Consider the following 56,985-nt stretch of genomic DNA (forward strand, 5'->3'; position numbering starts at 1 on the left):
TGCCGGAGGACGCGGAAGAGCCAGAGGAGCGGGAGGGGCGCGAGCCCGGCCAGAGCGGCTGGGCTCCGCGACCGGAGTCACGGCCCGAGGGCCCGCAGGAGGGCGAGCGCGCGGCGAGGAGCGGGCGACGGCCCTACTCGGCGCCGTACGCCCCGGCCGAGTCCCGGCACGGCCGGCCGCCGGGACGGTCCCCCGCGGAGGGTTCCCCACCCGAGGCCGGCGGCGACGCCGCCCCGGCGACCTGGCACGGCGAGGGTGCCAGGTCGCCGGATCCGGCGTCCGCGGGCGGCGGCGATCCGGGACGGCCGGGGGCGGGCGGGCCGTCCGCCGGAGCCGGCCGGCCGTCCGTCGGTGAGAGCGCGGGACAGCGTGACCCGGAGCGCGCCGAGGGGCCGCCGAGGCGGATGGTGAACCGGCCGGACAAGCTGGTGGCTTCCGGTCCGCCCCGGGTCACCCGCGCCCGGATCCCCCACGAGAACCCCGACGGCCCCGGAGCGCCCGAGCTCGACACCCCGCCGTCCGGCCCCTTACGCGAGCCCCCGCCGGCGCCCGGCTCATCGCGCGAGGCCCCGTCCGCGCCGGCCGGCGCGTCGCGCGGGCGGCCTGAGGAGGGCGACTCCCCGTCGCAGCCCGGACAGGTCTGGAGCCACACCCCTCCCGAGCCCGCCTCCCGGCACGACCTCGGCGAGCCGGGCGGGTCCGGCATCCGCCTCCATCCCGAGATCCCCGCGGAGCCCGAACCCGGGCGGACCGACGAGGTCCGCCGCCCCGGCCCCCACGCCTACCAGCCCCCGTACCGGGACCGCCCCCAGGAACCGCCGGTCCCCCCGGACGACGGGCCGCCGTACCCGGAGTCCCCGGAGGAGCCCGTACGGGAGCCGGTGGAGCGGATCGGCCGTCCTCCGGGCGGGCGGCCCGCCCGTCCGGACGTGCTCGTGGCCGTCGGCCCGCCCCGCGCGGGCGGCGGCCGGCGCCATCGGCGGGTCCTGCCGCCCCGCCGGTACCCCTCCGGCAGGCTGATGACCCCTCTCGTGGTGGCGGTGGTCCTGATGGTCGCCGCCGTCCTCGGCGTGGCCGTGGTCAGGTGGACGCGGGAGCCGTCCACGGCCGGGCTGCGGCTGGCGGCCGGCGACGGCCAGTCGGGCGACGTGGCGTTCGCGGCGCCCGGCATGCCCGGCAACGGGTCGAGCCAGGTGCTCAACGCGTTCGCCTCGTCCGGGACGACGGTGGTGGCGGTCGGCAGCGACACGACGAGCCCGAGCCCGCGGCCGCTGTTCCTCGTGTCCACCGACGGCGGCAGGGACTGGCAGCTCGGCCACGTCGCGGGCCCGGCCGGGTACGAGCCGAGCGCGGGGGCGGTCGGCCGGGTCGCGGGCGGCGGCGGCCGCTGGCTGGCCGTCGGGACCGACGCCCCCGGCCCGGCGGGTCCCGGCGCCCGCGGGATGTGGGTCTCCTCCGACGGCCGTTCGTGGACGGCGGTGGACCCGGCCGGGCTCACCGCGTTCTGGAGCCAGGACCGCATCGCCGACGTGGCCAGGACCGCGAGCGGCTTCCTCGCCGTGGGCGCCACGACGCTCAAGGACGGCACGGCCGGCCCGGTCGCCTGGGTCTCGCCGGACGGGAGGAGCTGGACGAGGGTCGACACCGACCAGATCGGCACCCCCGACAAGGTCAGGGGCATGCGGGCGGTGGCAGCACGCGGCGACAAGGTCGTGGTGCTGGCCGACCCGGGGTCCGGCGACTCGGTGTCGGTGATCCTGCGCTCGGACGACGGCGGCCGCAGCTGGCTCCGCACCGCCGCCGCCCTGGCCGACGTACGGCCGGAGCCGGGAGCGCTGGCGGTCACCGCGAAGGGGTTCCTGCTGGTGCCGACGCGCCAGAAGTCGGACGCCGGGGACGTGCGGGTCTACTGCTCCCCGGACGGCGCCCGGTGGTCCCAGTGCGGGGTGATCGGGAAGCTGAGCGCCGAGGGCACCGGCGTGCGCGGCCTCGCGGCGTCGGCCGCCGGAGTCGCGGCGGTGGCCGAGTCGGCCTGGGAGCGCTACGCCGTCTACACGAGCGAGGACGGCCGCAAGTGGACCAGGAGCGCCGACCTCGGCGAGATCCCCGGCACGCTCCGCGGGCTGACCATCACCGACGCGGGCCTGCTCGTGGCCGGCGGCGACAAGCGCGGCCCCGGCGACGTGGAGAACCTCCCGGTTCTCATGACGGCGGGGAAGGGCGAGGCGGCCAGGGCGGTCCCCCTCGACTCGATCCCCGGGCTGAACCGCCTGGCCAGGGACACCGCCGACGTGGCGGCCGCCGGCGGCGCGTTCGTCGCGGTCGGCTCGGCCAACGGCGACGCCGCGATCTGGACGAGCGGCAACAACGGGGCCAACTGGAAGGACGCGTCCTACCCCGACCTGCTCGGCGGCCCAGGACGGCAGGCGCTCAGTGGCGTCGCCCACGGCCCGCGAGGATGGCTGGCGGCCGGCAGCACGATGACCGATCCCGCGGTGACCCGGCCGCTGCTGGTCACGTCGGCGGACGGCCGCACCTGGCGGCCGGGGCCGGTCCTCGACGTCCCCCCGGGCCATTTCCTGCTCGCGCCCCAGGTCGTGGCCGCCGGGCACAAGGGGTACGTCCTCGCGGGCGAGGACAGGGGGGCGACCGGCGTGGTGCCCGCGCTGTGGTTCAGCCCCGACCTCAAACGGTTCACGCGGTCGGCCGCGTCGAGCATGCCGGCCGGGGGAGCGGGCGTGCGGATCCACGACGTGGCCGCGACGCCGTACGGGTTCATGGCGGTCGGCGCGTCCGGCTCGGCCGACCGGGAGACCGGGGTCGTGTGGATCTCGTCCGACGGCCTCAACTGGACCTCCCGCAGCGGCGTGGTCCCGCCGGGCGTCACGTCGGCCGGACTGCGCCATGTCGTGACCACGGCGTCAGCGGTCGTCGTGGTGGGCACGGCCGTCACCGGCGAGGGCGTCCGCCCGTTCTCCGCCGTCTCGACCGACAACGGCGCGACCTGGGAGTACGGCACCCTTCCCGCCGAGGAGGCGGCGGTCGTCCTCGACCTGACCGCCACCCGCGACGGGCTGGTGGCGGTGGGCGCGCACGGCGAGGGCGGCGAGGGCGACAGCGCCGCGTGGATCTCCGGCGACGGCCTCGACTGGACGTTGCAGGAGCTGACCCAGGACGGCCTGGGCGGGCCGGGATCCCAGTGGCTCGGGGCGGTGGCCGTGTCGGGCAGCCGGGTCGTCGCCATCGGCAGGTCCACGACGTACGCGGACGACCACCTCACCCTCTGGCGCAGCACGGTCACCTCGGGCGACCGCTAGACGTGCTCGGTCAGGGCGTGGTCACGTCGATCACGCCCCAGGCCGTGAGAGCGTCGACGAGGCCGTCGGTCAGCGGGAGCCGTACGAGATCGGGCGGCGGCCACCAGCGGGCGTCGGCGGCGTCGTCCCCGGGGGACAGGCGTCCGCCGGCGGGCGTCGCGAGGTAGTCGTGGATCTCGTAGGTGACCCCGTCAGGCCCGGGGCGCGTGACCGTGCCCGCGAGCCCGCCGACCACCACGTCGAGACCGGTCTCCTCGGCCATCTCCCGGCGGAGGGCCTGCTCGTCGGTCTCACCGGGCTCCACCCGGCCGCCCGGCAGCGACCACAGGCCCTCGCCCGGAGGGTGGCCGCGCCGCACCAGCAGGAGACGCCCGTCGGCGTCGGCCACGATGGCCCCGACACATCTGATGAGCCGCACATCACCAAGATTACGACTGGATAACGGGCAGGCTATTGACGCGGGCAGCGGTGCGACGCACCGTGAGTAGTTGTGAGAACCGCGCCCACTTGTCCGCGGTGTTTCGGGCCGCTGCACGAGCCGAGCGTCTGGACGAGCTCCTGGCGCTGTGACGCGCACGGGGACGTGCTGCCTCTCCAGGCTCCCCGTCGCCCCTCCCGTTTCGCCCTCGACGCCCTGCGGGAGGCCGCCCGGGTGCCCGTCTGGCTTCCGTGGCCGCTCCCGGTGGGCTGGCTGGTGACCGGCTTCGCCGAGGCGGGCGACGAGCGCACCGGGGTCAGAGCGAGCGTCGTCGCCCTGACCGGGCCGTCGATCACCCACGGCCCGGCCGACATGCTGGTCATCGCCGAGGAGCCGGGTGTGGGTCTCGGGGCGGCGTTCGCGGGGCTTCCCGGCCCCGATCCCGGCGCCGGGTTCGACGCCGGCCCGCCGCACGCGAAGATCGACGCCCGGGGGCATCCGACGGCGCTGTGGTGCGCGGGCAGGGTCCCGGAGGACCGGGCGGTCTACGTCGGCGAGGCGCTCGGCAACTGGCTGTGGACGATCGCCTGGCCGGCCGAGGCCGGCTGCTTCATCGCGCTGGCCAACCTCTCGCTGCGCGACCTGCGCGACCACGACCAGGAGCTCGACCTGCCGTTCGGCGCGTTCTCCCCCCGCCTCGACGGCGACCTCTGATCCCCGCTCGCAGGGCCGTGCCGGCGCCGGTCTACGCGAGTCTGCCGAGCCCGCGGGCCAGGACGGCGGCCGTCTCGGCGACGACCTTCTCGTCCGCGGGGGCGCCGGCCGCCTTCCGCGTCGTGTAGACGGCCATCACGATCGGGGCGCCGGTCCGGCCGGGCCGGACGAGGGCGATGTCGTTCGCCGTGCCGTACGACGGGCCGGTGCCGGTCTTGTCGCCGACGAGCCAGGTCGCGGGCAGGCCGGCGCGGATGCGGTTGCCGCCGGTGCGGGTGGCGCGGAGCCAGCCGTTCAGCCGGGCCCTGTCCTGCGGGGTGAGCGCGTCGCCGACGGCGAGGGCGCGCAGGTCCTGGACGACGGCGGCCGGCGTGGTCGTGTCCCGCCTCTCCCGGGGGCTCCAGACGTTGAGGCCGGTCTCCCAGCGGTCGAGCCGGGTCGTGCCGTCTCCGATCGAGCGGAGATACCGGGTCAGGCCCGCCGGTCCGCCGACCCTCTTCAGCAGGACGTTCCCTGCGGTGTTGTCGCTGCGCGTGATGGCCGCCTCGCACAGCCGCGCCACCGTCAGCCCGTCCTTCAGGTGCCCGGCCGTGATCGGCGAGTTGGGCTTCACCTCCGCGGCCGTCCAGCGGACGACACGCCCCATCAGGCCGGGATCGGAGGTGCGGGCCGTGTGCAGCACGGCCGCCGCGGCCAGGGCCTTGAACGTGGACAGCAGGGGGAACCGTTCGTCCGGCCGGTAGGAGACCGTGGCGCCGGTGGCCGTGTCCACGGCGTAGGCGCCGATCCGGCCCCGGAAGGACGCCTCCAGCGCGCGCAGCTCCCGCCGGACCAGCGCCTGTCCCGCGGTCTCCCGGGCTGTGGGGACGGCGGTCCGGCTCGGCGCCGGCGTCGCCGCCGGAGCGGGAGCCGCGGCGGTGTCCTCACGGCACGCGGCGGCCCCCGCGAGCAGGCCGAGCGCCAGCGCGGCCCGCACCGCGACCGGGAGACCGCGGGTACGGAGGTGTCGTATGCCCTGTCCTCGTTCTCGTCCGGTCGGGGCAAGGAGCAAAGCAGACGCCGTACGGCGACGTCCACTGCCGATATCGTGGAAGCGGCCGACAACCGTTGACGTAGGACAGCAGGTCAGGAGAGGCCGGAACCGGCGGCGGGAAGAGCCGGGAAAGGGCCGTCCGTCGTTCGGCGGGCCTGATCCGCGAGGGATAGTAAGGTTCTGAGCCGTGACAGCGCGTATCGAACGAGTCGTTACCTCGGGCCCGGTGGACATCGAGGGCGTCGAGCACAAGGTCGAGAACAACACCTGGATCCTCGGCGACGACGACGAGGTGATCGTCATCGACCCCGCGCGGGACGCCGAGAAGATCCTCGAGAAGGTGGGCGACCGCGAGGTGCTCGCGGTGATCTGCACCCACGGCCTGCCCGACCACGTCGGCGCCGCCATCGAGGTGGCCGCCAGAGACGAGGCCGTGATCGCGGTGCACTCCAAGGACAAGCGCCTGTGGCGCCAGACCTGGGAGGAGACCTGGCCCGACATCGAGATGGAGGACGAGGGGCTGTTCTCCGTCGCCGACGTCGAGCTGGAGGTCCTCGCGACCCCCGGCGTCACCCCGGGCGGCGTCTCCCTCTACTGCGAGGAGCTGGGCGCGGTCTTCACCGGCAAGACGCTGCTGATGGACGGCCCCGGCAAGCTCGGCGGGGAGTACCCCGCGCTCGCCGACCAGCTCACCTCGATCGGCGAGCGGCTGTTCACGCTCCCGCACGAGACCCGGGTCCTGCCCGCCCACGGCGAGGAGGGCACGATCGGCGACCTGGAGCCGCAGTTCGACCGGTGGCTGGCCGGGTCCCTCACCGGGACGGCGGAGTCGGAGCCCCCGCCGCTGGTCGACGGCACCGGCGCCTCGGGCATCAGGCTGAGCCTCGACGACGAGTAGGACGATGGAGCAGCTCGGGCTGGAGGGCATGCCGCGGCGGCTCTACACCTGCACGCCGTCACGGCTGAACACCTGGCTCGACTGCCGCCGCCGGTACCGCTTCACCTACCTCGACCGGCCCGCCCCGCCGAAGGGGCCCCCGTGGGCGCACAACAGCGTGGGGGCCTCGGTCCACAACGCCCTGGCCGCCTGGTGGCGGGAGCCGTACGAGCGCCGCACCCCGCTGATGGCGGCCATCCTGCTGACGAACGGCTGGATCCGCGAGGGCTTCCGGGACGACGAGCAGTCGGCCGTCTGGCGTGACCGGGCGCGCGACATGGTGTCCGCGTACTCCGGGACGCTCGACCCCGCCGACGAGCCGGTGGGCGTCGAGCGGGTCGTCGCGACCCGCACGTCGGTCATCTCCGTCTCCGGCCGCGTCGACCGTCTCGACCGGCGAGGCGACGAGCTCGTCGTGGTGGACTACAAGACCGGGCGCCGGCCGCTGACCGGCGACGACGCCCGCTCGTCGATCGCGCTGGCCCTCTACGCCGTCGCGTCGTCGCGGATGATGCACCGGCGCTGCCGCCGGGTCGAGCTGCACCACCTGCCCACCGGGTCGATCGTCGAGTGGGAGCACACCGACGAGTCCCTCGGCCGCCACCTGCGCCGGGCCGAGGAGATCGCCCTGGAGGCCGCCGCGGCCGACGAGGCGTACCGCGCCTGGGCCTCCGCCCACCCGTCCCCCCGCGTCCCCGCCCCAAGACGCGACGGCGGCACGTCCGCGGACCCGCGGGACGCCCCCGCGGCCGGTCCGCACGGCGCGGGTGCCGAGGAGGGCGGGGACACGGCGCCGGGCGCGCGGCGGTTACCGCCGGAGATCGAGGCGATCTTCCCGCCCGAGCCCGGGCCCATCTGCTCATGGTGCGACTACCGGCGCCACTGCCCGGAGGGCCGCGCCGCCTCCCCCGATCGCCTCCCCTGGGACGGCCTCGCCGTCACCGACCCCGTCGAGGACGCCGGGACGGCCTGACCCGGAGCGTCTCGACCCGGTCGAGGACGCCGGGACGGCCTGATTCGGGCGCCTCACACCGCCAGGCCGCCGGGCTGGCGGCGCGGGTCGACCAGGCCCCGCAGGCCCTTGCCCACGTCGTAGCCGGCCGCGGCGAGCCGCTCCCGCGACCCGCGCAGCATGTCCCGGGTGCGCCCGTCCAGCACCCTCTGGTGGACGAAGTCGGGGACCGAGTTCATCGCCAGCCGGAACGCCCGCAGCGCCGCCGTCACCGTGGCCTGCGGCACCTCGGGCAGCACGCCGTACAGGTCGCGCGCCCAGCGGGGCAGCGTGTAGTAGCACAGCGCGCCGAACGGCAGATACGCCGGCTTCGCGGGCGTCAGGAGGCGCAGCGGCCCCGGCAGGCGCGGCCACAGCAGGAACCGGACGGCCGCGGCGGACTCGGGGATGACCCGCAGCCGGGGACGCATCTCCTCGAAGTACTCGTCCATCTCGCGCAGCGAGCCGGGCACATCCTCCTCGTGCAGGCCCACGTACATCGCGCTGCGCCGCTGCTCCCGCAGGTACTGGTCGGCCAGCGCGTCGCCGATCCCCGCGCCCGCGCGCCTGACCACCTCCAGGTACGACATGACCTCGGCGCAGTGCACCCACAGCAGGAGCTCGGGGTCGTCGACCCGGTGGGTCCTGCCGGTGTCGGGGTCGTGGATGCGCAGCGACCTGTGGATCGCCCGCACCCGCCGGCCGATCTCCTCGGCCTCCTCGGGACTGCCGTAGGTGACCCGCCCGACGAAGTCCGCCGTACGGCGGAGCCTCCCGAACGGGTCCTGCTGGAAGGTGGAGTTCTGCCAGACGCCCCGCATCGCCAGCGGATGCAGGGCCTGCAGCATCAGCCCGCGGACACCGCCCACCCACATCGTGCGGTCGATGTGCACCAGCCACGTGGCGGACTCGGGCGGCTGAACGGTGACGCCTTCGATGCCAGGCATAGTAATTGCATCATTACACGCGATGGCGGGGAACGTCCCGGCAGGTTCAGCCGTGCTGGAGCATCCGGCTCTCGGCCGCGTTCCAGAAGCGGGTGAGCGCCGCCGCCGTCGTCTCGGGGGCCTCGACGGCCGGCGAGTGCACCGAGCCGGGGACCACGACGCACTCGGCCTCCAGCCGGTGGGCCATCTCGGCCTGCAGCAGGGGCGGCCAGCCGTCGTCGTGCTCGCCGTACAGGACCATGAGATCCAGCCCGCAGCCGACCAGCTCCGGCACGCGGTCGCGCGCGTTCAGGACCTCCTCGGCCATCGACACCAGCCCGGTCGGGTGGTTGGCCAGCAGCCGCTTGCGCAGGAACGCCACGATGTCGTCCGGCACCCCGGCGCGCAGCGCCTCGGGCTCCATCCGGTTCGCCCACATGTAGTCGATGCCGTACTCGGGCAGCTCGGCCAGCATGACGCGGCCGGCGCGCTCGCGGGGGCCGATGATCCCCGCGGGCCCGGAGCTCATCAGCGTGAACGAGGCCAGCTTGGCCTGCCCGGCCAGCACGGTCTCCCTGGCGACCAGGCCGCCGAACGAGTGCCCGAGCAGGTGCACGGGCTCGCCCTGCCCCACGGCCGAGGCGATCGCCGCGACGTCCGCGCCCAGGGCCTCACAGGTGTACGCCTTGGGGTCGTCGGGGCCGGGGGTCTCGTACTGCCCGCGCAGGTCGACCGCGACGACCTTGCGCCCGGCCTGGGCCAGGGTCTGCAGGACCGCGAGGAAGTCTTCCTTGCTGCCCGTGAAACCGGGGACGAGCACGGCCGGCCAGCGCTCGGTGACCCCGCTGCCGGGCAGCGCCTCCAGGGCGGCGAACGAGCCCACCGGAGTCTCGATCTGCTGGACGGTCACACCCGGGGGGAGGGTCAGGAATCGCGGCGTACTCACGAGGCCTCCTCCACCTCATCCGGAACACCCGGGACGGGTGGACGACCGTACAGGTCCGCCGCCCCGGACCGTCTGCTGTGCACGCAGGCTCGCTCGCTCACGTGGCATCACGATACCCAGCGCGAACGATCTCGACACCGCCGAACGGCCTATGCGGGTTTCGCATGGTCATTGCGCATGCCTCCTGTCCAGGTCATACCCACTGCGGGGGTGGCGTTTCCCGGCGTCGCGGCCGGGCGGAAGACTGTGGAGGCGCCGGGGCGACCGGGCCGAAGACTGGGGAGGCGCCGGGGCGGCCGGGTGTACGACGGCGAAGGCGCCGGGGCGGCCGGGCGGCAGCGCTCGGAGAGCGCCGGCCCTGACGGCCCGGCGCTCTCCGGTCTGCCTGATCACACCCATGGACGAGCCGTGCCCGTTCCGGCCCTCACCCCGTCCTGCGAGGCCTCGGCCGCCCGGGGCGGCGCCGCTGCTGGGCGCGCTCGGTGGCGGCGGACGGCGCTATGTCGTCGTCGTCCGTCGCCAGGTCGGGCGACTTGAACACGATGCTGAACGGACTGGCCGGGATGATCCGCTCAGGCTCGGCCCCGGAGGCCCGCGCCGCGGGCACGTCCGCCTGCGGAGGAGCCTCCTCGGCGAACGGATCCGCGAGAGGCGCCGGGGTCTCGGCGACCGAGGTCCGCCTCCTGCCGCGGACGGGCGTCTCCGCCTCCGGAAGGTCGTCGCCGGTGGCCCGGGTCCGGCGGCGCGCCGGCGCGGCCGGGGTGGTGACGTCCTCGGTGCCTGTCTCGGTCAGGGTCCGGGTCCTGCGCCGGGTCGGGGCCTCGGCCTCGGGGGTGAGCAGGTCGCCGATCTCGGCCGGGGCCTCGGTCTCGGCGGCGGCGCCCCTGCGCCTGCGCCGGGCCGGGGTCTCGGCCTCGGTCTCGGGAGCGAGCAGGTCGCCCTGGTCGGCGGCCCGGGAGCGGCGGCGGGTGGGCGCGGCCTTCTCGGGCTCCTGCTCGGCCGGGGCGACACCCGCGTCGGGCCGGGAGGCGGGAGTCTCGGCCAGCACTCCGCTCAGGGCGGCCGTGTTGGCCCCCCGACGGCCCCGGCGGGACGACGCCGCCTCGACGGTCGGGGTCTCGACCGGCGACTCCACCCGCGGCTCGACCGGCGACTCGGCCGGCACGGCCTCGTCGATCGGCGTCTCCGCGCCGGTCGTATCGGCCGTCTCCGCGGAGCGGCCGCCGCGGGTGCGCCTGCGCTCGCGGGTGCGGGCCGGGCGCTCGCGGCGCTCCTCCCGGTCGCGGCGCTCCTCGCGGTCGCCGCGTCCGGACCGGCCGCGGGAACGGATCCGCCCGGTCTCGCCCAGGTCCTCCAGCGCCTCGGCGTCCAGGCCGGCCCGGGAGCGCTGGGCGCGCGGCAGCACGCCCTTGGTGCCCTCGGGGATGCCCAGGTCCGAGTAGAGGTGGGGCGAGCTCGAGTAGGTCTCCGCCGGGTCGGGGAAGTCCAGGCCGAGGGCGTTGTTGATGACCTTCCAGCGGGTCAGCTCGGTCCACTCGACGAAGGTCACGGCGACACCGGTGCGCCCGGCCCGGCCGGTGCGGCCGATGCGGTGCACGTAGGCCTTCTCGTCCTGCGGGCAGTCGTAGTTGACCACGTGGGTGACGTCGTCGACGTCGATGCCGCGCGCGGCCACGTCGGTTGCCACCAGCACGTTGATCTTGCCGTTGCGGAAGGCGCGCAGCGCCTGCTCCCGCTGGCCCTGGCCGAGGTCGCCGTGGACGGCGGCCACCGCGAAGCCGCGGTCGCGCAGCTGCTCGGCGACCATGTCGCAGGCCCGCTTGGTCTCGCAGAACACCATCGAGAGCCCGCTGCCGCTGCTCTGAAGCAGCCGGGCCAGGATCTCGATCTTGTCCATGCGGTGGGTGCGGTAGACGTGCTGCGTCGTCAGCGTCGTCGTCTCGGCCTCGGCGTCGCCGTGCTCGGCCCGCACATGGATGGGCCGGGTGAGGTAGCGGCGCGAGAGGGCGACGATCTCGCCGGGCATGGTGGCGGAGAACAGCATCGTCTGCCGCTCGGCGGGGACGAGCTTGATGATCCGCTCGATGTCGGGAAGGAACCCGAGGTCGAGCATGCGGTCGGCCTCGTCGAGGACGAGCATGCTCACCTGGCTGAGATCGAGGTGCTTCTGCTTGACGAGGTCGAGCAGTCGTCCCGGCGTGCCGACGATCACGTCGACGCCGTTCTTGAGGGCCTCGATCTGGGGCTCGTACGCCCGGCCGCCGTAGACGGTCAGAATGCGGGAGCCGAGCTTCCCTCCGGCGAGGACCAGGTCCTCGGTCACCTGGATGGCGAGCTCACGGGTGGGGACGAGGACGAGCCCGCGCGGCTTCTTGCGGTTCTTCCTCGGCTTGCCGACGAGCTGCAGCATGGCGACGCCGAAGGCGTACGTCTTGCCCGTGCCCGTGCGCGCCTGGCCGATGACGTCCTGGCCGGACAGCGCCAGCGGGAGCGCCATCTCCTGAATAGGGAATGGTGAAGTGATGCCCTCGGTCTCGAGGGCGTCGGCGATCTCCGGGATCACACCCAGGTCTCGGAACGTCGTTGTCAGCGTGGCCTGCCTCAATCAGTACGCGAAGACGGGCCTTCCGGGACATCCGTCCGGCAGATCTTTCCCGGTCCGGGTCCTCGCGGACAGTCGCGCCTTCGTCGTGATCAGCGACCGCGGCATCCAGCTTCACTGGGGGCCCGAGGCCGACGGGCCCCGGATCATCGTCGTGCGGTCGCACTTCCACGAAGCAGTCTACTCGATACCACAACCGAGAACCGATTTCTGCGACTTACCGCTAAAAGTCCGTGCCGTGTCGCCTCTCCACCGTCCGTCCGCGAGGCCGTGAGGAGCCGCCCGGACGCCCGGGGCGCGGACACGTACGCTGCACCCATGACTGATTCACCTCCAGGGATTGTGGACCTGCTCGGCGTGCTGGCCTACGCCGAGCTCACCGCGTTCCTCCGGCTGGCGGAGGACGCCGCTCTGCTGGCCCCGACCCTGAACGACAGGGCGGCGCTGGGGGACGTCGCCGCCACCGAGTACGGCCACTTCCGCGTGCTCAGGGACCGGCTCTCGTCGATGGGCGTGGACCCGGAGGAGGCCATGGCGCCGTTCGTGGACGCGATCGACGCCTGGCACGCGCAGACCAAGCCGCGCGACTGGCACGAGGCGCTGGTCAAGGCGTACGTCGGGACGGGCATCGCCGGGGACTTCTACCGGGAGGCGGCCCGGCACACCGATCCGTCGATCCGCGGCCTGGTGGACGAGGTGCTGGCCGACGAGAGCCGGTCGGAGTTCGCCGTCGAGCGGGTGCGGACGGCGCTCGACGCCGACCCCCGGCTGTGCGGGCGGCTGGCGCTGTGGGCCCGCCGCATGGTCGGGGAGGCGCTGAGCCAGGGGCAGCGGCTGGCCGCGGCCCGTCCCGAGCTCGCCGGGCTGCTCGTCGGGGAGGAGGGCGAGGACCTCGCCGAGATCGGGCGGCTGTTCGCCAAGCTCACCGAGGAGCACGGCAAGCGGATGGCGGCCCTCGGCCTCACCCCCGGCCCCTGAGCCGGCGCGCCGCCGGGAGCCCGCGCCGGTCGCCGCGGGCAAGCCGGTCTGCTGATCGAGCGGCGTGAGGGTGCCAAACGGTTGTACCGTGCGAGATATGAGGGCCTCGCGCCGCTACGGCAGTTCCTTGACGAGATGTGGGCCGAATCGCTGGACTTCGCGCGCAGTGCTGCGAAGGGGGAGCGCGGACTGCCCGACCACAAGCAGAAGGCGGGATGAGCCCCACCGGGTCAGCCGGGCGCGGCGCCCCCGCGGATGCGGGTACGGCTGCCGCGACATCTGAACCGCTCTCGGTCTGACCCTTAGATCTCTCCGGTGGTGCGGCCGGCAGAGGGCTGCCGGCCGCCCGGCCCGTCGTGTTCGGTGGGGAGGACGGTCACGCGTGTGGCCGGCTGACGCACGCGCTTCCGCCGTGTCCGGTGGGGAGGGCGGTCACGCGCGTGCTCAGCCGGGAGGGGTCCCGCGGGTGTTCATCCCGGGAGCGGGTGTCCCCGCCCGGGATCAACAGGATGCGGGTGTCCCTCCCGCGATCAGAGGGTGCCGCCGAAACCGACGGGACGGGTCTCGTCCTCGCCGATCTCCACGAATCCGAGCGAGGCGACGGGGACGACGACGCGGCGGCCGCTGGTGTCGGTGAGCGAGAAGACGCCCTTCTCGGACGCGAGCGCCTTGCGGAGCTCCTCCTCGATCTCCTCGGCCGACAGGTCGGTGTCCACGACGAGCTCACGGTGCACGGACTGCACACCGATCTTGATTTCCATCGGGCTCCCCTTTCAGGAGGGCTGGTCCCTACCCATCGTCGCCGCCCGGCGGGCGGGGAGCGCCACGTGATCGCGTCAAGCGAACAGAAATCCTCGTCAGCCCGTACGAGGGAAGCCGCTGATGCCGCGCCAGGCGAGACGGGCCATGAGCTGGGTCGCCGCCTCCTTGGGGATGGAGCCGTGGCTGGTAAGCCAGTAGCGGGCGCTCACCTCGGCCATGCCGACCAGCCCCACGCCCAGCAGGTGGGCCTCGTCGCTGGAGCAGCCGGTGTCCTCCTGGATCACCTGGCTGATCGCCTCGGCGCTCTCGCGGAGCGACCGCTCCATCCGCTGCCGCACGGGGGCGACGTTGCGCAGGTCGGACTCGAAGACCAGCCGGAACGCCTCACCCTGGCTGGAGACGAAGTCGAAGAACGCGCCGATGGCCGCCTGCACCCGCTGCTTGTTGTCGGTGGTGGAGGCGAGGGCCTGCCGGCAGCGGCTCACCATGTCGTCGACGTGCAGGTCGAGCAGCGCGAGGTAGAGCTCCAGCTTGCCCGGAAAGTGCTGGTAGAGCACGGGCTTGCTCACACCGGCCCGCTCGGCGATCTCGTCCATCGCGGCCGCGTGGTAGCCGTTCTCCACGAAGACTTCTTGCGCCGCGCTCAGCAGCTGGCGGCGGCGGGCCATCCGGGGTAGCCGGGTGCCCCGGGGTTTGGCGTCCGGGGTAGCGGTCACGGCAGTCTCCTTGCAAGGATGCGCGTCGGGGGCTCCCGCCCCGGGGCCTCATCCTACGTGTCGGTAAAGCAGGTCAGCGATAGTCCTCGTCTTCGCCGAGGTCAACCGTGCGCTCCTGTTCCGCGACGTCGGCCGGGTCGGCCTCGAACGGGATCCGTTCCGGCCAGCGGGCGTCCTCCGCGATCCTCACCAGCTGGCGCTGCTCGACCGCGTCGGCCTCGGGAGCCTCGATCGAGATCTCCTCGACGACGTCGTCGAGGGGGTCCATCTCGGACATCTGGCCATCCTCCCGTTCGAAGGTCTGCTGCGACAGGTCCACCCTACGGCCCGGTCGGCGCGGGACCTACGCGCCGACCGGCGAGAACAGGTCGCCGTGTTCCGCGACGCGCTCCAGCACGTCGTCGGCGGTGAACACGAGCCTGTCGGGGCTGTCGCAGTCCTCCACCTCCTCCCACAGCAGCGGCGTGGAGACGGTCGGCACGCGGTTGGCGCGCAGCGAGTACGGCGCGACCGTGGTCTTGGCCGGGTTGTTCTGGCTCCAGTCGATGAAGACCTTGCCGGGCCTGGCCTTCTTCGCCATCACGCTCGTCACGAACGAGTGCTCCGACTCCATCCGCCGGGCCAGGGCCTTGGCGTATTCGGCGGTGCCGGCGTCGCGGTCCCACGGCACGTACAGCTGCATGCCCTTGTTGCCGCTGGTCTTGGGGAAGCTCTCCAGCCCGTCGTCCTTGAGCGCCTCGCGCAGCAGGAGGGCGACGCGGCAGCACTCGACGATCGTGGCCGGCGCGCCGGGATCGAGGTCGAAGACCAGGGTGTCGGGCGGGACCGGCTTCCCGTCCTCGCCGACCCGCCACATGGGCACGTGGATCTCCAGCGCGGCCAGGTTGGCGTAGTAGACCAGCGTCGGCAGGTCGTCGACCACGGCGAAGTCGATCTCCTCGCGGTTCTTGGTGCTGCCCGGCGCGGGGAGCCGGACCGCGCGGACCCACTCGGGCGTGTGGGCCGGGATGTTCTTCTCGAAGAAGAACTGCCCGTCCACGCCGTCCGGGTAGCGCTTCACCGTGAGCGGCCGCCCTCGGAGGTGGGGGAGCAGGACCGGCGAGATCCGCGTGTAGTAGTCGATGACCTCGGCCTTCGTGTAGGCGGCGTCGGGGTAGAGCACCTTGTCGAGGTTGGTCAACGCCAGTTGCCGGCTGCCGACCTTCACCCGCACCTTGCTCGTCATCGCCCCTCCTCTCGCCGTACCTCCGCAGGGATCTTGTCCGCCCGCACGCCCCGCCACACAGGGTTGCGCAGCCGCCCGTCTCGGGTCCACATCGTGAAGGCGACCTCTCCCACGATCTCCGGACGCACCCACCGGGCGTCCTTGCCGACTGCCCGCGGAAGCTCGTCAGAGAAGGCGCTCTGCCCGATCTCGAGCGGTTCAAGCAGGCGGCGGGTGTCGTCCAGCATCGCGTCGGTGAACCCGGTGCCCACGTGCCCCACAAAGAGGAACCCGCCGGGGGACGGCCGCCCGGCAAGGGGCGGCCCGGTGTACACGCCGACCAGGAGTGAGCCGACGCCGCCCGCCCGGCGTCCCTTCCCGGGCTTCCAGCCGCCGACCACCACCTCGGCCGTCCGCAGGTTCTTGACCTTGACCCACCACTCCGAGCGCCGTCCCGGCCGGTACGGCGAGTCGAGGCGCTTGGCCACCACCCCCTCCAACCCCTGCATCCGGGTCGCCTCCAGCACCTCGGGCTCACACGGGAAGTTCGGCGGCACCGCGAGCCCGAGCGAGTCGAGCAGCGCCCTCCGCTCGCCGTACGGCACGTCGAACAGCGTCCGCCCGTCGAGGTGGAGCAGGTCGAACGGCATGTACGTGACCGGGAAGTGGTCGAGCAGCCGCGAGCCCGCCGGGTCGGTGTTGTGCATGCGGCGCTGCAGGCGGGCGAAGCTGGGCCGCCCCTGGAGATCGAAGGCCACCACCTCGCCGTCGATGACCGCCCTGCGGCCGGCCAGCGGGCCCGCGAGGGCGCCGATCTCCGGGTAGCGCGCGGTGAAGTCCGCGCCGTGCCGTCCGGTGACCCGGACACCCCGGTCGACGTACGCGATCGCCCGGATGCCGTCCCATTTCACCTCCAGGGCGTACGCGTCGCGCGCCTGGGGGAGCTCGCCGGGGATCGCCAGCATGGGTTCAACCGGGTACGGCACCGCCATAGTGGGTACCTGCCCATGAGGTAAGTCCCTTGAATCCCACTATAGCCGCATTCGAACAAAGAGACGAGAATGTAGTTATGCGCAGCATCTGGAAAGGCGCGATCTCGTTCGGTCTGGTCACGATCCCGGTGAAGCTCTACTCGGCGACCGAGCAGAAGGACGTCTCGTTCCACCAGGTGCACCGGGAGGACGGCGGCCGGATCAAGTACAAGAGGGTCTGCACGGTCGACGGCGAAGAGGTGCCGTACTCCGACATCGCGAAGGGGTACGAGCTGGCGACCGGCGAGATCGTGGTGCTGACCGACGAGGACTTCGCCGACCTGCCTCTCAGCACGTCCCGGCGGATCGACGTGCTGCAGTTCACCCCCGTGGAGCAGATCGACCCCATCTACTTCGCGAAGTCGTACTATCTGGAGCCCGACGGCCAGGGGGCCAAGCCGTACGTGCTGCTGCGGGACGCCCTGGAGCGCTCGGGCCAGGTCGCGATCGTGAAGGTGGCGCTGCGGCAGCGCGAGTCGCTGGCGACGCTGCGCGTGCGCGACGGCGTGTTCGTGCTGGAGACGATGCTCTGGCCGGATGAGGTGCGCGAGGCGGAGTTCCCGTTCCTGGAGGAGGACGTCGACGTCCGGCCCCAGGAGCTGAAGATGGCCGAGTCGCTGATCGACACAATGGTCGCCGACTTCGACCCCGCCGAGTACAAGGACGCCTACCGCGAGGCGCTGCAGGAGGTCATCGAGGCCAAGGTGGCCGGCCGGGAGGTCGTCGCCGCCGAGGCCCCGGCCGAGCAGGGACCCGCGGTGGACCTCATGGCGGCGCTGCGCGCGAGCGTCGAGGCCGCCAAGCGGGAGCGCGAGGGAGCGGGCGCGGGCCGCGCGGCCGGCGCGGCCGGCGCGAAGAAGAAGGCCCCGGCCAAGCGCGCGGCCGAGGCGTCGGAGGAGAAGCCGGCGGCCAGGAAGGCGGCCGCGAACGGCGCGGACGAGGACGAGAAGGCGCCCGCCCGCAAGCGCAAGACCCGCCGCTCCGCCTGACGGTCCGGGGGTCTGCCGCTGCTGCCGCGGGGGTTGTGGGCGTGTGCCCTCGCGGATCTCCCGTGTGTCGAGAAGCTCCGGCGGACGGTGTCCGCCGGAGCTCCGTTCTCCTCCGTGGTCTCCGCGCCCCCGAGTGCGGTTCCTGTTCCGGAGAGCGTCACGAGGCCGGGCGTCCCGATGTCCCCTACCCCCGGCCGCCGTTACCGACAGCGGTCGAGGCGCACCGGGCCCCACGGTCTCCACGCTCCACGGCCGGTGGCGCGGAGGTCATCGCGGTCTGCTCCGTCAGTCGGCGTCGTTGTCGATGTCGACGATCGTGTCGCCCGTCGAGCGGTTGCCGCTGCGGACGCCGACAAGGGCGGTCTGCACGGTCTTGCGGAACCGCCGCTCACTGCGGAAGTGGTCGAACCGGTGGCAGCGACGCCAGGCGCCGCCGTGACCGTTGCCCCAGCACGAGGCGACCGTGGCAGTGGTGGCGCTCGCGGCGCTCGCACCGGTGGCGGCGCTCAGGGCGACAGCCCCGCCGGTCAGGGCCGTGCTGATGGCCAGGCCCGCGATGACGTTCCGGAAAGTGGGCATTGCGTGTCCTCCTTGAAAGGATCGATTGCCCGACATGACATTTCCCAATTGAGCAGAAATGTCACTGATAGCCCTTAATGAGCTATCTCTCCCGCGATGTCTTGATTGCCGGATTCGCTGGGCGACAAACGGGACGAATCACCCCTTTAGGGGTTGTTGTCCGTTTGTGGTGGGATCCGAGAGGAGAAATGCGACGTTTGTACCGTTATGTCCGGTTTGGTGTCACGGTGCGAGCCCCTGAGGCCTGGCGGCCGAAGGCCCAACCTACCGGCATCAGCCCGTCCGACGCCTTGAAACGGCCCGGAGAGGTCAGTGCCGGAGTGTGCTCACGTCGGCTCTCATGCGCCCAGGTCGTGATCTTCACCCGCACCCGTCGCCGGCCTGCTCGGTGTCGTCGAGGCCGGGACGCGGCGTGGGCGGTCGGATCGGAGCGACCTCACTGGAGGGCGGGTGGTGGGGAGACGTTCGGAGGGCGCGCCTGGGCGGGTGGTGATCAGGGCGGCGCGCATCGGGGCCCGTCAAGGCGGCGGGAATTGCAGGCGACGGAGCGACGGGCTGCGCCGGGGGGAGGTGAACGGCGGGCTGCGGCGCGGGCTGTCGGGGGCGCCGGCGGGTGGCGGGCTGTGCGGGTCGTGGGTCGCTGCGGGGGTGGACAGGCCAGGGCCCCGGTGGAAGAGCTTCCACCGGGGCCCCTGCCTCTATGCCCTGTACTGAATGTCCGTCCCGACTGGGAGGGGGTGTGGAGGGGCCGGTGCTCCCGGTTCCCCGTCACCGCCTCGTCAACGGCGCCGGGTCCTCGCGAAGCGCGGTCCCTCTCGCCTCCCAGCCGGTCTGCGCATGGCTACGGCTCATTCACGAAGGCCGTCAAGGTCTACTGGTTCAGTTGCAACCGTTGCAGTCGTTGTTGTTGTTGTTGAACCAGTTGCAGTCGTTGTTGTTGAAGCAGTCGTTGTTGTTGAACCAGCAGTTGTTGTTCCAGCAGTCGTTCCGACTGGTCTTGTCCTGGAAGCCGATGCAGACATCCTTGGTCGCGATGGCGAAGGACGAGTTGTCGTCACGGCAGCTGTTCCAGCAGTTGTTGTTCCACCAGCAGTTGTTGTTGTTCCAGTTGCAGTTGTTGTTGTTCCAGCAGTTGTTGTTGTTGTTGTTCCAACATGGGCTGCCGCAGTTGCTGGTGGGGATGGTGCTGGCACTGGCCGCGGAGGCGCCGAGAGTCATGGCGCCACCAACGATGGCGGTGCTGAGGGCGATACCGGCGAAGACCTTCTTGAACATGGGTACTGCCTTTCTGTGAAAGGTGGTACTGCCACTGAATTCTTGACATTCCAGAAGAATGTCGAGAGAGAGGTACTACGACGGGCCGTCAGGCCAGTTGACTGCTTTGCTTAACTGCTTTGCTTAACTGCTATGCTGAACCGCTTTCCTGGACTGCTTTTGCCGAGCTGCTACTTACTTGTGCTCGACGTCCTTCTCCTTGTCGAACTGGCGGTCGTTGTCCCGGTCGTCCCGGTTCCACCAGCGGTCATCGTTGTTGTTCTGGTGGTCGTTGCGGTCCCACCAGTTCTGGTTGTTCCAGAAGTCGTCCTTGTCGGTCTTGTCCTGGAAGCCGACGGCCACGTCCTTGGCGGCGATGCCGAAGGCCGAGTGGTCGGTCTTGTCGAACTTCCAGTTGTTCTGGCCCCACCAGTTGTTGTTGTCGCGCAGCCAGTTGCGGTTGTTGTTCCACCAGTCGTTCTTGTCGCGGTCGGACTGGTTGTCGGCGTGGACGTCCCGCTCGGTGTTCTTGTCGTCCTTGGTGCCTGCGCTGGCCGCGGTGGCACCGACGGCGAGAGCGCCGCCCGCAAGCACGGTGCCGAGTGCGACGCTGGCGAGGACCTTCGTGAACATGGGCATTGAGTTTCCCCCCAAGTTTCTGCCCCGAATTCCCTAACATTTCTCCGAACTGCTGAGAAATGTAGTCATGGCCCTCTAATGGACCATGTTCCTGCGCTGTCTTGATTTCCGGGGCCGTCTGGCTACAAACGAGGATCACAGGCTTTTGATCGCTTATTATCGCTTTATGGGAAGCCTTAGACAGTTAATGACGGCTTTGTAGCGGTATGTCCGTTTTCTCGAGTCGGGACGAAGCTCGCATGCCGTATGCGGCGGGTGTATCTGGGTCTCCGTCCGCCGGCCTCCGGCCTCGTAGGGCGGTCACAAAGACGGCCCTGTCGGCGTGCTGCCGCCAGTACAGGGCCGAGAACGGCCCGGCGGACAACTCGGCCGCGAAACGGTGGCGAAACGCGCGTGCGGGATGTGAAAAGCCGCTCGCGTGAAGCGCCGGGCGCCGGAACAGGACTTCGGCCGGAGGCGGAAGTCGCGACGGGATCGCGCGACTCTGCCTGAAACCCGGCGGGAATGCGGCCCCGGGCATCCAGCCGAGACGGCGGGAAACGGCGCGCCGGCAGTCGTCGAAAGGACGCCGACGCCGAAAGGCGCTCGAGGGCGCTGAAAGGCCGTACAGGGCACGAGGAAGCCCTGGAGGTCTCCGGCAGTCATGCCGGACGTCCCCCGTCCCCAGACGGCCACGCAAAGCCGCGCGAGACGGCGTGAAGGCCACGCCAGAAGGCGTGAGCGCGCCGGCGCGAAGTCCACACCGGAAGGCGCGACGGCGCAAAGGGCGACAGCGTGAAGGCACAGTGGGACGGCGCGACGGCACAGTGGGACGGCGCGACGGCGCAAAAAGCGCGGACGGCACCGCGAAAACGGTGTGAAGACCCCGCGGGACGGCGTGAAGCCAGCTCCCACGACGGCACCTCAGTGGGGGGCCGCTCACGTCGAGCAGGCGCGGGCAGCCGTTGCAGGGCGGCCGCCGTGAAGTGCTCGCACGCCGGCCACGCGCGGCCGGCCACGCGCGCCACCACCGAAGCCGTTGAAGAGGCTCGAGGACGTCTCCGGCGCGGCCGCACGCCGCTGGACGGCGTGGCCCAGCGGCCGTTGCGCCACCCGGAGCCGGTGGAAAGCCCGTGACATCCCCGGAGCCGCGAAAGGCGAATGACCCCCACCGGGAGTCGGTGAACGCCCGAGAGGCCGCCGCGAGCCCCTGGAAAGCCACACACCGGCGGACACCCTGCCCGCCGCCGCGCGGTGCCGGCCGAGCCGGTGAGAAAGCTCATGAGGGCCGTCGGGAAGGCGCCGCCGGACTCGTGGAAAGCCGGCGAGGCCGAGGTACGCCCGAGGACCGCCGCGGGACCTGCCGGGATCGGGGCCCGGCGTCCGCGACGCCGGGGAGCACGGTAGAAGGCGGAAAGGCAATGGGCCAGGACTCCGGGGGCGTCGCCCGCCGGAGTCCTGGCCTCTATATATGTGCAGCGTCCCGACACGGGCTCCCGGTTCGGTGAGGAGCCGTACCGCGGGGGCGCTTATGGGTGGTGCTCGATCAGGTCCCGGCCGGTCTCGGCCGTGACGGCTCTCACGGACGCCGTTCCGGTCCACAGGACCGGAGACGGTCACCCGTCATGCGTACTCACTCACATCAGGGCCGGTGAGGCCCTTGGGACAGCCGGCGGACGGCTGGCGAAACGTGTCGCCGGAGGCGACGGAACCGCGTGACGGACTACGGCACGGCGGTCACTGGACCCCGGCGCCAGGCTTGACGGTCACGGTCACGGTCACGGTCGGCCTCGGAGTCACGACGGTCGACGGGTCGTTGTTGTTCTCGGGCTCCGTCTGCTGGTCCTGACGCGGTTCGGACGCCGTGTTCGTCCACTCCTGCTGGTTGTTCCGCGGGTGCACGCTGGCGTCCGTCTGCTGGTGGTTCCACGGAATCGCGGCCGCGGAGTTCTCGGCCTTCTGGAACGGCGTGAGCACCAGCGTGAAGTCCCGCATGAGGAACTGACGCTGGTTCTGGTACTGCCGTCCGTGCTGGTGCTGCTTGTTCTTGTTCTTGGCCTTGGAGCCCTGGCCCTGCCGGTTGGACGCCACAGGGTAGTAGCTGCGGATGTAGTGGCGCGCGACCGGGCGGCCGCCCCCGACGTTGCCGCCCATCACCGTGGCGGCGCTCGCGGAGGTACTGGTGACGGCCGTGCCGAGAGCGACGGCACCGCCGGTCATGGCGGCGCTCACAGCGAGGAGGCCGACCAGGTTCTTCATCGTGGACATGATGCTTCTCTCCTTGAAAATGCTCGCCCCCGCCCGGCGGGTCCGCCGTCGTGCCGGTTGTCCCGGGACGCCGGACGGCGGATGCGGGCCCCCTCCGGAGCACAGTCCGTGAGGAGAAGGACGCACGGCGGACCGCGCGTGAGCGTGAGGGCGTGTACTGCCGCCGCGTGCGACGCGGCGCGAACACATGGCGTGATGCCGAGGGCCCGCCACCGGACGACCCGGAGGCGGGCCACGGCTCGGATCAGACGAGTGAGCGCCGCGGGTGCCGCGCCGGCCCGCCGTGGACACCAGTCGCCGCGATGTCGTGCGCGGGACGAGCGGCCCCCCTCAGCAGGGCCTCCGCGCACGGGCGTCCGCGCCCGCCCGAGGTTCACCGTCACCCGGAAGGACCAGGGTCACGGGCGGGCGCTGACTCCCTTCTCATCGCGTCACTCCACGGCGTCGGGGCCGTTACGGCCGTTCAGGCGGCTGCTCGGCCCGGTCTCCCCGGATCAGGGGACCATGGGCTTCGCGGTCACCGTCACGGTCACGGTCGGAGTCGGCTCGACCTTCTTCGACGGGTCGTTCTCGTTCTCCGCCTCGGCGTCCTGCTTCTGCTTCGGGTTCGAGCGGGTGTCCGTCTGCGAGTCCTGGCGGTTCCACGGCTGCGCCCGGGTGTCGGAGGCCTGCCAGTTGTACGGCAGGGCCCGCGAGTCGGTCTCCGTCTTCTGGAACGGCGTCAGGACCAGGGTGAAGTCACGCAGCAGGAACTGGTGCTGGTTCTGGTGCTGGCGCTCGTGCTGCCACTGCTTGTTCTTGTTCTTGTTCTTCGTGCCCTGGCCCTGCCGGTTGCTCAGGCGCGGGTAGGCACGGCTCACGTAGGAGGGGCCGCCGACGTAGCCACCCATGACGGTGGCGGCGTTCGCGGAGGTCGCGGTCACCACGTTGCCGAGGGCGACGGCGCCACCGGTCATCGCGGCGCTGATCGCCAGGACCCCGACGAGGTTGTTCAACTTGGGCATTTCATTTCCCCCTAAGGATTTCTGCCCCGACACTCCGGCACTTTCCAAACAACCAGGAAAATGCCCTTTCTGACGACCCTTACGGATCATCCCTGCATTGTCTTGATTTCCTCGCCGCCCAAGGGACAAACGGCGATCGGCGGCTTTTGCCATCCGCTTATCGCTTTATTGACGAGGTTGGACGGCTACTGCTCACTTTGCTCGGAAATGTCATTCTTGTCGCATTTGAAATGTCCGAGTATGGGTGATTTGGCCGTTCCGTCGGAACCGTTGAATGCCGGGTTCGCGGCCCTCGCCATACGCATCAATGGGCCGTACGGCATCGGCCCGGCCCATCCCGGGTAGCGGGTGCGTCCGGCCGCCGTCCCCATGGGAAGGCGTACGGCGGGGGGTTATCGTCGGAACAGAAGTCGAACAGGGGAGGACGCGTGGATGTCGAGCCGATTCCGCAGTGGCCCGGCAGGCTCGTGGATGTGGGAGACGCGTCGCTCCATGTGCGGACGACGCCTGAGGGGCCCGGCGAGACGGCGGTGTACGTCCACGGCCTGGCCGGGTCCGCCACGAACTGGACCGATCTCATGGGCGAGCTGGCCGGCGACGTCCGGGGCGTCGCGGTCGACCTGCCGGGAGCGGGCTACTCCCCGGAGCCGGAGGACGGCGACTACTCGGTCGCCGGGCACGCGAACGCGGTGGCGCGGCTCGTCGAGCACATCGGCGGCCCCGTCCACCTGCTCGGCAACTCGATGGGCGGCGCCGTCTCCGTCCGGGTCGCGGCCACCCGGCCCGACCTCGTCAAGACGCTGACCCTGGTCTCGCCCGCCCTGCCCGACCTCATGCCGCGGTACGGCCCGGCCCGGGTCGCCATGTCCGCCGCGCCGCGACTGGGAGAGCTGGCCCTCCGGTGGCTCAGCGCGCTCCCGCCCGAGCGGCGTATGAGGGCGACGCTGAGCATGTGCTACGCCGATGTCGGCCGCGTCCACCCCGAGCGGCTCCGCGAGGCCGTGGAGGAACTGCGGCGGCGGGACGGCCTGGCCTACTCGGGGACCGCCATGATCGAGTGCGCGCGGGCGATCGTGCGGGAGTACTTCCGCCTGGGGCCGGAGAACCTCTGGCGTCAGGCGGCCCGGGTGACGGCCCCCACCCTGGTGATATATGGGCGGCGGGACCGGCTCGTGCACGCCCGGATGGCGCACCGCGCCGGCCGGGTCTTCCCGGACGTGCGCCTCGTCACGCTTCCCGACGCCGGGCACGTGGCCCAGATGGAGTATCCGGAGATCGTCGCCGCCGAAGTCCGGCGCCTTCTGGACCAGACACGGATTCCGCTGCGCCGATCTGCGTGATTGGGGAATGCGGGGCCACCCCGGTTAAGTTGTGAGAAGAGCTGTGATGGGCCCATGGAGCCGAGCGCGACCATTGGCACGAAAACGGGAGTGGGACTGTGTCGTTGCCACCGCTGGTAGAGCCGGCAGCTGAGCTGACCGTCGACGAGGTGCGCCGCTACTCGCGTCACCTGATCATCCCCGATGTGGGAATGGCGGGCCAGAAGCGCCTGAAGAACGCCAAGGTCCTGTGTGTGGGCGCGGGCGGCCTGGGCTCCCCCGCGCTGATGTACCTCGCCGCCGCCGGCGTCGGGACGCTGGGCATCGTGGACTTCGACGTCGTCGACGAGTCCAACCTGCAGCGCCAGGTCATCCACGGCCAGTCGGACGTCGGGCGCCTCAAGGCGGAGTCGGCGGCGGCCACCGTGCGGGAGATCAACCCGCTGGTCGACGTCGTCATCCACAACGTGGCCCTCACGACCGACAACGTGATGGACATCTTCTCCGGCTACGACCTGATCGTGGACGGCACCGACAACTTCGCGACCCGATACATGGTCAACGACGCGGCGGTGCTGCTCGGCAAGCCGTACGTCTGGGGGTCGATCTACCGGTTCGACGGGCAGGCCAGCGTGTTCTGGGCCGAGCACGGCCCCTGCTACCGCTGCCTCTACCCCGAGCCCCCGCCGCCCGGCATGGTCCCGAGCTGCGCCGAGGGCGGCGTCCTCGGCGTGCTGTGCGCGTCGATCGGCTCCATCCAGGTCACCGAGGCCATCAAGGTCCTCACCGGCATCGGCGAGCCGCTCGTCGGCCGGCTCATGATCTACGACGCCCTCGAGATGAAGTACCGGGATGTCAGGGTCCGCAAGGACCCCGAGTGCCCGCTGTGCGGCAAGAACCCGACGATCACCGAGCTGATCGACTACGAGGCGTTCTGCGGCACCATCTCGGACGAGGCGCAGCAGGCGGCCGCGGGCAGCACGATCACCGCGGGCGAGCTCAAGGCCATGCAGGACCGCGGCGACAACATCTACGTGATCGACGTCCGCGAGCCGAACGAGTACGAGATCGTCAACATCCCCGGCGCCGTGCTCATCCCCAAGGGCGAGTTCCTGAACGGCTCCGCGCTCGAGGGGCTGCCGCAGGACAAGAAGATCGTCCTGCACTGCAAGTCGGGCGCCCGCTCGGCGGAGGTCCTGGCCGTGCTCAAGAACGCCGGCTTCTCCGACGCCGTCCACGTCGGCGGCGGCGTGCTGAGCTGGATCAAGACGATCGACCCCAGCCTGCCCACCTACTGACGCGCCACGCGCACGGCCGCCGCCCTCCACGGGGTGGCGGCCGTTCGCCGTCTCCGGGCCCTCACGACTCCTCGGGCACGAGGCTGAGCCCGCTGGCGGACACGATCTTCTGCAGGTCGCGCACGTACAGGGTGAACGCGGCCCGGCCCACCTCCGTCAGCCGGAACCAGGTCTTCGGGCGCTTGCCCACGTGCCCCTTGCGGATGCGCACGTAGCCGGCGCTCTCCAGCGCGCTGCCGTGCTTCGACAGGACCGAGTCGCTGATGCCGAGGGTGTCGCGCACGAAGCCGAACTCGGCCTCCTCCGCGGCCGCCAGCAGCGAGACGATCTGCAGCCGGGTGGGCGCGTGGATCAGTGGATCGAGGTCCATCAGACGCTCTTCTCGATCTTCCTGGCCATCTGCCCGGAGATCCATCGGGCGACGAACGGCCCGGTGGCGGCCATCCAGCCCGTCATGGCCAGCCCGGCGTACGTGCGGGCGTAGGCCACCTCGGCGGCGTCGAGGCGCAGCGCGATCGCCAGGCAGATGCCGACGCCCGCGAGCAGCCACACGAGGAACGCGGCGATCCCCGCGGGCGAGACGGCGCTCCGGTGGGCCGTCATCCGCCGCGCCTTGACCAGCAGGGCGACGAGCGCCCCCAGGGCGGCCGTGAGCGCCACGCCGCCCGCCACGGTCACGGGGACCGGCGTACCCGGCTCGGTGACGAACTGGACGCCGGTCACGAGCAGTCCGACGCCGGCCGCGTACCAGGTCGGGAACCAGGGCTGGGATCCGACCGCCTTCGCCTGCGTCGCCCGTATCGTCGCCAGGCTCCTGGCCGCTTCATCGGGGTTCATGGGGGGCTCCCGTCTCTTCAGTTTCCACTGTGGAAAGTACTTTCCGCTTTCCGTAGCGTCAAGTACTTTCCGGGGTGATTTGGGAGGATGGCAGCCACTAGAGGGCGTTAAGGTCGCTGAGGGAGCCGCGACACGAAATGAGCGGAGGCGCCGGTGGGTGAGACGCGGACCTGGCCCGTCGTGGCCGTGGCCGCCGCGCTGACCCTGGTCTTCGCGGTCGTCGCGGGGGTCGCCGCGAGCGCCGCCGTCGCCGAGCTCACCCGTGGGCCGAGCGCCGCCGAGCTCCGCCGGGCGGCGGTGGAGGAGATCGCCGGGCGATGGGAGCGCTGGCCCGCCGGCCGCGTCTTCCCCGCCACGCTGCCGTACACGAGCGAGCAGGGCGGGCGGGAGCAGGCGCGCCGGGTCGGGATCTCCTCCCACTACGACTGCCGGGGCGCGGTGGACACCGCGCTCCGCAAGCCCCTGGCGGCCGCCAGGTGCCGGGCCGTGCTCCGGGCGACCTACCTCGACGCGCTGCAGGGCATCGAGATCACCGTAGGGGTGGCCGCGTTCCCCGACGAGTCCCAGGCCGCGGCCGCCAAGGCCTCCTTCCCCGAGAACGGCAGGCCGGCGCCGGGGCTGCGCGCGCTCGCCTTTCCCGGCACCGTCACCGACCGCTTCTCGCAGGCCGGACGCCAGTCGTCCAGCCTGCGCCAGGCGGGGCCGTACCTCGTCGTCACGACGGCGGGGCAGGTGGACGGGCGGCCGGCGCGGGCGATCGGCGCGCAGCGGCCCACGATGTTCTCGTTCACGGCCGACCTGGCCGAGGGGGTCGCCGCCGCGCTCACGGCACCCGCCCGGCCGGACTGCGCGGGCAGGGAGTGGCGGTGCTGACCCGCCGCCGGCCCGGCGCGGGGGCGGGGCGGAGGGCCGCCGCGGCGCTCGCCGCGCTGCTGGCCGCGGGAACGCTCCTCGCGCCCGGGACCAGCCGCGCCGACGACGTCCGCCTGAGCCAGCGCGACGTGCTGCGCACCCTGGACGTCGACGACGCGTGGAAACTCACCCAGGGCAGAGGCGTGACCGTGGCGGTCCTGGACTCCGGCGTGGACCCCGACCACCGCGACCTGGCGGGCTCGGTCGTCACCGGCAAGGACTTCACGGCCGGCGCCAACCCCGGCGGGGTCGAGCCGGTCCGCCTGCACGGGACGTACATGGCCTCGCTCATCGCCGGGCACGGGCACGGCGCGGGCCGCGGCGACGGGATCATCGGCGTCGCCCCGCAGGCCCGGGTGCTGTCGGTGCGGGTGATCCTGGAGGACGAGGAGCCGGGCTTCCGCACGTTCAACTCCGACTCCCGCTTCGAGGGCGTCGTCGCCAAGGGCATCCGGTACGCCGTGGACCACGGCGCCGAGGTCATCAACCTGTCGATCTCGAAGGACCTGCCGACCGAGGCCGAGCGGGAGGCCATCCGCTACGCCATCTCCAAGGGCGTGGTCCTGGTGGCGGCCGCGGGCAACGACGGCGCGGGCAAGCGCACCGCCCCCTACTCGTACCCCGCCTCGATCCCCGGCGTGATCTCGGTGGCCGCGGTCACCCCCACGCTCCGGCGGGCCTCGTTCTCCAACCGGAACTCCTCGGTCCTGGTGGCCGCCCCCGGCGTCGACGTGCTCGGGGCCGGGCCGCACGACGAGTACTGGGTCGGGCGCGGCACCTCCCAGGCCACCGCCCTCGTCTCCGGCGTGGCCGCCCTGATCAAGTCGCTGCACCCGCGCATGTCCCCGGCGCTGATCGCCCAGGCCCTCACGAAGTCGCCCGCCCGCAGGGACGCGTACAACACCGGGACGGGGTTCGGGGTGGTCAACGCGTACCGGGCCCTCACCGTCGCGAGCGCCCTCGCCGGCCACCGGACCAGCGCCCCTTCGGGGCGGGGCGTGCAGGACCCGTCCCGGCCGCTCCGCTCGGAGGCGGGACGGCAGGAGCCCATCGTCCTGGTGCGGCGCGACCAGGGGGCCATGACGCTGTACGGCGGGGTCGCGCTGGCCGCCCTCGCCGGGGCGGCGGCCGGGCTGGCCGTGCTGATCCTCCTCATCCGGAGGACCCGGAGGGAAACGGACGGCACGCTGATGCCTCCGGCTCCCCGGCCGACGGGCTTGCCGACGTAGCATCGGAGTATGCCGCCCGAGCAGTCCAGGACTCCGCCTGGTGGCCGGCGGGGACTGCCTCTCGGCGCGTCCGCCGGCCGCGCACGCGCGCGCCCCTGGCCCGCCTCGCGCGGGCGCGCGGCCGCCGCCAAAGCGGCCAAGGAGCGGGCCGAGCTGGAGCGGGGCATCCGGTTCCGCTCGATCTACCTGACGATCATGGGCGTGGTCCTCGCGGTCGCCGCCGTGAACGTCCTGCTCGGGTCCGTCGGGCTGGTCCAGGAGACCCGCTCGCGGCCGCTCACCGACTCCGAGCGCGCGGCGTACGTCGCGCAGGACGTGGCCCGTCGCTGGCACGCCTGGCCCGTCGGGATGGTCTTCCCCGAGGAGCTTCAGTATGTGGGCTTCGACCGGGCCCAGCAGTACGCCAGGAGGGTCGGCGTGGCCCCCGAGGCGGCCTGCGCGGCCGTCGTGGACGCCCCGGTGGCCTCGGTGCTGCGGCGGCACGGGTGCCTGACCATGCTGCGCGCCACCTACGTCGACCAGACCTCCACGTTCGCCGTCACCGTGGGCGTGGCCGTGCTCCAGGACGAGCAAGCCCGCGCCGACGCGGCGGCCGAGCTCCCCGTCGACGACCGGGTGGGCGTGCGGCCCGTGGCCTTCCCCGGCACCGTCACCGACACGTTCGGCGCGGCCCAGCGCCAGCGGACCGGCTGGGTCGGCGCCGGGCCGTACATCGTCTTCTCCACAGCGGGGTACACCGACGGCAGGAGCCGTGACTCCATCCCCCTGGAGGAGCAGGTGAACAACGAGATGTGGCCCGTGGCCGAGTCGATCGCCGGCCGCATCGCCCGCGCCCTCGGCGAGCCCCCCGACGTCCCGCGGTGCACCCAGGGGAACGTGTGCTGAGGCCGGTCGCCCTGTGCGCGGCCCTCACCAGCGCGTTCGTGGCGGCCGCGCCGGCGTACGCGGACCCGGCGAACGACCACTGGGCGCTCGACGCGGTCAACGCGGCCAAGGCGTGGAAGGTCAGCAGGGGCGCGAACGTGACGGTGGCGATCCTCGGGTCGGCCCACCCCGACGACGGCGTGCCCGAGCTGAGGGGGAAGGTCGAGAAGGCGCCCGACATGACGGGCGCGATGTTCGGCGACGAGGTGCGCTCCGACGGCGGGGGCACCGGGCTGGCCGCGCTGATCGCCGGAAGCGGACGTGACGGCGGCGCCTCCGGCGTCGCGCCGGACGCCCGCCTGCTGTCGGTGCCGGTGGTCGCGCCCGCCATGGAGGGCGGCTACCTCGACCCCGAGTCCGAGACCGGGGCGCCGGAGGACAGCCCGGTCGCCCGCGGCATCCGCTACGCCGCCAACCACGGCGCCTCGGTCATCTGCGTCCCCCTGTCCAGCTACGGCGTCCAGCGGGTGGACCGCGACGCCGTGGCGTACGCGCTGTCGCGGGGGGTCGTGCTGGTCGCGGCCGTCGGGGACGACGGGCAGTCGGGCTACACAAGGCAGACCGGCACCTCCTACTGGAAGTTCCCCGCGGGCTACCCCGGGGTGGTGGGCGTCGCCGCCGTCGACCGACAGGGGAAGAAGGCGTCGACCAGCAGCGACAACATGTCCGTGCTCGTGTCCGCGCCGGGGTACGAGGTCCCGGTGACGCTGGCCGGGGGGAAGCACGGCACGATGTCGGGAACCCCGGTGGCGACCGCGCTCGTCGCCGGCGCCGCCGCACTAATAAAAGCGAAATATCCGGATTTGGCGCCGGAATTGGTGGCGAGGGCGCTCTCCTCGACGTCCCGGCCGCACCCTCCCGCCGGTTACGACGACAAAGTCGGCTTCGGCGTCGTGGACGCGGCGGCCGCCCTGGGAAAGGCCGGAGAGCTGGCCGGATACGGCCGCGCGGTCCCCGTCGAGGACGGCTTGCATTTCGGAAAGGGCAAGGTATCCGGAGCACCCGCGCGCCCGGGCCCGGATCCGGTTAGGCTCTGGATCTACGGCATCGCCGTCGCCCTCGGCCTCGGCGGGTTCGCCGCCGCCGCTGTCGCGCTCAGCCGCCGGTGATCACATGTTGGCCGCCGTTTGGCCGCGTTTCGGATGCGGTCTTCGGGATGTTGGCCTTTTCGGTGACAGAGCCGGGTCAAGTTTCGCTATGGTCCCGCCTCATGGGGTACGAGCTGCGCGTAGAGCGTGATGCACCGCTCGCCTACGCCGAACTCGCGAGCGTGGTTTCGGCGCAGGCCGGATTGGAGTTGCGCGGGTCGCACGAGGCCGGCGAGGTTGTCGCGCGGCACGGCGACTCCGTGCACCACGTCGCGACCTGGTCGGGACGGCTGGTCGGCACGCCGGGGTCGGACTGGCAGGTGGCGCAGCTCGCCCGCCTGACCGACGTCATCGGCGCCCGCCTGATCGGCGAGGACGGCGAGAGCTACGGCATCCGCAACGGCGTCGTGGAGCAGATCAACGGCTCGTCCAGCTACGAGTTCGGCAAGCTCGAAGAGATCATCGAGGCCGGGCCCACCGAGTGGAGCGCCTGAGAGACGGTCGCGGCGAGCCCCCGCCGTACGCGGAACGGGTCCTGGACGTCGTGGAGCGCATCCCGCCGGGGAAGGTCATGTCCTACGGCGACGTGGCCGAGTACCTGGGCGAGGGCGGCCCCCGCCAGGTCGGCCGGGTCATGGCCCTGTGGGGCGGGGCCGTGCCGTGGTGGCGGGTGATCAGAACTGATGGAACTCCCGCGCCGGGTCTCGAAGAGGAATGTTTCGCCAGGTGGCGGGAGGAGGGCACCCCCATGCGGGGCCTCCGGGCGGACATGAGGTCGGCCCGATGGGACGGGCGGACTCTGTGACCGGCATTACCATTTCTAGAACACCGGTCTCCGAAGGGTGGTGCCTCCCTTATGACACCCGCACCCACGAGCGACGCCGTCGCCGAGCGACTGCGGGCTGTCCAGGAGCAATATGATCGCGGCGAGCCCATCGACGCCCTCGTCGCGCTCGTCCGCGCCGAGGGACTGACCCCCGCCCAGCGGAGGGAGATCGACCGCGAGGTGCTCGTGGGGCCCCTCGGACTCCGGCTCGACGCGGCCGCCAAGCGCGGTCCCGCTCGCCGGCGTCAGGCGATCGACGTGCTCCGGCCCTACCTCGCCGAGGTCGACCCGAAGGTCAAGCGCGACCTGCCGGTGGGCCGCCGGGTCGCCTGTCACCTGATCGAGACCCGCGACCCGGGGGAGCTGGCCGACAGCGACGCCCTCACCAAGCTCGCCGCCGCGGCCGCCGAGCCGTCCCGCCGGGTGCGCAAGGGCCTGCGGTGGTACGCCGACCTGCCGGTGGAGGTCGGCGACCAGTCGCTGCTGCGGCTGCGCGCCGCCGACCTCGTCCCGGTCACCCAGATCGACGACATCTCCTGGACCGGCAACCGGCTGCGGATCACCGGGCACGCGTACATCGCCGGGCTGTCGGTCCGCAGCGGCCGCTTCAACCGGGCCACCGTCGTGCTGCGCGGCCCGCGCTGGCTGCCGCGGGTCACGCTGAAGACGAGGCGCGTGTATCGGCCCGAGGCGACCCACGCCGCCCGCGAGCCCGGCTGCAACTACGACTGGGCCGGGTTCACCGCCGAGCTCAACCCGCTGTCGCTGCGCTGGCGGGCCGGCCTGCGGGCCGTGGCCCGCGGCGCCAAGCGCGTGCTGCGCCGCCGCCACACCGTCCAGGACACCACGACCTGGCGGGCCGAGATCGTCATCTGGAGCCGTGCGGCCCGGGCCCGCGGCGTCCTGCGCGGCCCGGCCATCGGCCGCACCGAGCGCCCCGCCGGGCTGCGGGTGCGCCCCCGCTGGTGGGTGCGCCCCGTCTGGACGTCCGACAAGGCCCTGCAGGTGGTGCTCCAGCCCACCCGGGCCGAGCTGACCGGGGTCCGCCTCGACGGCGACACGATCGAGATCACCGGCTTCCTCCCGGGACGGCCGGTCAACCGCGGCAAGGCCCGCGTCGGCGGCCACCGCATGTCGGCCGACTTCACGCCCGTCGACGACGGCACCCGCTTCTCGCTGGCGCTCGCCGTGCAGACGGTCATGAACGCCGAGGCCCGGCGGCTGTGGGTCGAGCCCAAGGGCGACCCGGCCGCCGCGGTCATGCTGGAGGGCGCCGAGGAGACCCGGCTGCTGCTCGGTGACCGGGAGATCACCGTCCAGGGCGACCGGCGCGACCGGGTCGTCATCTCGGGCCACCGGGTGCTCCCCGTGATCACGGCCGCGGAGTGGCACGACGAGTCGCTGACGCTGGCCGGGCGCTACCCCGACCCCGACCCGGGTCCCCGTGACCTCGTGCTGCGGCACCGGGGCGGCCTCACGATCCGCGTCCCGCTCGAGCGCGACGGCGACCGCTTCACCGTCACGCTGTCGCCCGGGGCGATGCCGCGCTTCGGCTGGGCCGTCCCGCTCGCCGAGGGCACCTGGAACATCTCGGTGGCGCCCCCCGGCAAGTACGGCCCGGCGATGGTGCCGGCCCGGTTCGACCACCCCGGGCTCGACGTTCTCGACGAGGAGCCGCGCACGATCGGCGGCCGGGTGTACCGGTTCGTCGCCACCCGGTTCGACGTGCCCGTGCTGGTGGCCGCCGAGGACCGGCCGGGCGACGAGCGCAGCGCCGCCGGCCTGTGGGCGCTCAGCCGGACCTTCTACCCGGCCGAGCGCGCCCGCCCGCTTCGCGACGCCACGGTGTACGTCTCCTTCGACGGCCGGTCCTACTCCGACAACCCCCGTGCCGTCTACGAGGAGCGGCTGCGCCGCGGCGACGAGGGCGAGCACATCTGGGTCGTCAGGGACGGCGCGTTCGTGCCGCCGGGGTCGCGCGAGCTGGGGCTCGGCGACGGCGTCGTGCCCACGGTCGTCCGCGAGGGCAGCCGGGAGCACTACGAGGCCCTGGCCCGGGCCCGCTACATCGTGGCCAACCAGTTCCTGCCGCAGTGGTTCCGCACCCGTGAGGACCAGGTGTGCGTGCAGACCTGGCACGGCACGCCCGTCAAGCACATCGGCCGCGACCAGGCCCACATGAAGCGGGAGCCCCGGCCCCCGGTCTGGCACCGCCAGGCCGTGGAGGTCCGCGGGTGGGACCTGCTCGTCTCCCAGAGCCCCTGGGCCTCCTCTGTCCTGCGGAAGGCCTTCGGCTACGAGGGCGAGATCCTGGAGTGCGGCTACCCGCGCAACGACGTGCTGGTCTCCGGCGACCGCGACGCCCTGGCCGCCGCGATCCGCCGCCGGATCGGCATCCCCGACGGCAAGCGGGTGATCCTGTACGCCCCGACCTTCCGGGACTACGACCGCAGGAACGCCTCGGTGCGGCTCGACCTGGCCGAGGCGAAGCGCGCTCTCGGCGACGACCACGTGGTGCTGGTCCGCGGCCACATGATGCAGGCGTTCCCGCACGTCCTCTCGCACGACGGGTTCGCCTTCGACGTCACGACATACCCGGACACGGCCGACCTGCTGGTGATCGCCGACGTGCTGGTGACCGACTACTCGTCCGTGATGTTCGACTTCGTCGCCACCGGCCGCCCGGTCGTGCTGTTCACCCCCGACCTGGCGAAGTACAGGTCGAGCCGCGGACTCTACCTGGACCTGGAGTCTCAGCGGCCGGGGCCGCGTCTGGAGACGTCGGCCGAGGTGGTGGAGGCCCTGCGCAACATCGGCCCGGTGACGGCGAAGCTCGCCGACCGCTACGCCGCCTTCACCCGCACCTACGCCCCCCACGACAACGGCAAGGCCACCGCCCGCCTCGTCGAGCACGTGTTCTCCTCCTGAGTCCCGTACGGCACCGGCGTGATCACACGCGCCGGTGCCGTCGCGTTTCCGTGACCAGACCGTGACGGCATGGACGGCGTGTCGCGGAGGTGGGGGAGACCACATCACGCTGTACTGGTCAATCAGGCACGATCTACCCCAGTGTTCTGATGGAATGCTGAGTTGTGAGTGGTCAGAACTACCGGCTGGTGCGGCGCGGAGGTGTGGGACGCCGGACGGCGCCCGTGCTGGACGAGCACCAGCGGGCCGTCGTCGATCACGAGAGCGGCCCGCTGCTCGTGCTGGCCGGGCCCGGCACCGGGAAGACCACCACGATCGTCGAGACCGTGGTCGACCGGATCGAACGGCGAGGGGTGGACCCGGAGCGGGTGCTGGTCCTCACGTTCAGCCGCAAGGCCGCCGGCGAGCTGCGCGAGCGGATCACCGGCCGTCTGCGCAGGACGACCCGGACCCCACTGGCCCTCACCTTCCACAGCTACGCGTACGCCCTGCTGCGCCGGGAGGCGGTGCTGGCGGGTGAGGAGCCGCCGCGGCTGCTGAGCGGCCCGGAGCAGCTGCTGGAGATCCGCCGCCTGCTCCACGGCGAGCTGGAGGACGGCGCCCGGCACTGGCCCCCGGGGATGCGTGAGCTGCTCAAGACGCGGGGGTTCGCCGAGGAGCTGCGCGACCTCCTGTCCCGGGCGGCCGAGCGCGGCCTGGACGGCGAGGCCCTCGTGCACCTGGGCCGCGAGCACGGCCGTCCCGACTGGGAGGCCGCCGGGCTGTTCTCCTTCCGCTACCAGGACCGCTTCGACCTCGACCCGGTCCCCTCGCTCGACTACTCCGAGCTGATCCGGGAGGCGGCCGGGCTGCTGACCGACGGCGAGGTGCGGCGGCGCGAGCGGGACGCGTACGACGTGGTGCTGGTCGACGAGTACCAGGACACCGACCCCGCCCAGGAGTACCTGCTCCAGCAGCTGGCGGGCGAGGGGCGCGACCTCGTCGCCGTCGGCGACCCCGACCAGTCGATCTACGGCTTCCGCGGCGCCGACGTGCAGGGCATCCTCCGCTTCCCCGAGCGCTTCCGCACCCGCGACGGGCGGGAGGCCCCCGTCGTCGCCCTGCGCGTGTGCCGCAGGAGCGGCCCCGCCCTGCTGGAGGCGTCCCGGCGGGTGGCCTCGCGCCTGCCCGCCGTGCCGGCGCCGGCGTCCACGGGCGGGCGGGCCGCGGGCGGGCACCGCGACCTGGCGCCGCTGCCCGAGGCGGACCCGGGCGAGGTCAAGGTGCTGCTCGCGGACAGCGCGAGCCAGGAGGCCGCCGTGGTGGCCGACACGCTGCGCCGCGCCCACCTGCTCGACGGGGTGCCGTGGTCGCGGATGGCCGTGCTCGTGCGCAGCGCCGCCGTCCAGGTGCCGCTGCTGCGGCGCGCCCTGGTCACGGCCGGGGTGCCGGTGGTCGTCGCGGGCGACGAGGTCCCGCTCGTCCAGGAGCCGGGCGTGCGGCCGCTGATCACGCTCCTCAGCGTGGCCGTACGGCCGTCGTCGCTCGACGTGGCGACCGCCGAGGAGCTGCTGACCGGCCCGCTGGGCGGCACGGACATGATCGGCGTGCGCCGCCTGCGCCGCGCCCTGCGGATCGCCGAGCACGAGGCCGCCGCCGCGTCCCTCGAGGCCGGGGAGGGCGGCCAGCCCACACTGCCGTTCACCCCCCGCTCGTCGGACGAGCTCCTGGTCGCCGCGCTGCGCGACGCCCGGGAGCTGATCCCCGTCGAGCCGCACGTCGGGGCGCCCGCCGAGCGGGTCGCCCGCCTGCTCAAGGCGGCCCGGGACGCCGTACGGCGGGGCAGCGGCGCGGAGGACGTGTTGTGGGAGGTCTGGCAGGCGAGCGGCCTGGCCGAGCGGTGGAGCGAGGCGAGCCTGCACGGCGGCTCGCGGGGAGCCCAGGCCGACCGCGACCTCGACGGCGTGGTGGCCCTGTTCGACCACGCGGCCCGCTTCACCGACCGGCTCCCCAGAGCGGGGGTGGAGGTCTTCCTCGACGACCTCACCTCGCAGGAGATCGCCGGCGACTCCCTCGCCGAGACGGCCCCCGAGGGCGACGCCGTACGGATCCTCACGGCGCACCGGTCGAAGGGCCTGGAGTGGGACGTGGTCGTGGTCGCGGGCGTCCAGGAGGGGCTGTGGCCCGACCTGCGGCTGCGCGGGTCGCTGCTCGGCACCGAGGCGCTGGTCGAGCTGGCCGCGGGGACCGCGCTCGACACCACGCAGGTCGCGGCGGCGGCGCTCGCGTCGAAGCTGCTGGCCGAGGAGCGCCGGCTGTTCTACGTGGCCGCCACCCGGGCCCGCAGGAGGCTCGTCGTCACCGCGGTCGGCGGCGAGGACACCGACGAGCGCCCCTCCCGGTTCCTCACCGAGCTGCTGCCCGGCGGCGTCGAGGAGGCCACGGTTGACGACCGGGCGCGCTGGCTCAGCATGCCGGCCCTCGTCGCCGACCTGCGGGCGGCCGTCTGCGACGCCACCCGCCCCGAGCCGGTGCGCCGCGAGGCCGCCGCGCACCTCGCCCGGCTGGCCCAGGCGGGGGTGCAGGGGGCGAGCCCCGCGGAGTGGTACGCCACCACCCCCCTGTCCGACGACCGGCCGCTGGGGTGGCCGGACGACATCGTGCAGATCTCGCCGTCCGCGGTGGAGAACTTCACCAAGTGCGGGCTGCGCTGGGTGCTGGAGACGGCCGTGGGCGCGGGGAGCACGAGCGTCACCCAGAGCCTCGGCACCGTCATCCACGCGATCGCCGTCCTGGCCGCCGAGGACGGCCCCGACCTGGCCAAGCGGCTCGACGACGTGTGGGAGCAGTTCGACTTCGGCGGCGTGTGGTTCAACCGCAAGCAGCGCAGGGTCGCCGAGCAGATGGTCGAGCGGTTCGTCCGGTGGCACAAGCAGAACCCCCGTGAGCTGGTGGCCCAGGAGGAGTCCTTCACGGCCGTGGTGTCCGAGGGCGTGCACATCAAGGGCCGGGTGGACCGGGTGGAGCGCGACGGCGACGGCCGGGCCGTGATCATCGACATCAAGACCGGAGGCTCCAAGCCGAAGGACGAGGAGATCGACCGGCATCCGCAGCTGGGGGTCTACCAGCTCGCCACGTTGCTGGGCGCGTTCAAGCGCCACGGGCTGGTCGAGCCGGGAGGCGCGTCGCTCGTCCAGGTCGGCAAGGCGGCAGGCGTCTCCGAGGTGGCGCGTGAGCAGGCGCAGCGGGCGCTCGGCGACGACCCCGAGCCCGGCTGGGCGCAGGATCTGGTCGAGACCGTGGCCGCGGGCATGTCCGCCAACGTGTTCGTCGCCAAGGTGAACGACGGCTGCCGCACGTGCGCGGCCAAGATCGCCTGCCCGGTGAACGACAACGGAGGACAGGTGTGCTGAGTCCCGGCGAGCTCGCGGGCAGGCTCGGGATCCTCCCGCCGACGCCGGAGCAGGCGGCCGTCATCGAGGCGCCGCTGGAGCCCGCCGTCGTCGTGGCCGGCGCCGGGTCCGGCAAGAGCGAGACGATGGCCGGCCGGGTGGTGTGGCTGGTGGCCAACGGCCTGGCGCGCCCCGAGCAGATCCTCGGCCTCACGTTCACCCGCAAGGCCGCCGCCGAGCTCACCGAGCGCGTCCGCAGGCGGCTCGACGGGCTTGCCGCCGCCGGGCTCGTCGAGGCGGAGCTGCTCGACACCGAGCCGACGATCTCGACGTACCACGCCTATGCGGCCCGGCTGGTGACCGACCACGCGCTGCGCGAGGGGCTGGAGCCCACCATGCGCCTGGTCACCCCCGCCGTCGCCTGGCAGATGGCCGCGCGGGTCGTGGGGCGGTACGACGGGCCGATGGACCGGGTCGACCTCGCGCCGCCGAGCGTCACCGCGGCCGTGCTGGAGCTCGCCGGGGAGATGGCCGAGCATCTGCGGGGGCCCGGGGAGGTGCGCGAGGTCGGCGACTGGCTGCGCGACCGGCTCGCCGAGGTCCCCGGGCGCACCACGCTCGCCCAGCAGCGGCCGGTCAAGACCCAGGCGATGCGCGAGCAGCTGTTACCGCTGGTTGAGGCGTACGAACGGCTGAAGCGCGGCAGAGAGGTCATCGACTACGGCGACCAGATGGCGCTGGCCGCCCGGATCGCCTCCCGGCACCCGGAGGTGGGGGCGTCAGAGCGGTCCCGGTTCTCCGTGGTGCTGCTCGACGAGTACCAGGACACGAGCCACGCCCAACTTGTGCTGCTGCGGGCCCTCTACGCCGGCGGCCACCCGGTGACCGCGGTCGGCGACCCCTGCCAGTCGATCTACGGCTGGCGCGGGGCGTCGGCCGGCAACCTGTCCCGCTTCCCGCGGGACTTCCCGGCCGCCTCGGGCGACCCCGCCCCCGTACGGCAGCTGTCGGTCAGCTTCCGCAACGGCGAGCGGGTGCTGGACGTGGCCGCGCGCATCCAGGCGCCGCTGCGCCGCGAGGCGCGGCAGGTGCCCGTCCTCGTCCCGGGGGCGAACCGGGCCGGGCGCGGCCGGGTGGTCTGCGCGTTCCACCCCACGGCCGAGGACGAGGCCGAGTGGATCGCGGAGGGCGTGGCCGGGATGCTCGGGGTCGACGGCGCGCCCGACGGCCTGCCGTGGGGCGAGGGCGAGCGGCTCAGGCGCGGCCAGTTCGTGCCGTCGCTGCAGCCGCAGGACGTGGCGATCCTCGCCCGCAAGCGCGCGCAGTTCCCCGCGTTGCGGCGGGCGCTGGAGGCGCGGGGCGTCCCGGTCGAGGTGGTCGGCCTGGGCGGCCTGCTCACCGTCCCGGAGGTCGCCGACATCGTGGCCACGCTCCGGACGCTGTACGACCCGACGGCGGGCGACGCGCTGGTCCGGCTGCTCGCCGGGCCGCGGTGGCGGATCGGCCCGGCGGACCTGAAGGTCCTCGGCGAGTGCGCCAGGGAGCTCAACCGGGAGATCCGGCGCGGGCCGCGCGAGGGGGACCCGCTCGACCAGGCGGTGGCCGACCTCGCGGAGGAGCGCGGCAGCCTGGTCGACGCGCTCGACGAGCTGCCGGACCGGCCCGCATGGCTGGAGGCGTTCTCGCCGGTCGCCCGGGTGCGGCTGCCGGCCCTCGCGCTGGAGCTGCGCACGCTGCGCGCCCACGCCGGGCAGCCGCTGCCGGACCTGATCAGCGAGGTCGAGCGGCGGCTCGGCCTCGACGTCGAGGTGGCCGCCCGGGGCGGCAGCCCCCTCGCGGCCCGGGCCGACCTCGACGCCTTCCTCGACGCGGCGGCCCGCTTCGCCGGCGACTCCGAGGACCCGACGCTGGGCGCGTTCCTCGCCTACGTCAAGGCCGCGGAGACCGAGGAGTTCGGGCTGGAGGCCGGGCGGGTCGGCGACACCAACAGCGTCAAGCTGATGACCGTCCACGCGTCCAAGGGCCTGGAGTGGCCTGTCGTCGTCGTGCCGGGGCTGTCGCAGCTCACGACGCAGAAGGGCGGCCTGGCCAGGGGAAGCGTGTTCCCCGCCACCCCGGTCACCAACTCCCGCTGGACCGAGAACCCGCGCAAGCTGCCGTACCCGCTGCGGGGGGACCGGACCGACCTGCCCGAGCTGACGGGGCTCGGCAAGGAGGCGCTCGGGGAGTTCGAGGAGCGCTGCCGCGACCGGGACCTCATGGAGGAGCGCCGCCTGGCCTACGTCGCCGTGACCCGGGCCCACTACCTGCTCATCGCGTCCGGGTACCGGTGGGGGTCGTCGTCCAAGCCGCTGGAGCCGTCCGAGTTCCTGGTCGAGGTCCGCGAGGCCGGGGCCCGGGTGGTGCGCTGGGACGAGGGCGAGGCCCTGGAGAACCCCCTGCTCGCCGAGCCGCCCGAGGCGGCCTGGCCTGCCGTGCCCGTGCGGGAGCCCGTGCTGGACGGCGCCCGGCTCGTCGAGGAGGCCATGCTGGGCCTCGCCGGCGAGCAGGACACGGCGACCGGGCCCGACGGGCGAGCCGAGCTGAGGGAGCGCGACCGGGAACGGATGCGGGCCTGGGCCCGGGACGCCGACCTGCTGCTGCGGGAGCGGGAGGCGAGCCGCCGCCGCGGCGGCGCGGTGGTCGACCTGCCGTCCAAGCTGACGGTGTCGTCGCTGGTCACGCTGGCGAGCGACCCGTCGGCGTTCGCCCGGCAGGTGCGCCGTCCGGTGCCGCGCAGGCCGGCGCCGCTGGCCCGCCGGGGCACGGCCTTCCACCGGTGGCTGGAGTCGCGGTGGGGCCAGCAGCGCCTGCTGGACGAGCTGGAGCTGCCGGGGGCGGCCGACGAGCCGTCCGAGGCCGACGTCCAGCTCGCGGAGCTGCAGGAGCGGTTCGAGGAGAGCGAGTGGGCCGGGCGGGAGCCGCTCGACCTGGAGGTGCCGTTCGAGACGATGATCGCCGACCGGCTGCTGCGCGGCCGGATGGACGCCGTCTTCCGTGAGGGCGACGGCTACGTGGTGGTCGACTGGAAGACCGGCGAACGCCCGCACGGCAGGGCCGCGGAGACGGCCTCGATCCAGCTCGCGGCCTACCGGATCGCCTGGGCGGCGCTCGCCGGCGTGCCGCTGGCGAAGGTGGGCGCGGCCTTCCACTACGTCCGCTCGAACGAGACGGTCCGCCCGGTCGACCTCCTCGACGCCGACGGCCTCACCGCGCTGATCCACCGGGTCCCTGAGGAGTGACCCGGCGTCAGCCGAACAGCGCCCCCGTCTCGATCTTGATCCCGAACGGCTCGGGCAGCTCCAGCGCCTCGCCCTCCTCCGCGATGACGACCTCCTGGTACGGCTGCCGCGTGTCGAAGGGTTCGAGATCGGGGAGCGGGTCGCTCATCAGCGTCACCGTGCGCGGATCCGCCACGGGGTCGACGATCATGAAGAGGGGCACCCCGCCCGCGCGTAGTCGAGCGGCTTCTCCCGCCAGTCGACGACCCGGGTGCCGCCGGGCGAGCACACCTCCACCACCAGCAGCGCGCTGTGCCCGCGGACCCGCATGTCGTCGTACTGCTCGGCAGCGTCCGGGGTGACCATCAGGTCGGGCAGCCGGAGGTCGGGCAGTGGCGGGATGTGCACCCCCCAGCACTGATAGAAACGCCAGCCGTTCGCCGGCTTCAGGGGGTACAGAACGTCGCAGAGCCGGTCGACGATGTCGGCACTCTTCCTGCCCATCGGAGGGCTCACGACGACCTGCCCCAGGCGGATCTTGTAGCAGCGATCGGTGGAGGTGGGCATCTGGGCCGGAGGGGCGTGGGGGGAGGATCTCCTCCGTGGAGGGGGAAAGGTCCTCCCGGTCGCGTCAGCGGAGATGGTGGAACGCCGGTTTCGGGTGCATCAGGAAGTCGTGGTGGGAGATGTTCCAGGCGTACGCCCCGGCCATCGCGAAGGCCACCACGTCGCCGACGCCGAGGGACGCCGGGACCTTCCGGGCGAAGACGTCCTTGGGCGTGCACAGCCGGCCCACGAGCGTGGTGGGCTCCGCGGGGGAGCCTCCGCCGAGGACCGCGAACGGCTGGTCGTGGCCCTTCGTCACCGGGGTCCGCAGGTGGTGGGTGCCGCCGGACAGGACGGCGAACCGCTCGCCGTGGACCCGCTTCACGTCGATGACCGTGGTCAGGTACCAGCCGCAGTAGGCGGTCAGGGCCCGGCCCGGCTCGATGCGCAGCGTCTCCCCGGGCCGCGCCCGCTCCCGCAGCCCGGCGCCGTAGGCGGCCCAGTCGAACCGCGCGTCCGGGTCGTCGTACGCGACCGCCATCCCGCCGCCCAGGTTGATCTCGGCGACGCCGAGGCCGCGGGCGTATGCCAGGACGGCGTCGGCGAGGGCGAGCAGGGCGGGCGCCGCGAGGCCACTCGCCAGATGGGCGTGGATCCCGCGGAGCCGTACAGACGAGGAGGCGAGCGAGGCGAGGCACTCGGCGACGCCGGCGGGGTCCATCCCGAACGGCGTGGCCCCGCCGCCCATGGCGAGCGAGGCCCCGGAGACCGGGACGTCGAGGTTGACCCGCAGCAGCACCTCGGCCGGTCCGGCGAGACGGCGCAGCTCGGCCGGGCTCTCCACGTGCCAGCGGTACGCGGACGGCGCCAGGGCCAGCTCGTCCGCCGTCTTCCCCGGGCCGCCGACGCTGACCGGCATGTCCGGCAGGACGGACCTGACGTGGGCGAACTCCCCGCCGGACGCCACCTCGAGCCCGTCCACGTGCGGCGCGAGCGTGTGGAGGACCTCGGGGTCGGGGTTGGCCTTCACGGCGTAGTGGATCTCCACGCCCTCGGTCGCGGCCCGTACGGCGGCCGCGTGGGCGTCGAGGGCGGCCAGGTCGTAGACGTACGCGGGGACGTCGCCGAGCGACCAGGCGACGGCCGCCACGCCCTCCGGGACCTCGATCATTCGCTCACACTCCACGGAAGGGGTTGTCCACGAGGACGTATCCGGCGTGCCGGTCGGCCGCCCTCGCCCACCGCACGCCGAGGTTGGCCTTCGCGGGCAGCGGCTCCCCGGCCAGCACGCGGGCGAGGGGCGCTGCCGGTCCGGGGGCGTGCTCTTCGGCGTACCGGGCGAGGACGTCCCGGGCGACCGCCCACAGCTCCCGCAGCAGGCGGTCCTCGTCGCCGCCCGCGGTCTCCGCGACGGTGGCGGCGGTCTCGGCCAGGGTGTTGACCATCAGGCAGTACGCGACCCGGTTCCAGGCCCGGCCGGGCTCGTACGCGAGTCCCTCGGCCACCCGGCGCGGCAGCCCGCCGAGGTCGTGGCGCCCGGCGACGAGCTTGGCGCCCTCCATGTCGCGGAACACCGCCTCGGCCGGCAGACCGCCGGGGTCGGTCCCGACCAGGACGTTCTGCAGGTGGGCCTCCAGCACGACGCCGTGGCGGAAGAACGCGTCGAGGACCGGGCGGGCCACCCGCTCGACGTACGCCCGCCACCAGCCGGTGGGGTCCGCCGCCCGCCGGGCCCGGACGGCCTCGGGCACCCCGTCGCCTCCGGGGGCGGCCAGCGCGGCGGCGAGGACCGGCGTGACGCCGGGCCCGCACACCTCCCACGGTCCCGTTCGGACGATGACCCCGAGGCCCTCCAGCAGGCGGGTGCCGAGCGCGGCCGACCGGTAGCCGGGCTCGGGCAGCCATCGGGTGCCGGGGAACCGGCGGGCCAGGCGGTCGAACACCGGCCCGAGCCGCCGGGTCAGCTCGACCGCGCCGGACAGCTCGTACCAGGCGTTCTTGCGCACGCAGTTGGTGATCCGCACGTCCAGGCTGAACTTAAGGCACGTCCCGGTCGCCGGGTCGTACACCGTCCGGACGGAGGAGGTGGGGACGACGGAGCCGGAGGTGGGCCCGAGGTCGAGCAGCCGCCCGTCGGCGAGCGGCGCGGCCAGGTCGGCCGCGAGCAGGTCCACCTGCCAGGGGTGCGCGGGCAGCGGCACGTACCCCGCCGGCACCGCCGCACCAAGCGCAGCACCGCCGAGCGCGCCCGCACCGAGCGCGGCCCCGTCGAGCCCGGACGTGTCGCCCTCCTCCGCCACGAGGTCGGCGCGCACGCCGAGCAGCCGCAGGGGGAACCGGGCGTGCACCTCGGGGGCGTACCGCTCCCAGTCGCGGCCGGACCGCGCCTTGGGGGAGGGGTGGAACGGGTGGCCGGTCACCAGCGCCTGCTCCGAGGCGAGCCACGGGTCGGCCGGAGCGGACGCCGGGTCGCGGGCGGCCAGGATGCGGGCGACCGCCTCCCTGCTGGCCTCCACCTGCTCCGCGAACTCGGCGTTGCCCGCGCCGCCCCCGGCGCGCAGGTCCTCGTGGACGAGGCCCGCGAGCGCCGCGGAGGTGAGGGGCGCCCAGGAGCCGTCCACGAGCCGTTCGGCCGGTCCCGCGGCCCGCAGCGCGATGCCGCCGCGCGCCCGCACGCGCACGAGCGTCCCGCCCAGGCGCAGCAGCAGGTACGGCCCGGCGGACCACGCGCGGCCGCCCGCCGCGCCGAGTTCGCGCAGGCAGCAGCGCAGCAGAGCGCCAAGCGTCGCCTCCTCGGCCTTGGCGGCGTGCGGGTCGAGCAGGAGGCTGTCCATCGGTCGAGATGCCCCTTCGCGCGGCGGAGAGGAGGAAGGCGTCACCAGCGGAGGTAGTTGGGGCCGGTCGTGCCGTAGAACTTGTTCACGTCCCGGGCGCCGGTCCGCTCCTTGTCGACGAGGGTGCCGGCGACCAGCATCGACTTGCCCACGAGGCGGGCCGCGTCCAGCGTCCTCGCCCGCAGCAGCCGGGCCGCCGGGTCGTCCCCGTACGGTTCCAGGGCGGCGGCGAGCGCCTCCCTGACCAGGCCGGGCGCGGCGCCGGGGACGGCGCCGTGCGCGACGGCCATGGCCGCCAGGTGGAGCGTGATGGTGACGAAGACGTCGGCGAGCGCATACGGGTCGTCGGTCAGCATGCGCTCGTCGGCGAAGTCGGGAACGGCGAGCCCGGCCCGGCGCAGCCGGTCGGGGGAGGCGAGCAGCCCGTCGCCGTCCTTCACGACCAGCCGCGGCGGGCCGTCCCCGAACAGCAGCGACAGGTTCTGCTGGTGGGCCTCCAGGGCGACGCCGTACTCGACGAACAGCGTGACGTTCCAGCGCATCAGGACGCCCAGGTAGTCGCGCAGCAGGGCCGTCACGTCGCCGCCGTGGACGCGGCCGGCGAGGTGTTCCAGCACGGTCACCCGGCGTCCCGGCGGCGACGGGAACTCCGCCAGGAGGGCCGCCACCGGCACGTTCTCGCCCTCCGGGAGGCGGCGGACCAGCCAGCCCAGGTACTCGTGTCCCGCGTGGCCGTACTCCTGCTCGCCCGCGAGGACGACCCGCGCCCCGGGTTCGCGGCGCAGGATCTCCCGGAGCAGCCGTTCGGCCAGGGCGCCGTCGCGCAGCGTCCCCGGCTTGATCGACCGCCGGTTGCGCAGGCCGAGCGTGCTCGTGGGCAGCGGCAGCTTCAGGTGGGTCCGCCCGTCGACCTCGACCGTCCGCATGGACAGTGTCGGCCGGACCGTCAGGTACGGCTTGGGGGCGGCCTCGGCCCACGACATCCTGTCCACCACCGGCACGGTGAGGGGGTGGACGGGGAAGAGCACGTGGGTCGCCGCCAGCCGCGGGGAGAGCCCGACGTCCCCCGGCTCCGGCCACCACTCGGGGAGACGCGGCTCGGACAGCGTCACCCGCTCGCGCGGCACGGCCGCCCAGGCCAGGTCGAACCGCGGGCCGAACTCGGGGGCGTGGGCGAGCAGGTCGTCTCCGGAGATCCCCAGGCGGCAGCGGCCGGTGGGGTAGATCGGGTGGTCGAGCCCGGCGGCCAGCGACTCGTAGAACACGCCGGAGGCGCCCCCGCCGGCCGTGGGCGGCCCGTCCTCGCGGAGCAGGCGGGCGGCGACCGCGTCCCGATGGGCGGCGTGCAGGCCGGCGGCGGCGAGGGCCTCCCGGCACTCGGCCGCGTACGCCGCCACCCCGGCCGCGTCGGCGGGGTCGGCGACCGCCTCCAGCGTCCGCAGCACCTCCTCCAGCCCGAGTGGCCCGGTCCCGGACCGCCCGCCCGCGGGCGGCTCTCCCAGAACGGGCCCTTCCTGAAGCGGCTCCGCCGGGACCGCGAAGTCCTGGAACGGGCTGCCCGTGACCGGCCGCACCCGGCGTCCCGAGGCGAGGACGAGCGCGACGCCGTCCTTGTCGTGGGTGAGACGGGACATGACGCCGCCGTAGTCCTCCCGGAGCAGCGCGTTCAGCACGCGGACCGCCAGGTGGTGCTCCCCGGCCGGCACCCGGGTCACGCGACCGTCCAGGGGTGGAGCCTCCCGAACGCCGTCACGGCCGCGTCGACGCTCGCCCGGCCGGGGCCGGTGGCGCGCACGATGCCGAGGAAGTCGCGGTTGGTGCCGGTGAGGTCGACCCGGTCGCCGGCGGCGCGCAGCGGGTGATGCCACAGCCGCACGCCGTCCCCCGCCCAGGGCTCGTCCCCGTTCGGCGCGATCTCGGGCGGGGCCGCGGTCACGACGCCCGAACGCCCGGCGACGACGGCCACCGATGCGCCGTGCCGCGTCCGGTCCCGGCGGACGGCGGGAGCGACGGGGAGGGGCTCCCCGGCGTGCACGCGGAGGATCCACTCGTGCACGGGGACGCCCGCCAGGTCGGCCAGCAGGAAGTCGCAGTCGTCGCCGATGAGGCGGTAGTTGATCTCGATGATGCGGGGGCCGTCCGGCGTGACGGCGTACTCGGTGTGGCAGGCGCCGAAGCCCGCCCCGATCGCCCGGAGCGCGGCCAGGACGTGGCGGACGTGCTCCTCCACCGGTGCGGGGTCCCAGTCGAGCCGCTCCTCGACGAAGTGCGGGAGCGGCCCCAGCGTGGTCCGGAAGCCGCCGAGCACCCGGACGCCCGACGCGTCGCCGAGCGTCTCCAGCGTGTGGACCGGGCCGTCCAGGAACTCCTCCGCGACCAGCACGTCGTCCGGGCGCCGGGTCCTGATGTCCGCGACCGCCGCGGCGAGGTCCGCCTCGCCGGCGGCCAGCACGACGTCCTCGCTGGCCACGCCCAGCGCGGGCTTCACCACCACCGGGTACGGCAGATCGGCGGGGAGGGGGGCGCCGGGCGCGAGCCGTACGGACCGGACGGGGTCCACGGCCGCGAGGGCGGCGCGCGCCAGGGCCTTGTTCTTGGCCGTGACGCAGGCCCGCCAGTCCTTCGCGGGCAGGCCGAAGTACGCCGCGGCGATGGCCGTCTCGGCCTGGAGGTGGTCGGAGTTGGAGAACACGGCGCCGGGCGGGTGGTGCGCGGCGACGGCCTCGATCACGGCGCGGGGGTTCCGCACGTCGACGGCGAGGGCCTCGTGGTCCGGGTAGTCGCCGGGCCGGTCGGTCAGGATCGTCACGTCCCAGCCCAGGGCCGCCGCGGCGGGAAGGAACCCGCCCGTCACCGAGGCGGTCGGGTTGAGCGCCGTGAGGTACAGCCGCAAACGTTCCTCCGAGGTAAGGCTAACCTAAGTCGCGCCATCCTATCCCCGTGGCCGGCCCTCGCGCCGGGGAATCCGCCCGGGGACCGGCGTTGTTCCCTGAGCCACCCGTGGAAGGATGACGCCGTGGAAATCTCGGACGGACTGCTCGGCCCTCTGCTCCTGGCGCGCAGCGCCATCGACCGTTCGGCGGGGTTGCGCGGCGACGAGGCGTGGCTGGAGCGGGCGTGGGCCGCGGAGAAGACGCGCGTCCTGCTGGTCCACGAGGGGCAGACGTTGATCCGCCGGTTCACCGACGGGGCCGCGCTGGTGCTGATGGCCCCCGCCGAGGCTCCCGAGGGCCCCCGCTACCTGCTCGGCGTCGACGACGACGGCGTGCCCTACTTCGCGGTCCGGGCGCCGCTGCCGCCCGGCGAGGCGGCGGGCCTCAGGAACGCGGCGGTCCTGCTCGACGACCGTGACGCCGGGCTGCTCGTCTACGCCGTGGCCCTGGAGGCGTGGCACGCGAGCCATGAGCACTGTCCCCGCTGCGGCACCCGTACGGAGATCACGGCCTCCGGCCACATGCGCGTCTGCCCCAGGGACGGCAGCCAGCACTTCCCCCGGGTCGACCCGGCGGTGATCATGCTGATCCACGACGACGACGACCGCGTCCTGCTGGCGCGCGGCCCGGAGTGGCCCGAGGGCCGCATGTCCGTCCTGGCCGGGTTCGTCGAGCCGGGGGAGTCGCTGGAGCACGCGGTGGTGCGCGAGGTCCTGGAGGAGGTCGGGGTCGCGGTCACCGCGCCCCGCTACATGGGCAGCCAGCCGTGGCCGTTCCCCCGCAGCCTGATGCTGGGGTTCGTGGCACGGGCCGCCACGACCGAGTTGCGCCCCGACCACGAGGAGATCGCCGAGGCGCGCTGGCTGTCGCGGGAGGAGCTCACCGCCCAGGTGGAGTCGGGGGAGCTTCGCCTGCCCGGCCAGGTCTCGATCGCCCGCAGGCTCATCGAGACCTGGTACGGGGGCCCGATCGCCGACCTCGACGGCTGACGCCGGGAGGCTCAGCAGGCGCCCTGGAGGTGGCGCTTGACCTCGGCGACGGACGGGTTGGTCATGGTGTGGCAGTCGGCCACCACGGTGGGCACGACCCGGTTGCCGTTGTTGACGCTCATGACGAACGCGGCCGCATCGGGGTCGCTCTCGACGTCGACCTCGCTGTAGGCGATGCCCTCGCGGGTCAGCTGGCTCTTGAGTCGCTTACAGGGACCGCACCAGGTCGCGGTGTAGACCGTGAGCGCCATGTTCGTTCCTTCCGTGCGCCGAGGCCGGTAATGCCGAGCAGTCCTGCAAACACCGCCTCCCCGCAGGGTGTTCCCGTACGGGACCCCTGTCATGTCGGGCGCCGACCCCACGCCCCGAGGCCCCCGGCCCCGGCCCGGCGCCCGCCGCGGCTCAGTGGCCGAGGCGGGCCACGATCCACGCGTCGACGGCCTCGGCCACGCCCCGCTCGCGGTAGAGCGGCGCGCTGTGCTGCACGCCCGGCATCGTCTTGATCGTCATGGGCACGCCCACCTCGGCGAGGGCCTGCTTGAGCGCCTCGCTCTCGTACGGCGGGACGAACTCGTTCTCCGAGTGGACGGTGAAGACCGGGGCGTCCCCGGGCGACGCGTGGAACGGCACCTCCATGCTCGACCACGTCTTCGGGCACTGGTCGGGCGTGCAGCCGCCGGCCAGCGCCACGGCGGCCGCGCGGAGCTTGCGCTGCTCCGCGCCGCCGACGCCCGGCTCGCCGTCGGCGTACGCCGCCAGGGGCGAGACCACGGGCGAGACCCCGACGATCCCGCGCAGGCCCGGCAGGCCGTCGCCGTACGTCCCGACGGCGGTGGCGATGTGCCCGCCGGCGGAGAAGCCGACCACCACGTAGCGGTCGGGGTCGGTGTTGAACAGCGCGGCGTGGCGGCGGACGGTGGTGATCGCGTCGAGGGCGTCGCTCCGCTGGGCCGGCCAGGGGGCGTCGCCGGAGAGCCGGTAGTCGATGTTCACGACCGTGTACCCGAGCTGGGAGTAGCTGCGGCTCACCTGCGTCATGTACTTCTTGTCGCCGCCGGACCACCAGCCGCCGTGGATCACGAAGACGGCCGGTCTGCGCGCGCCTTCGGTGTGCCACCAGACGTCCATGCGCTGCCGGGCGTGCGACCCGTACGCGAACGTCCTGATCCTGACGTCCGCCGTCGCGGACGCCGAGGCGCTCGGGGAGGGGCTCGCCGAGGGGGTGGGGGAGGCCGTCGCGCCCGGGGCCGGATCGGCGTGCATGGCCGCGACGGCCGTGGTGGCGCCCGCGCTCCCCGGGGCGGCCACGACGGCCGCGAGCGCCAGCGCCCCGACCCCCAACGCCGCCCTCACCGCTGTGGTCACGGCTGTCCTCACGGCTCCGTTCCTCCCCGATGTCGCCGTCGCGCCGACCGTCCCCGGGACAGGTCCCGTCGGCTGCTGGAAGGATGATGCCAGTAATGTCCTCCGCATCGCATGTTGGGAGCACCCCTTGGACGTCCTGGAGGGTCTGGATCCCGAGCAGCGCGAGGTCGCCCAGGCGGTGCGCGGCCCGGTCTGCGTGCTGGCCGGCGCGGGCACCGGCAAGACGCGGGCCATCACCCACCGGATCGCCTACGCCGTCCAGACCGGGGTGGTCGAGCCGCAGGGCGTGCTCGCCGTGACCTTCACCACGCGCGCGGCCGCCGAGCTCAAGCAGCGGCTGCGCCGTCTCGGGGCGTCCGGCGTGCAGGCCCGCACCTTCCACGCGGCGGCCCTGCGGCAGCTCAGCTACTTCTGGCCGCGCGTCATCGGCGGCGACACCCCGCAGGTCGTGGAGTCGAAGCTGCCGCTGCTCGTCGAGGCGTGCCGCCGCATGCGCAGGAACCCCGACCGGGGCGAGCTGCGCGACGTGGCGAGCGAGATCGAGTGGGCCAAGGTCACCCAGGTAGGCCCGGAGGACTACCCGGCCGCCGCGGTCAAGGCCCGGCGCACCCCTCCCATCGCGCCGGAGGAGGTGGCCCGGCTGTACGAGGGGTACGAGGCGCTGCGCCGCCAGCGCAACCTCATCGACTTCGAGACCATCCTGGAGCTCACGGCCGCCGTGATGACCGAGCACCGGGAGGTCGCCGGCCAGATCCGCCAGCAGTACCGCTACTTCGTGGTCGACGAGTTCCAGGACGTCAACCCGCTGCAGAAGCTGCTGCTCGACACCTGGCTCGGCGGGCGCGACGACCTGTGCGTGGTGGGCGACCCCAACCAGACGATCTACTCGTTCACCGGCGCCACCCCCCATTACCTGACCAACTTCGCGGTCGAGCACCCCTCGGCCGCCGTGATCCGCCTCGTGCGCGACTACCGCTCGACGCCGCAGGTCGTCACGATGGCCAACCGGATCATGGCCCGCTCGCCGCACCGGCTCGAGCTCGTCGCCCAGCGGCCTGCCGGTCCCGAGCCCGTCTTCACCGAGTACGACGACGAGGGCGCCGAGGCGCTCGGGGTCGCGCTGACGGTCAAGAAGCTGATGGCCGACGGCGTCCCGGCCCGGGAGATCGCCGTGCTGTTCCGCGTCAACGCCCAGTCGGAGGCGTACGAGCAGGCGTTCGCGGACGCGGGCGTGTCGTACCAGCTGCGCGGGGCGGAGCGCTTCTTCGAGCGGCCCGAGGTGCGCCAGGCCGTGGTGCTGCTGCGCGGGGCCGCGCGGGCGGCCGACGAGGGGGAGCCGCTGGCCCCCGCCGTCCACGCGATCCTGTCCGGGATCGGGCTCACCCCCGAGCCGCCGGGCGGCGGCAAGGCCAGGGAGAAGTGGGAGTCCCTGCGCGCCCTCGCCGAGCTGGCCGAGGACATGGCCTCCGAGGGCGGCACGCTCGGCGGCTTCGTGGCCGAGCTGGAGCGGCGGGCGAGCGAGCAGCACGCGCCGCCCGTCGAGGGCGTCACGCTCGCCTCGCTGCACGCGGCCAAGGGCCTGGAGTGGGACGCCGTCTTCCTCGTCGGCCTCACCGACGGCATGGTCCCGATCGTGTACGCCGAGACGCCCGACCAGGTCGAGGAGGAGCGCCGCCTGCTGTACGTGGGCGTCACCCGGGCGCGCGAGCACCTCCACCTGTCCTGGGCGCTGGCCCGCTCGCCGGGCGGCCGCCGGGCCCGCCGGCCGTCGCGGTTCCTCGACGGGCTGTCGCACCGCACGACCGGCGTCGCGAGGCCCGAGCGGACCGCCGCACGGGGGAAGAAGCCGGCCGCGCCGCTCCACTGCCGGATCTGCGGCAAGACGCTCGCGGTCGCCGCGGAGCAGAAGCTGGGCCGCTGCGCGACCTGCCCGGCGGACTACGACGAGGCGCTGCTGGAGCGGCTCAGGGCGTGGCGGACGGGGGCCGCCAAGGAGGCCAAGGTGCCGGCGTACGTCGTGTTCACCGACGTGACCCTGCAGGCGATCGCGGAACGGGTGCCGACCTCGGAGGAGGACCTGCTCGCGATCGCCGGCATCGGACGCGTCAAACTTGAGCGGTACGGCGACGCGGTGCTCGAGCTGTGCCGCGGCGCCGATAGTGTTACCGGCGAGTAATATCCCCGTTGTTGGAGGCCCCCGTGAACTCGGCTCTCAAGGAGCTGCTGGACTTGCTCGACCTGGAGCAGATCGAGCTCGACATCTTCCGGGGGCGCAGCCCCGAGGAGCGCATCCAGCGGGTCTTCGGCGGCCAGGTCGCGGCCCAGGCGCTGGTCGCCGCCGGTCGCACGGTCCCCGGCGACCGGATGGTCCACTCGCTGCACGCCTACTTCATCCGGCCCGGCGACCCGGCCGTGCCGATCATCTACAACGTCGACCGCGTGCGCGACGGGCGCTCGTTCACGACCCGGCGCATCACCGCCATCCAGCACGGCAAGGCGATCTTCTCGATGTCGGCGTCGTTCCACATCCACGAGGAGGGCGTCAGCCACCAGGCGGCCGTCATGCCCGCCGTCCCCGAGCCGGAGACCCTGCCGACCTTCCAGCAGCGCATGCTCACCGCGCTGGGGGACGAGCCGGCGCTGCGCGAGTGGCTGTCGCGGCCCCGGCCGGTCGACTCGCGTTATGTGAACGCGCTGCCGTGGGAGGCGTACCGCGACCCGAGCCTGATCAGCCCGGAGAACCACGTCTGGTTCCGGTACGACGCCGACCTGCCCGACGACCCGCTGCTGCACATCGTGCTCGCGGCCTACGCGTCGGACTTCACGCTGGTCGACACCGTGCTGCTCGCGCACGGCATGGCCTGGGGCGCGTCCAACGTGACCGGGGCGTCGCTCGACCACGCGATGTGGTTCCACCGGCCGTTCCGGGCCGACGAATGGCTGCTGTACGCCCAGGAGTCGCCGTGGTCGGGGAACGCCCGCGGGCTGGCGCGCGGGCAGATGTTCACGGCCTCCGGGCAACTGGCGGTGTCGGTGGTTCAGGAGTGCATGATCCGGGTGAGCGACGGTGTCACGAAGTCGTGAAAATCGCAGGTAGAAAATAGGTTGCCCACCCTGCCGCCGCACGTTTAGGGTCTTGACCAAGCCGGTCGGACGGTCCCGTCCGACCATCGAGAGGAATCGGAGGTGAGTCCAGTGAGGAACATGACCACGATCACGTTTGCCACGCCGTGGCTCGCTTCCGCATGCCCGGTCGCCGCCGTCGCGCAGGTGAAACTGCCGATCGCCGACGCCGCCATCCGTGCCGATGTCCCGTCCCTGACGGGGCGCGGTTCGGCCTTCGCCGGCGCCATGGCCGGCGTGGCCGGCCACGGCACGCCCGCCTACCTCCCGGTCCGTACGGACCGGCCGGTGAGCGATGAGCAGACCAACCGCACCGCCAATGGCGGAGTGCAGGGTCCGCGTTACGCCTGGAGAGAACCAGTCACAACCTGACCGGTCACCTCTTCCAGGCCGCGGATCCGCACAGGATCCGCGGCCTTCTTTTTTGTCGGCCACGAATCCACCCGCCACGAGGACAACCAGACCAGACCCAATCGAAGAGGTGACGCAGATGGCGGCCCCGGTCATGGACCTGATCGAAGCCGAAATCCCCTGCCGTACCGAGCCCGACCTGTGGTTCGCCGAGTCTCCCGAGGACGTGGAGTTCGCCAAGGCGCTCTGCGGAGGCTGCCCGATCCAGAAGGCCTGCCTGGCCCGCGCGCTGGAGCGCGAGGAGCCATGGGGCGTCTGGGGCGGCGAGCTGATCCTGCGGGGGGTCGTCGTTCCCCGCAAGCGGCCGAGGGGGCGCCCGCGCAAGTCCCCCGTCGCTGCCTGAACCACCGTACGAACAGCATCAATCCGGAAGGACCTACTCAGATGAACATCTCCCCGGCTACCTCCCTGTATCTGCATCAAGAACTGGTCCACGAGCGAATACGAACCCTCCACCGGGAGGCGGAGGAGGAGCGGATCGCCAGCAGGGTCAGGAGCGTGCGCAAGGCGCGCCGGCAGGCCGAGCGCGCCGCCGCGCGCCTGAGCTCCGCGCTGTCGCGCATCTGACACCCGCTCACGACCGGTGACCTCGATCAGGCGGGACGGCCTGACCTCCGCGAGGCTCGCGGACGAGTGAACGACGAAGGCCCGGGCCTGATGGCCCGGGCCTTCTCCGTGTTGTGGGGTCGTCCGGTTGTTTTCCGTCAGGGGCGCAGCACGCAGAACTCGTTGCCCTCCGGGTCGGCGAGCGTCACCCAGTGGTCGTACGTGCCCAGTTCCCGCGCCCCCAGGGCGGTCAGCCGGGCGATCTCGGCGTGGAGGTCGTCGCAGGCCACGTCGATGTGGACGCGGTTCTTGCCGGTCTTGCCCTCCGGCACCCGCTGGAACCAGATGCGGGGGGTGACGCCGGGGCCCGCCTCCACCAGCACGGTCGGGTCGTCCTCGGGGTCGTCGATCCCGGCGGCGCGCAGCCGTTCCAGCTCGGCGTCGTCGTACGGGGCGACCTGGTAGCCGTCCAGCGCGGCCGCCCAGAAACGGGCGAGCGACGCGGGGTGCCCGCAGTCGATCACGATGTCCTTGATCCTGGCCATGGCCTCATGCTGCCCCGCCGGGATCACGCCGTCGTCACACCAGGGCGAGGGTGCTGCCCTCCGGGTCGCCCGGGTCGTCGTCGGCGAAGCCGGGCACCCAGCGGACGACCTCGTCGCGGAACCGGGCCGTCGCCCCGAGCTGGCAGAGCACGCCCACGCCGGCGGCGTGGACCCGGTGGACCAGCACGTACGACGCGGGGAGGTTGAGCTGGCGCACCACGTTGGTGGGCCGCAGGTCGGCGGCGGTCGCCGCCTGCTGCCGCAGCCACTCCCGGCTGAAGGTGAACTCCTCCACCCGCGTCGGCTCGACGTACGGCGCGAGGAACGCGCGGAGGGCGTCGGCGTCGACCTCGATGTGCGGGCGGATGAACCCCTCCTCGCGCAGCCCCCGCACCACGGCCTCCATGTCGCCCTGGTTGAAGATCCGGGTCAGCGTGCCGAAGACGACGGGGTAGCCGTCGGGCAGCCGGTTGACGGCGCCGAAGTCGAGCACGCCGAGCCGGCCGTCCTCCATGACGCGGAAGTTGCCGGGGTGGGGGTCGGCGTGCAGCATGCCCACCCGGGCCGGGGAGCTGAACAGGAACCGGACGAGCTGCAGTCCGGCCCGGTTGCGCTCCTCCTGAGTGCCGTCGGTGATGATCCGGGACAGCGGGGTGCCGGTCATCCACTCGCTGACCAGGATCTGCTCGTTGGCGGCGATCACGTCGGGCACGTGGAAGTCGGGGTCGTCCCGGAACTCCTGGGCGAAGGCGTGCTGGGCCTCGGCCTCCTTCAGGTAGTCGAGCTCCTCGGCCACCCGCTCCTTGAGCTCGGCGAGGACCGGCTTGATGTCGAGGCCCGGCAGCATCGCCCCGAACAGCTTGCCGAGCCGCGCGAGCTGGTTGAAGTCAGCGATCAGCGCCTTGCCGGCGCCCGGGTACTGGATCTTCACGGCCACCGGGCGGCCGTCGTGCCAGACCGCGCGGTGGACCTGACCGATGGACGCGGCGGCCGTGGGAGCGTCGTCGAACTCCCGGAAGTTCTCCCGCCAGTCGTCGCCGAGCTGCTCGGCGAGGACCCGGTGGACGGTCGCCGCCGGCAGCGGCGGCGCGGCGTCCTGCAGCCGGGTCAGTGTGGCGCGGTACGGGCCGGCGATCTCGGGAGGCAGCGCGGCCTCGAAGATCGACAACGCCTGGCCGAGCTTCATGGCGCCGCCCTTGAGCTCGCCGAGGACCTTGAAGATCTGGTCGGCCGTCCGCTGCTGGATCTCCTGGGCCACCCGCTCCGCCGGAGCGCCCCCGAGCCGTCTGCCCAGCCCGAGCGCGGTGCGGCCGGCGAACCCCAGGGGGAGCGTGGCGAGCTTGGCCGAGCGGGTCACGGCACGGTGGGGAAGGTCACTCACCTCCCCATTGTCGGCGATGACGAGTGCTTTCGACCACAATTTCCGTTCGTCTTGACTTGAGGAGGGCGGACAAACGGAGGTCGTCCGGGGAATCCCGCCTCCTCCGCCTCACCGGCAGCACAGCTCACGCGGCCTCCGCTCTCGATCACGCGGCTTCGGTCACCGGCCTCCGCTCCTGTCCGTTCTCGGGGTCACGCGGCTTCGGCTTCGGGCGCCGGGGGAAGACCGGCGCGGGAGGCGGCGCGGCAGTCGCACTCGGGGTGCGGCTGCCAGGTGCGGCGGCGCCAGTGCCAGCCGGGGGCCACGTCCCATGTGCTGCCCGGCACCTCGCCGCGGTCGAGGTAGTCGAGCGCGTGGGCCGCGGCCTGGGCGGCGACCAGCGACGCGAGCGCGACGTCGCACGCGATCTCGCCCGGCGGGTAGCCGCCGAGCCGCGCGACCACAGCCGGCCAGGACGGGTCGCGGTCGCGGCGGACCAGGTCGAGGCACCGCAGGCAGGGCGTGACCCCCGGGACGACGAGCGGGCCGGCGCAGCCGTGCCCCTCGAACGCGGCCGCCAGCAGATGGGGGACGCCCCCCGTGACCAGGTCGCGGACGAGGACCGGGTCGAGTGGGCCGACGGGGGCCAGGACCACGAGGTCGGGCCCGGGCGCGTGATCCCCCAGCCGGGACGCCGAGCGGCCCGGCCACGCGGTGATCCCCGGCGCGATCTCCCGAAGGAGCGCGACGGCGGCGTCCTCCCGCGACCCGCCGAGCGCCACCCGGCCGAGGCCACCGGGCGCGAGATCCTCCGGCCGGGCGGCGCCGGGGTCGACGACGCACACATGGCCGACGCCCGCGGCGGCGAACAATGCGGCCACCTGCGCGCCGACCCGCCCCGCGCCGTAGATCCGGACCCGTCCGGCGCGCCTGGCGGCCATGGCCCGCATGCCGCCGTCGGACGAGGTGAGGGACAGCCGCGCGAGGTCGGGCCGGAGCCGGTCGCGCTCGGCGACGGTCAGCCCGGCGAGGGCGTCGGGCCGGACGGCTGCGT

Annotated in this window: 51 protein-coding genes (2 of these 51 cut by a window edge); 23 read left to right on the plus strand and 28 right to left on the minus strand. The window is 73.2% G+C overall.

Annotated elements, in window-relative coordinates; translation table 11 throughout:
• Positions 1-3,317 carry the 3' portion of a WD40/YVTN/BNR-like repeat-containing protein gene (locus Mco01_RS17880; RefSeq protein WP_204057999.1) on the plus strand. 160 nt of this gene lie to the left of the window's left edge, so 3,317 of the gene's 3,477 nt are visible here — the last part of the coding sequence; its start codon lies off the left edge, out of view; the stop codon is at positions 3,315-3,317.
• A gap of 10 nt (positions 3,318-3,327) precedes the next feature.
• Here Mco01_RS17880 and Mco01_RS17885 read toward each other — a convergent pair whose 3' ends face one another.
• Entirely contained in the window at positions 3,328-3,735 is a 408-nt protein-coding gene (locus Mco01_RS17885; protein ID WP_204058000.1) for an NUDIX hydrolase, read from the minus strand.
• Between the two features lie 72 nt (positions 3,736-3,807).
• On the opposite strand from Mco01_RS17885, the gene Mco01_RS17890 reads away from it, so the two are divergent.
• The gene (locus Mco01_RS17890) at positions 3,808-4,449 is read left to right on the plus strand and encodes a DUF6758 family protein (protein ID WP_204058001.1); all 642 of its coding nucleotides are present in this window, start codon (positions 3,808-3,810) and stop codon (positions 4,447-4,449) included.
• 31 nt (positions 4,450-4,480) lie between these two features.
• Here Mco01_RS17890 and bla read toward each other — a convergent pair whose 3' ends face one another.
• On the minus strand, positions 4,481-5,425 hold the full coding sequence (bla, locus tag Mco01_RS17895) for a class A beta-lactamase (protein WP_239103701.1): 945 nt from the start codon (positions 5,423-5,425) through the stop codon (positions 4,481-4,483).
• Between the two features lie 244 nt (positions 5,426-5,669).
• Here bla and Mco01_RS17900 point away from each other — a divergent pair, with 244 nt between their 5' ends.
• Both Mco01_RS17900 and Mco01_RS17905 read left to right on the plus strand, forming a co-directional pair.
• Entirely contained in the window at positions 5,670-6,380 is a 711-nt protein-coding gene (locus tag Mco01_RS17900) for an MBL fold metallo-hydrolase (RefSeq protein WP_204058003.1), read from the plus strand.
• 4 nt (positions 6,381-6,384) lie between these two features.
• Positions 6,385-7,392 carry a RecB family exonuclease gene (locus Mco01_RS17905; RefSeq protein WP_204058004.1) on the plus strand — a complete coding sequence of 336 codons (1,008 nt, stop codon included), beginning with the start codon at positions 6,385-6,387 and terminating at the stop codon, positions 7,390-7,392.
• Between the two features lie 53 nt (positions 7,393-7,445).
• On the opposite strand, the gene Mco01_RS17910 is transcribed toward Mco01_RS17905, so the two are convergent.
• The 3 genes from Mco01_RS17910 to Mco01_RS17920 all read right to left on the minus strand — a co-directional run bounded on the left by Mco01_RS17910 (position 7,446) and on the right by Mco01_RS17920 (position 11,779).
• A complete protein-coding gene (locus tag Mco01_RS17910; RefSeq protein ID WP_204058005.1) occupies positions 7,446-8,357 on the minus strand; it encodes an oxygenase MpaB family protein in 912 nt (303 codons plus the stop codon).
• A 46-nt stretch (positions 8,358-8,403) separates the two neighbouring features.
• On the minus strand, positions 8,404-9,282 hold the full coding sequence (locus Mco01_RS17915) for an alpha/beta fold hydrolase (RefSeq protein WP_204058006.1): 879 nt from the start codon (positions 9,280-9,282) through the stop codon (positions 8,404-8,406).
• 424 nt (positions 9,283-9,706) lie between these two features.
• Positions 9,707-11,779 (minus strand): DEAD/DEAH box helicase, encoded by a 2,073-nt coding sequence (locus Mco01_RS17920; protein WP_204058007.1) that lies wholly within the window; start codon positions 11,777-11,779, stop codon positions 9,707-9,709.
• Between the two features lie 423 nt (positions 11,780-12,202).
• Between Mco01_RS17920 and Mco01_RS17925 the strand changes: the two genes are divergently transcribed.
• Positions 12,203-12,862, plus strand: coding sequence for a ferritin-like fold-containing protein (locus Mco01_RS17925; RefSeq protein WP_036332243.1), 660 nt, complete (start codon positions 12,203-12,205; stop codon positions 12,860-12,862).
• 530 nt (positions 12,863-13,392) lie between these two features.
• Here Mco01_RS17925 and Mco01_RS17930 read toward each other — a convergent pair.
• The 5 genes from Mco01_RS17930 to ligD (Mco01_RS17950) all read right to left on the minus strand — a co-directional run bounded on the left by Mco01_RS17930 (position 13,393) and on the right by ligD (Mco01_RS17950) (position 16,536).
• Positions 13,393-13,623, minus strand: coding sequence for a DUF3107 domain-containing protein (locus Mco01_RS17930; protein ID WP_204058008.1), 231 nt, complete (start codon positions 13,621-13,623; stop codon positions 13,393-13,395).
• 96 nt (positions 13,624-13,719) lie between these two features.
• Entirely contained in the window at positions 13,720-14,340 is a 621-nt protein-coding gene (locus tag Mco01_RS17935) for a TetR/AcrR family transcriptional regulator (protein ID WP_036332241.1), read from the minus strand.
• A 73-nt stretch (positions 14,341-14,413) separates the two neighbouring features.
• Positions 14,414-14,617 (minus strand): Rv3202a family protein, encoded by a 204-nt coding sequence (locus Mco01_RS17940; protein ID WP_204058009.1) that lies wholly within the window; start codon positions 14,615-14,617, stop codon positions 14,414-14,416.
• Between the two features lie 66 nt (positions 14,618-14,683).
• Positions 14,684-15,565, minus strand: coding sequence for a non-homologous end-joining DNA ligase (ligD, locus tag Mco01_RS17945; RefSeq protein ID WP_204058010.1), 882 nt, complete (start codon positions 15,563-15,565; stop codon positions 14,684-14,686).
• Complete coding sequence (ligD, locus tag Mco01_RS17950; protein WP_204058011.1) at positions 15,562-16,536, minus strand: non-homologous end-joining DNA ligase; 975 nt, start codon at positions 16,534-16,536, stop codon at positions 15,562-15,564. Before ligD (Mco01_RS17950) ends, ligD (Mco01_RS17945) begins: the two co-directional genes overlap by 4 nt.
• Before the next feature lie 77 nt (positions 16,537-16,613).
• Between ligD (Mco01_RS17950) and ku the strand changes: the two genes are divergently transcribed.
• Entirely contained in the window at positions 16,614-17,564 is a 951-nt protein-coding gene (ku, locus tag Mco01_RS17955; protein ID WP_204058012.1) for a non-homologous end joining protein Ku, read from the plus strand.
• A 285-nt stretch (positions 17,565-17,849) separates the two neighbouring features.
• Here the strand turns inward: ku and Mco01_RS17960 are convergent, their stop codons facing one another.
• The 5 genes from Mco01_RS17960 to Mco01_RS17980 all read right to left on the minus strand — a co-directional run bounded on the left by Mco01_RS17960 (position 17,850) and on the right by Mco01_RS17980 (position 23,287).
• Positions 17,850-18,143 (minus strand): hypothetical protein, encoded by a 294-nt coding sequence (locus tag Mco01_RS17960; protein WP_204058013.1) that lies wholly within the window; start codon positions 18,141-18,143, stop codon positions 17,850-17,852.
• A gap of 879 nt (positions 18,144-19,022) precedes the next feature.
• Positions 19,023-19,361 carry a hypothetical protein gene (locus tag Mco01_RS17965; protein ID WP_204058014.1) on the minus strand — a complete coding sequence of 113 codons (339 nt, stop codon included), beginning with the start codon at positions 19,359-19,361 and terminating at the stop codon, positions 19,023-19,025.
• A 231-nt stretch (positions 19,362-19,592) separates the two neighbouring features.
• A complete protein-coding gene (locus Mco01_RS17970) occupies positions 19,593-20,030 on the minus strand; it encodes a hypothetical protein (protein ID WP_204058015.1) in 438 nt (145 codons plus the stop codon).
• Positions 20,031-21,752: 1,722 nt separating this feature from the next.
• Positions 21,753-22,283, minus strand: a complete 531-nt coding sequence (locus Mco01_RS17975) for a hypothetical protein (RefSeq protein WP_204058016.1) — start codon at positions 22,281-22,283, stop codon at positions 21,753-21,755.
• 494 nt (positions 22,284-22,777) lie between these two features.
• Positions 22,778-23,287: a hypothetical protein gene (locus tag Mco01_RS17980; protein WP_204058017.1), complete on the minus strand. Its 510-nt coding sequence runs from the start codon at positions 23,285-23,287 to the stop codon at positions 22,778-22,780.
• Between the two features lie 428 nt (positions 23,288-23,715).
• Between Mco01_RS17980 and Mco01_RS17985 the strand changes: the two genes are divergently transcribed.
• Both Mco01_RS17985 and moeZ read left to right on the plus strand, forming a co-directional pair.
• Positions 23,716-24,627 (plus strand): alpha/beta fold hydrolase, encoded by a 912-nt coding sequence (locus Mco01_RS17985; RefSeq protein WP_204058018.1) that lies wholly within the window; start codon positions 23,716-23,718, stop codon positions 24,625-24,627.
• A 98-nt stretch (positions 24,628-24,725) separates the two neighbouring features.
• On the plus strand, positions 24,726-25,904 hold the full coding sequence (moeZ, locus tag Mco01_RS17990) for an adenylyltransferase/sulfurtransferase MoeZ (RefSeq protein WP_204058019.1): 1,179 nt from the start codon (positions 24,726-24,728) through the stop codon (positions 25,902-25,904).
• Between the two features lie 61 nt (positions 25,905-25,965).
• On the opposite strand, the gene Mco01_RS17995 is transcribed toward moeZ, so the two are convergent.
• Positions 25,966-26,274 (minus strand): winged helix-turn-helix domain-containing protein, encoded by a 309-nt coding sequence (locus Mco01_RS17995; protein ID WP_204058020.1) that lies wholly within the window; start codon positions 26,272-26,274, stop codon positions 25,966-25,968.
• The gene (locus tag Mco01_RS18000; RefSeq protein WP_204058021.1) at positions 26,274-26,741 is read right to left on the minus strand and encodes a hypothetical protein; all 468 of its coding nucleotides are present in this window, start codon (positions 26,739-26,741) and stop codon (positions 26,274-26,276) included. Before Mco01_RS18000 ends, Mco01_RS17995 begins: the two co-directional genes overlap by 1 nt.
• A gap of 153 nt (positions 26,742-26,894) precedes the next feature.
• Between Mco01_RS18000 and Mco01_RS18005 the strand changes: the two genes are divergently transcribed.
• The 9 genes from Mco01_RS18005 to Mco01_RS18045 all read left to right on the plus strand — a co-directional run bounded on the left by Mco01_RS18005 (position 26,895) and on the right by Mco01_RS18045 (position 41,300).
• A complete protein-coding gene (locus Mco01_RS18005; protein ID WP_239103703.1) occupies positions 26,895-27,614 on the plus strand; it encodes a hypothetical protein in 720 nt (239 codons plus the stop codon).
• Positions 27,608-28,882 (plus strand): S8 family peptidase, encoded by a 1,275-nt coding sequence (locus tag Mco01_RS18010; protein WP_239103704.1) that lies wholly within the window; start codon positions 27,608-27,610, stop codon positions 28,880-28,882. Before Mco01_RS18005 ends, Mco01_RS18010 begins: the two co-directional genes overlap by 7 nt.
• A 9-nt stretch (positions 28,883-28,891) precedes the next feature.
• Positions 28,892-29,767: a hypothetical protein gene (locus Mco01_RS18015; RefSeq protein ID WP_239103705.1), complete on the plus strand. Its 876-nt coding sequence runs from the start codon at positions 28,892-28,894 to the stop codon at positions 29,765-29,767.
• Entirely contained in the window at positions 29,761-30,915 is a 1,155-nt protein-coding gene (locus Mco01_RS18020; protein WP_204058022.1) for a S8 family serine peptidase, read from the plus strand. The genes Mco01_RS18015 and Mco01_RS18020 overlap by 7 nt, the downstream gene beginning before the upstream one ends.
• A gap of 101 nt (positions 30,916-31,016) precedes the next feature.
• Positions 31,017-31,388 (plus strand): hypothetical protein, encoded by a 372-nt coding sequence (locus Mco01_RS18025; RefSeq protein ID WP_204058023.1) that lies wholly within the window; start codon positions 31,017-31,019, stop codon positions 31,386-31,388.
• A complete protein-coding gene (locus tag Mco01_RS18030) occupies positions 31,385-31,699 on the plus strand; it encodes an MGMT family protein (RefSeq protein WP_204058085.1) in 315 nt (104 codons plus the stop codon). The genes Mco01_RS18025 and Mco01_RS18030 overlap by 4 nt, the downstream gene beginning before the upstream one ends.
• A 51-nt stretch (positions 31,700-31,750) precedes the next feature.
• Complete coding sequence (locus Mco01_RS18035; RefSeq protein ID WP_204058024.1) at positions 31,751-34,648, plus strand: CDP-glycerol glycerophosphotransferase family protein; 2,898 nt, start codon at positions 31,751-31,753, stop codon at positions 34,646-34,648.
• Positions 34,649-34,812: 164 nt separating this feature from the next.
• On the plus strand, positions 34,813-38,040 hold the full coding sequence (locus Mco01_RS18040; RefSeq protein ID WP_239103707.1) for an ATP-dependent helicase: 3,228 nt from the start codon (positions 34,813-34,815) through the stop codon (positions 38,038-38,040).
• Entirely contained in the window at positions 38,034-41,300 is a 3,267-nt protein-coding gene (locus tag Mco01_RS18045; protein ID WP_204058025.1) for an ATP-dependent helicase, read from the plus strand. The genes Mco01_RS18040 and Mco01_RS18045 overlap by 7 nt, the downstream gene beginning before the upstream one ends.
• A 7-nt stretch (positions 41,301-41,307) precedes the next feature.
• On the opposite strand, the gene Mco01_RS18050 is transcribed toward Mco01_RS18045, so the two are convergent.
• The 6 genes from Mco01_RS18050 to Mco01_RS18075 all read right to left on the minus strand — a co-directional run bounded on the left by Mco01_RS18050 (position 41,308) and on the right by Mco01_RS18075 (position 47,552).
• Entirely contained in the window at positions 41,308-41,490 is a 183-nt protein-coding gene (locus tag Mco01_RS18050; protein WP_204058026.1) for a hypothetical protein, read from the minus strand.
• Positions 41,487-41,846 (minus strand): Uma2 family endonuclease, encoded by a 360-nt coding sequence (locus tag Mco01_RS18055; RefSeq protein ID WP_204058027.1) that lies wholly within the window; start codon positions 41,844-41,846, stop codon positions 41,487-41,489. The genes Mco01_RS18050 and Mco01_RS18055 overlap by 4 nt, the downstream gene beginning before the upstream one ends.
• 64 nt (positions 41,847-41,910) lie before the next feature.
• On the minus strand, positions 41,911-42,996 hold the full coding sequence (locus Mco01_RS18060) for a type III PLP-dependent enzyme domain-containing protein (protein WP_204058028.1): 1,086 nt from the start codon (positions 42,994-42,996) through the stop codon (positions 41,911-41,913).
• A gap of 4 nt (positions 42,997-43,000) precedes the next feature.
• On the minus strand, positions 43,001-44,659 hold the full coding sequence (locus tag Mco01_RS18065) for an IucA/IucC family protein (RefSeq protein ID WP_204058029.1): 1,659 nt from the start codon (positions 44,657-44,659) through the stop codon (positions 43,001-43,003).
• A 41-nt stretch (positions 44,660-44,700) separates the two neighbouring features.
• Complete coding sequence (locus Mco01_RS18070) at positions 44,701-46,374, minus strand: IucA/IucC family protein (protein WP_239103708.1); 1,674 nt, start codon at positions 46,372-46,374, stop codon at positions 44,701-44,703.
• Positions 46,371-47,552: an ATP-grasp domain-containing protein gene (locus Mco01_RS18075; RefSeq protein WP_204058030.1), complete on the minus strand. Its 1,182-nt coding sequence runs from the start codon at positions 47,550-47,552 to the stop codon at positions 46,371-46,373. Before Mco01_RS18075 ends, Mco01_RS18070 begins: the two co-directional genes overlap by 4 nt.
• Before the next feature lie 123 nt (positions 47,553-47,675).
• Here Mco01_RS18075 and nudC point away from each other — a divergent pair, with 123 nt between their 5' ends.
• Positions 47,676-48,581, plus strand: coding sequence for an NAD(+) diphosphatase (gene nudC, locus Mco01_RS18080; RefSeq protein WP_204058031.1), 906 nt, complete (start codon positions 47,676-47,678; stop codon positions 48,579-48,581).
• An 11-nt stretch (positions 48,582-48,592) separates the two neighbouring features.
• Here the strand turns inward: nudC and Mco01_RS18085 are convergent, their stop codons facing one another.
• The gene (locus Mco01_RS18085; protein ID WP_204058032.1) at positions 48,593-48,832 is read right to left on the minus strand and encodes a mycoredoxin; all 240 of its coding nucleotides are present in this window, start codon (positions 48,830-48,832) and stop codon (positions 48,593-48,595) included.
• A gap of 151 nt (positions 48,833-48,983) precedes the next feature.
• Positions 48,984-49,946, minus strand: a complete 963-nt coding sequence (locus Mco01_RS18090) for an alpha/beta hydrolase (RefSeq protein ID WP_239103709.1) — start codon at positions 49,944-49,946, stop codon at positions 48,984-48,986.
• A gap of 127 nt (positions 49,947-50,073) precedes the next feature.
• On the opposite strand from Mco01_RS18090, the gene Mco01_RS18095 reads away from it, so the two are divergent.
• The 5 genes from Mco01_RS18095 to Mco01_RS18115 all read left to right on the plus strand — a co-directional run bounded on the left by Mco01_RS18095 (position 50,074) and on the right by Mco01_RS18115 (position 54,047).
• The gene (locus Mco01_RS18095) at positions 50,074-52,122 is read left to right on the plus strand and encodes an ATP-dependent DNA helicase UvrD2 (RefSeq protein ID WP_239103710.1); all 2,049 of its coding nucleotides are present in this window, start codon (positions 50,074-50,076) and stop codon (positions 52,120-52,122) included.
• 23 nt (positions 52,123-52,145) lie between these two features.
• Complete coding sequence (locus Mco01_RS18100) at positions 52,146-53,030, plus strand: acyl-CoA thioesterase (protein WP_084370246.1); 885 nt, start codon at positions 52,146-52,148, stop codon at positions 53,028-53,030.
• 120 nt (positions 53,031-53,150) lie between these two features.
• A complete protein-coding gene (locus Mco01_RS18105) occupies positions 53,151-53,441 on the plus strand; it encodes a hypothetical protein (RefSeq protein ID WP_204058034.1) in 291 nt (96 codons plus the stop codon).
• A 118-nt stretch (positions 53,442-53,559) separates the two neighbouring features.
• A complete protein-coding gene (locus Mco01_RS18110; RefSeq protein WP_030507395.1) occupies positions 53,560-53,823 on the plus strand; it encodes a WhiB family transcriptional regulator in 264 nt (87 codons plus the stop codon).
• Between the two features lie 41 nt (positions 53,824-53,864).
• Entirely contained in the window at positions 53,865-54,047 is a 183-nt protein-coding gene (locus tag Mco01_RS18115) for a hypothetical protein (RefSeq protein ID WP_204058035.1), read from the plus strand.
• 137 nt (positions 54,048-54,184) lie between these two features.
• Here the strand turns inward: Mco01_RS18115 and Mco01_RS18120 are convergent, their stop codons facing one another.
• The 3 genes from Mco01_RS18120 to Mco01_RS18130 all read right to left on the minus strand — a co-directional run.
• Entirely contained in the window at positions 54,185-54,571 is a 387-nt protein-coding gene (locus tag Mco01_RS18120; protein ID WP_204058036.1) for a VOC family protein, read from the minus strand.
• A 34-nt stretch (positions 54,572-54,605) separates the two neighbouring features.
• The gene (locus Mco01_RS18125; RefSeq protein WP_036332214.1) at positions 54,606-55,952 is read right to left on the minus strand and encodes an ABC1 kinase family protein; all 1,347 of its coding nucleotides are present in this window, start codon (positions 55,950-55,952) and stop codon (positions 54,606-54,608) included.
• A gap of 191 nt (positions 55,953-56,143) precedes the next feature.
• Positions 56,144-56,985: the 3' portion of a ThiF family adenylyltransferase gene (locus Mco01_RS18130; RefSeq protein ID WP_204058037.1), read on the minus strand. 238 nt of this gene lie beyond the right edge of the window; only the last 842 of its 1,080 coding nucleotides appear in the window; its start codon lies beyond the right edge, outside the window — the gene reads right to left on this strand; the stop codon is at positions 56,144-56,146.

It is taken from the genome of Microbispora corallina, assembly GCF_016863035.1.
Classification (GTDB): Bacteria; Actinomycetota; Actinomycetes; order Streptosporangiales; family Streptosporangiaceae; genus Microbispora; species Microbispora corallina.

Bases quoted from the DNA above. Each gene is read 5' to 3' on its own strand.
- Mco01_RS17925 (WP_036332243.1), top strand. From the start codon at position 12,203: ATGACTGATTCACCTCCAGGGATTGTGGACCTGCTCGGCGTGCTGGCC.
- Mco01_RS17980 (WP_204058017.1), bottom strand. From the start codon at position 23,287: ATGCCCAAGTTGAACAACCTCGTCGGGGTCCTGGCGATCAGCGCCGCG.
- Mco01_RS17930 (WP_204058008.1), bottom strand. From the start codon at position 13,623: ATGGAAATCAAGATCGGTGTGCAGTCCGTGCACCGTGAGCTCGTCGTG.
- Mco01_RS18115 (WP_204058035.1), top strand. From the start codon at position 53,865: ATGAACATCTCCCCGGCTACCTCCCTGTATCTGCATCAAGAACTGGTC.
- Mco01_RS18120 (WP_204058036.1), bottom strand. From the start codon at position 54,571: ATGGCCAGGATCAAGGACATCGTGATCGACTGCGGGCACCCCGCGTCG.
- Mco01_RS17910 (WP_204058005.1), bottom strand. From the start codon at position 8,357: ATGCCTGGCATCGAAGGCGTCACCGTTCAGCCGCCCGAGTCCGCCACG.
- Mco01_RS18000 (WP_204058021.1), bottom strand. From the start codon at position 26,741: ATGAACCCCGATGAAGCGGCCAGGAGCCTGGCGACGATACGGGCGACG.
- Mco01_RS18085 (WP_204058032.1), bottom strand. From the start codon at position 48,832: ATGGCGCTCACGGTCTACACCGCGACCTGGTGCGGTCCCTGTAAGCGA.
- Mco01_RS17920 (WP_204058007.1), bottom strand. From the start codon at position 11,779: ATGGCGCTCCCGCTGGCGCTGTCCGGCCAGGACGTCATCGGCCAGGCG.
- ligD (WP_204058011.1), bottom strand. From the start codon at position 16,536: ATGGCGGTGCCGTACCCGGTTGAACCCATGCTGGCGATCCCCGGCGAG.
- Mco01_RS18065 (WP_204058029.1), bottom strand. From the start codon at position 44,659: ATGGACAGCCTCCTGCTCGACCCGCACGCCGCCAAGGCCGAGGAGGCG.
- Mco01_RS18105 (WP_204058034.1), top strand. From the start codon at position 53,151: ATGACCACGATCACGTTTGCCACGCCGTGGCTCGCTTCCGCATGCCCG.
- Mco01_RS18025 (WP_204058023.1), top strand. From the start codon at position 31,017: ATGGGGTACGAGCTGCGCGTAGAGCGTGATGCACCGCTCGCCTACGCC.
- Mco01_RS17970 (WP_204058015.1), bottom strand. From the start codon at position 20,030: ATGTTCACGAAGGTCCTCGCCAGCGTCGCACTCGGCACCGTGCTTGCG.
- Mco01_RS18110 (WP_030507395.1), top strand. From the start codon at position 53,560: ATGGCGGCCCCGGTCATGGACCTGATCGAAGCCGAAATCCCCTGCCGT.
- Mco01_RS18035 (WP_204058024.1), top strand. From the start codon at position 31,751: ATGACACCCGCACCCACGAGCGACGCCGTCGCCGAGCGACTGCGGGCT.
- ligD (WP_204058010.1), bottom strand. From the start codon at position 15,565: ATGACGAGCAAGGTGCGGGTGAAGGTCGGCAGCCGGCAACTGGCGTTG.
- Mco01_RS18050 (WP_204058026.1), bottom strand. From the start codon at position 41,490: ATGATCGTCGACCCCGTGGCGGATCCGCGCACGGTGACGCTGATGAGC.
- Mco01_RS18015 (WP_239103705.1), top strand. From the start codon at position 28,892: ATGCCGCCCGAGCAGTCCAGGACTCCGCCTGGTGGCCGGCGGGGACTG.
- Mco01_RS17940 (WP_204058009.1), bottom strand. From the start codon at position 14,617: ATGTCCGAGATGGACCCCCTCGACGACGTCGTCGAGGAGATCTCGATC.
- Mco01_RS18055 (WP_204058027.1), bottom strand. From the start codon at position 41,846: ATGCCCACCTCCACCGATCGCTGCTACAAGATCCGCCTGGGGCAGGTC.
- Mco01_RS17965 (WP_204058014.1), bottom strand. From the start codon at position 19,361: ATGACTCTCGGCGCCTCCGCGGCCAGTGCCAGCACCATCCCCACCAGC.
- Mco01_RS17960 (WP_204058013.1), bottom strand. From the start codon at position 18,143: ATGCCCACTTTCCGGAACGTCATCGCGGGCCTGGCCATCAGCACGGCC.
- Mco01_RS18060 (WP_204058028.1), bottom strand. From the start codon at position 42,996: ATGATCGAGGTCCCGGAGGGCGTGGCGGCCGTCGCCTGGTCGCTCGGC.
- Mco01_RS17995 (WP_204058020.1), bottom strand. From the start codon at position 26,274: ATGGACCTCGATCCACTGATCCACGCGCCCACCCGGCTGCAGATCGTC.
- ku (WP_204058012.1), top strand. From the start codon at position 16,614: ATGCGCAGCATCTGGAAAGGCGCGATCTCGTTCGGTCTGGTCACGATC.
- Mco01_RS17975 (WP_204058016.1), bottom strand. From the start codon at position 22,283: ATGTCCACGATGAAGAACCTGGTCGGCCTCCTCGCTGTGAGCGCCGCC.
- Mco01_RS17905 (WP_204058004.1), top strand. From the start codon at position 6,385: ATGGAGCAGCTCGGGCTGGAGGGCATGCCGCGGCGGCTCTACACCTGC.